Raw genomic sequence first — 57,671 nt, forward strand, 5'->3', positions numbered from 1 at the left:
GCCAGGAGAATAGCCAGAAGTGGTCGGCTAGTAATCCGTAAGGCAGTAGCGGCTGGTCCGATGAGTAAAGTAAAGACAAGTAAAGCGCCGATAATCTGCACAGAGATAGAGACCACGACAGCGACCAATACCATAAAAATCACAGCAAAGAGTTGAACAGGGACCCCGCGAGCTTGAGCCACCTCAGGATCAAGCGAGCTAAACAACAAAGGCCGAAAGAGCACGAGAAGGACTGCAATGCAGATCAGGCTCATAATAGCTGTAATCCAGACATCGAACGGGCTAATGCCAAAAATAGTGCCAAATAAAATCCCGTAGACCAGTTCAGCATTCCCCGCATAGAGTTGAAGAAATAACAGGCCCAATCCAAGCGCAAAGGTCATTAAAACACCGATAGTGATATCGCGCTCGCGGATCCCTTTTCCCAGCAGCCCGATCGCTACCCCCGCAGCTAATGTAAACGCAAACAGTCCATAGACTGGATCGACCTGTAACCAGACGGCTCCGGCAGCTCCGGCAAAACCAATATTGGGCAGAGCATGGGCGGCAAAAGTCAGCCCACGCACCAGTAAGAAATATCCAGCCAATGCCGCCACCACTGCTACAAGCGAGCCAGCGAGCAGAGCATTCTGAACCTGTGTATATCCAAAGAGGGCAAAGAGATCAAACAGATCAAACATATACTTATTCCAATTCGCTCTTAAAAGCATTGTAGTTTTTCACACCACACCAACACAAACATCCAAGCGAAAGCGTGCTAGTTTTCCACACCAACAACAAACATCCGACCTAAAGCGTGCACAACTTCTACAGGTGAATTGTATAGACGGGTCAACGTCTCGCTATTAATGACCTCATCAGGCGTCCCAATGGTGCTCTTGCCATTAGCAAGGTAAAGTACGCGGTCGATAGACTGCAACAAAGGATTTACATCGTGCGAAACAAGTAGCGCTGACACCTGACGCGAGCGGCAGATACTATCAACGAGTGCAACAATCTCTTTCTCTCGTGTCAAATCCAGGTTAGCTAATGGCTCATCCAGCAGAAGCAGGCGCGGGTTTGTCAGAAGGGCCTGAGCAATCAGCAAGCGCTGCTGCTCGCCGCCTGAAAGCTGACCGACAGGAGCATTGGCAAAGTGAAGTGCTCCAACCTCTTCTAACGCCTGCTCTATCAGACTGTTCCGCCTTCGACTGGGCCAGCCTGGCCCCCAACGATGTCCATCCAGACCAAATCCAACCACATCACGTGCTCGTAAGGCCAGTTCAGCCTCCAATACACGGTGCTGAGGCGCATAGCCAATCCCACTATTCCCACGTCGCGGAGGTTGGCCCAGAATCGTAATAGAACCTGCACTGGGCTTGATCAAACCCAGCAGCAACTTAAGCAATGTGCTCTTACCAGCTCCATTGGGACCAAGAATCGCTACAAACTCGCCCTCATTAATAGTCAGGCTCACATCATCCAAAATTGTTCGCCCGCTCAGACGCACTTGCACATGATCAAGAGCAACTACAGGCTGAAGCGCGACACGCTCCACCGCATCAATTTTCACTAATTCCATCTCCTATTTAGCTAAAGCGGCCTCTAGAGCATTCAGCTGGTCAAGCATCCACGTTTGATACGTTTTTGTTGTCGGCATTGTTTCGCTGACAGCCACAACAGGAAGATGCTGTGCTTTCGCATCGTCCTGCAACTTCGTGGTCACATTGGAAGTTGTCTGCACATTATAGATTAAGACTTTGATCTGCTTCTGCTTCACCTGATTGTCCGTAGTCACCACTGAATCAGCAGGAGGATCATTGCCCTCAGCCATAGCCTTCTCAAATGCAAAAGGCGTCATAATCTTCAGACCCATTGGTTGGGCCTGATAGAGATAGATCGTCTCGGTCAGGCCAATCGGAGTGCCTGCATACCTGGCCTTAATCTCATCCATCTTCTGATGAATTGCCTGAAGGGACTGCTTAAAGGTCTGCAGATTGGTAGAGAAATCAGATGTATGAGCTGGATCTAATGTAATTAATTGCTCAGTAACCTTCTCAGCTATAACATCCATATTGTCAACATCATACCAGATATGTTCATTATCTGGTAATTTTTGAGGAAGGGCGAGATCAGAACCTTTAATCACCGAGCGCTCGGCTTTAGGGGCGCTGGAGAGTAGCTTATCAATCCAATTATCATACCCACCACCATTTGCAACGATTAATCTGGCGTTGCCAACCGCCTTTGCATTATTAAAATTGGACTCAAACTCATGAGGATCTACATTCGGATCTGAGAGAATACTGGTAACCGAGACATGAGCTCCACCGAGCTGCTTCACGATATCTCCATAAAAATTCTCAGCCGCCACCACTTTAATTCCAGAGGAGGCAGAGGAACTGGCAGGACCACAGGCACCCAACATACTTCCTAGCACCGCCATGCCCACTAAGACAAATAGAACATTCTTTAACCAGGGCATTATACTATTCTCCTTCACAGACCAGAGCCACCTTATCAATCTTATGAGCACGTTAATGATACTTAATATCTATAACAGAGAATAGCATATGCTCAAGTCAGTTGTCAATGAGATCATGTCTCAATATGCATGTTTTTCAGATAACGTTGACCAGGACACTCTGGCTCTGTGAGGTAAAGCCTGGAGCATGAACGGAGATATGAATACGCCAGGAACCAGCCATGCTAAATGAGAGAGGAGAGCTATACTCGCCAGAATGGGCTTCTTTAAGGGCATTTTGAACTGTTCCCATATCCATTGTAGTCATATTAAAGCTAGAGATCACCTGCGCCCGCTGAATAGGGGCTCCATCGGAATCGCTCAGGTGAACGATTATCCTGGTGGCTTGATGAGAGACAAGACGTGTCTCTTCAAGATGCACCTGCAATTTTACAGGTGCATCAAAATGAACATTGGCTGCAAAGATCAGTACACTGGAGCAAGCCAGGAAAAGCATCATAAAAAAAATGGGGCGAACACGCACCTGCGTTATTCCTCCTGTTATTGATATAATCAGGAACTGATCTTTGAGTATCTGCGCTACTTTTGGGTGGAAAAACCATCTTTGGACGTCGTATCCGCTATTCCAGGCTTTCCGCTCCTCCGCGCCAGCCCATAGCCGCCACCAAATCCAGCCAGTAAAGCAACCAATCCAACGACGACAGAGGTCCAGAGAGGAGTGCCTGTGTTACCAGCTGTTGAAGGCGAAGTGGCCTGCGTGCCGTTAGCATTCGCAGAGACCGCTGAAGCTGTACTATCAACAGTAAAAGTAAAGGCCCCCTGATCTGGATCATTATCATCTGCCGAGACCGTTGTCCAGCGGACGACATACACTCCATTTTTCTCGGGCTTAATCTTTACCGACATATGATTTGGATCATTTAAGCCAACGGTTGCATCCCCCTGGTTAATGAGATCTCCACTCGGACCATAGACAAACAGATTGCTATTCTCGGCCCCAGGCTTCATGTTTTCTGCCGCAGTGACCGTAATGGTTGTAGGTGGCTGGGCAATCGTCGAACCAGCCTTCGGGTTAGAGTCTGTTACTTTAGCATGCAAAGGAGCAGCCAGCGCTGTACCAGCTAATACGGCCAGTAGCCCGAAACTGATAACTATGGCTCCCAGCAAACGAGTGGTCTGGAGAAAGATTCTCATAGACTCTTTTTGCACCTTTCATTATAATGAATAGAAGGAGTGTAGACAAGGTTTGTTTTATCAGGCGACAAATAGTCTCACCCTGAGCTCATACCTTCCAGATTTACTCTAGAGAGAGGCCATTGTGGCTAGCTTCGATCATTTGATCGTCTCTTATACACCATAGGTCAACCAGGGCGTTCTGTCCATAGGTATCAGTCCCTATCTTTTCCCCTAAGGAGACATTACACCAGGCGTCGACGGAGACGCTTCCTCAGTTGCAGACGCTGTTCTGAGATAAAGATGCCAATGAGAATCAGCATGACACCACCCCATTGCGAGAGAGTGACCTTCTCAGACAGAACCAGCGCAGACAATGTAGTGGCCACAGGTAGCTCAATCGAACTCAAAATCGCTGCCATAGCAGGTCCAATCGGCGGAATCCCAAGCGTAAACAGGAAAGGCGGAATAATGACGCCGAAGATACCCAGCAACACCATCCAGACCCAGAGCCCCTGCTCAAGCGCCCCCGTGGCAATAAATGTTGGCGGGAAGATACAGATGGTGATGAGGGTCGCACCAGTCATCATGAGCGTACTGCGTAGACTGGCAGGAACTTCGACGGCAACGCGGCCACTGACACTGATATTACCTGTATAACTACAAGCTGCCAGCAAAGCAAAACTGATACCCACGAGATCAAATGAACCTTTTGTCAGCGCTTCATAGCCCCCCGCCAGGACTGTTCCCGCCACAACACAGATAAGGGCTATCCATTGGTTCTGAGTGAGCGGCTTACGCCGAATAAACCAATCAAGCAAAATACTCATCCAGACAAACTGGAATAATAGGATAACTGCCAATGAGGCCGAGAGAGTCTGAAGGCTCAGATAATAAAAGACACCAGTTAAGCCAGGAAAGATTCCACTAACCAGGAGTTTCAGCACCGTCTGCCAGGAGAGGTGACGTAAGCCACCTAAACGGGGAAGACTGATGATCCAGAGGCCCAGACAACCAAATACGAGCTGTGAAGAGGTCACATCTGCTACCGAGAAACCCTGACCATAGGCCAGTTTCACCATGGTCGATAAAATGCCAAAGGAGGCACCAGCTAATAAGACAAGAAGGCTTGCTGTCAACTTATTCAAAGAGACCGCCCTTTCTATTATGATCTGTATCCATTGATCCATATCAATGAGCTATACCCACGACAGCTCTCCAGGCGGCAAGAGTTGTACAGGCGTTACGGTACAGGCGTACACCCATCTCAAGATGACCTGGAAAGTCCAAGAGATCTAGCTGGAATGAGCCGATACCGTCGGTAAGAAGAGACCTACCCGTATTAGTTAGCAAAGTCGTAGTAGGAGGCTACGCTTTTCTGCTCAATGGGGAGAACCAGAGGATGCTATTGCTCCTTCTTATACTGCGCGCTTCAAGGAGCTCAGGATCGCCTTAAGCTGCTTGCTGCTCATCTCCCATTTGCCATGATGATATCTGAATTAAACGAGATTCTTCGTCTCCACTGAGAGACTTTCATCAATCTAAGGACCCAATCCGAGATTTTAGCACAGAGAGAAAATCTGGTCAACCCGGCTGGCTGCTAAGCTGATAGGAACCAGCAAAGAGAATAAGAAAGTCCTGGCATGTTCTATAAGAACATGGAATGTTCTCATGTTTTCTGGTAAAATACATTTCATAAGTAAAATTTGCTTTAAAGTATTTCACGCGCAGCTTCATGAAGAAATGCTGCACTTACACCGCGAACGAACGGAGATATCTCATGCCTACATATACTCCCTCTCGTATTCGCCATATGGTACTCGCGTCATTACACACCTTGCTACAAAAAGGCTTGAAGAGGCTCTTTTCTGCCTCTTTTGTCCCCCCCATTGCCCTTCTCATCGATGGAGATAATAATTCAAATATGTCGTCAGAGCTTCTGGCCCAGATTCTGGTTGAGGCCGGAAAATTCGGAGGGGTCACCATTCGCAAGGTCTATGGCAATTGGCGCGAACCAAATATGGATCGCTGGAAAGATCTTTGCAGCCACTATGCGATTGAGCCAATTTACCATATGCAGACAACCATGGCTGGCAAAAACGCAGCCGATATCGCGCTTGCCATCGATGCCCTGGATCTCCTGCGCTGCCAGGATATCACACACTTCTGCCTGGTCGCCAGCGATAGCGATTACCTACCCCTGGTACGACGTTTGAGAGAGGCAGGCTGCTTTGTCATTATTATCGGAAAAAGTTCGACGCTTCCAATCCTTACCCATGCCTGCAATGTCTTTTTAGCTCATGAGGAGCTCATTTTTAAGCCTTTGTACCTGCCCAAAGCACTACCAGTAGAGAGCAAACAGGCAATTTCCCCCTCTCCATCCACTACAGAGCAGCGTATTCTTTCTGATCTGCTGCTACGGGCTTACCTCCAGGCTGTCAACAATCAGAAAGAAGAGTGGATCTCTATTCAACGTTTTAGTGCAGCAATTCGCCAGATCGATGAAAATTTTAAGCCAATTGATTATCATTATAAAAACTATCCACTTTTAATCCAGGCTTTTCCCACTATCTTTGAGACAAAACGGCAAAAGACCGGTCATCTCGCACTACGTTGCCTGAATTCATCGCCTGTCAACAAAAAAAATAGCTAGAAAGCAGAGAGCGGAATCTACTTTCTAGCGATGATGGCTGTAAAGAAGCTTTGCCTCAGACGAGTTTGAGTTTACCAATCAGACCCGTATTATACTCTGTAAACAATACAACACCATGACCAGCATTTGTAATATCCGCTGGCATACTATGTGGTGTCGGTACGACAAACTCTTGTATTAGTGAACCATCAGTAGCAATACGCCCAACCTTATTGGTGGCGAACTCAGTAAAAGCCAGAGTACCATCACCAAAATTAGTAATTCCAGCCGGTTCGCAATGAGCGGTAGGGATCGTGAACGTAGAAAACACGCCAGCAGTCGTCATACGACCAATCTGGTTATGTCGAGTATCGGTAAACCAGAGCGCCTGATCAGGTCCCAGAGTCAGTGCCGAGATATTCGTGGAGGCTTGCGGCAAAGGAAAAGACGTTATTGTACCATTGGGGGCGATACGTCCAATCCGATTACCTGCCAGGACGGTAAACCACAATGCCCCATCGGGCCCTCTTGTGAGGATATCTGGACTGGAGAGATTAAGTGGAAGCGTAAACATCGTAATCTTTCCTCCAGCTGTAATCCTGCCAATCTGGTTATTTTCAGAGATGCCAAACCAGATATTCCCATCTGGCCCCACAGTAATACCTGAAGGGGAAGAGTTCGTCAGGACTCCAGGTAGCGAAGGGACCGAAAAGAAATGAAGCTTCCCCGATGGCGTTACATATCCTACCTGATCGGGAAAATTATAAGACGAAGAGATAGCCGTAAACCAGATATTCTGTTTTGTATCTATGGTAATTGTATTTAACAAATAATAAGAGGATATTGGAAGAACTTTCACTGTCCCCGCGGGCTCAAACATCCCAAGAGCGGTCCCCATATTGAGAATAAAGCGAAACATACGATTGGGTCCCTTTATCAGCCGAGCAGGATACGCATGAGAATCATACAATGAAAATTCACTGAATCTGGAGGCCTTTCGCACAACAGTAGGATGCACATGCTGAATATGACCTGATCCATCAGACCGCTGTAATCCATGCGCCGCCACAGGAAAGGCTCCATACAAGAGATAAAAAGCGGCCAAACATACCGCGATAAGAGGTTTTCTTAAAAGATTTCTACCCACAACTACATTACCTCCAGCTAGATAGAGAAGTATCTCCTTAAAATGTTTACAATAGCAAATATGTCTTTTATATTATACTTTTATAATAAAATACACATATGCCAGTATTCAAATACTAAAATACTGGCATATGTGTGAATCAGCCTGAGCGTATTAGTAACATAAGGAGAGCAGTCAGAGTAATTTCTTGAGCAAGGGAGGGGTTTTTTCATTGTGCTCAATCTGCCAATAGGTTGAACTAAAGGAACGTAAAAGAGGAGTAGTGGGATGGGAGGGAGCAATGACAAGTAAAGATCGAGCTGCTCTGGACAGAGCGGCATAAAAAATATGGCGCTCACGATTTAATACTTCCGTCAGTTCGCTATTCGAAATTCCATGTGGGAGCACTGGATAGGGAGCATGCATAAAACCAGCCAGCGCCACAATGGGAAACTCCAGGCCCTTCGCATTTGAAAACGTCAAGATCTTCCAGCCAACCACCTCTTCTTCATCTCGCTCCATATGGCTTCCTTCTTGCTTCATCCCTTCAATATATGTTGCTTCCTGCTGCATCTCTCGTAACGCTGACGCAAGCTTATGTCCTGCTTCTGGAGTGGGGCAAAGAATGGCACAGTCTTTGCTGGTCAGATAGAGATTGGCGCACTCCTGTTGAAGAAAAGAGACAAGCCGCTGAAGCTCTTCCTGAGCAGACCCAACAAGACATACACGGGGCAGTGGCCCATTAGCCTGACTGATGGGCTCGATCTCTGTCGGAGCCTGGAGTCCCTGAAGATAGGATTGAGCGGCCAGGCTAATCTCACGCGTGGAACGATAATTGGCGTGAAGGAGGTTGACGCTTCCTTGAAAGTCTACATCTATATAGACATCAGCCCAGGTAAAGTTATTCCTATACATCGACTGATTTGTATCTGCAGTAATAAACAGGCCACCTGGCTGTTTGCAAAGTTTAATTAACATATGAAGCAAGGTAGGAACTAAATCCTGGGCCTCATCAATGATCACAGCATCAAAATCATGATAATATGGGCTCAACTGCACCAACTGGGCGGCACGAGCGTAGCGCTGTTGCACTGATTCTTTGGCTGTCTCCTGCACCATAGTGCACCAGGACTCATAGACTTTCCAGACGCCTCCACGCTGCATCCAACGCAACGGGATGCTACAGCCTTCGCGTCGAGCCGAAAGGTATTCTTTAAGGGTGGTAATCTGGCCTGCAATAATAATCGTATTAAACTCTTTGAGCAGATACTCTGGCCCCATCATATCAATCGTCTGCCGCTGCAATTGCTGAACTGCTTCAGGATTTCCATCTAGCTTTGTCTGTTCAATAGCTTTTTTCACCAGATGTACTTGCTCATCATAGCTGAGGCCTTCTTTCCCTGGAGACTGCTTGCGCAAAACTTTGCGCACCATTTTGTCAGCCGTCTCTAGTGTTACCAGAGGAAATTTGTCGCCAAGAAGTTCTTTGAGGGATCGACGGGCATGCTCCAATAGCCTCTGGTTATATGTGATAAACAGGATCTGGGGTTTATTCCGCTCTTCCGGCCATTGTTCCAGAACGGACTTGACACGATAAAAAGCCACTGTTGTTTTGCCCGTTCCTGGCCCGCCTCGGAGCAAGGTGGGGAAAGTCGCCTCAGGATCCCACCTGGCACACATCTCCTGCTCTCGAGAAAGTGGAAAACCTACAGGAGATATATCTTCGCTCTGCGCTAATGAAGGGAGATTCAAAGTCTTTGCCCTGGTAAACATATGCTCATGGATAGTCAGAAGAATTGAATCCTCTACCCCCGGGCAATCCAGGAGGCTTTCTTCTGAACGAACAAGCACCAGTCGATTATAGTATTTCGGGGGGACCTGAAGCTGACTCAATAACTCGGGTGTGATGGGCTCTGGCAAGGGTCGTCCAGACTGAGGTGGCTCTGGCACTGGTAAAGGCGAGATGACCGGCAGAGAGGGAGTTGGATACGGATCAGAGAACGAAGCATCCAATGCCAGGGCTAGCTCATCAACCACAGGTTCATATTCGATATCATCAATCTCTTCTACTGTATCTTTATACGTATCTTCATTCCTCAAACGTACATCTCTCAAGCGAAGATTCTTATCATCATATGAATAAATAATGCGATGACGTCCGGCACGTGCACGATGTAATTTCTCATCAGCACCCAGGTGCTTCATTTGCACTTTATGTCGACCATCTGCGACTGGATCTTCTGACAACTGACGAATTTTCTTCAGAACCAGCTGAGCCTCTTTGGCCTGCAAGCTAGCGAGATAATTGAGTGCAGCTGTCGTTAAGAGTGATTGCCTCTGTGCCATAAAGACTGTGCCCTTTCCCTATGGATACGTTGGAATGGCGGGAACCAATCCATGAATAGAGATATGAACGATCTTCAACCTATATTACAATACGTAATTATAAGCTGCTATTTTTGAATGTTTTTGTCTATGCATGTCCTACCAGGTAGCATAACCTACCGCAGAGAGGGAGGCACTCTTTTCTCGATCCTGCATTCTCGTTAAAATCCAAAAAAACGAGGGCGGATACTGCCCTCGTTCAGGGGTATACTCTTTTTATAAGAAGAGATAAAAGCAGACAAAAATAGAAAGAGCAATGAATCTATGAACATTCAACCAATTCCTACCCTTGACTTCCCGCCAGTAGATATCCCATGAAGTACTGTTGATTCATCCTCTAGCAAGTAGATGTGATAAGCTAAAAGAAAATTTGATGAGTAGAGCAATGCAGTTGCCGTGGGCTCTGCACAAAATCACTCAATCCATAGAGGAGCCTTCAGCGTGAAGAATAGGCAGCAGCTAACAGGGGCGCAAACACTTGTCGCCATGCTTCGTGCCCACAGAGTTGACACCATTTTCGGCATTCCTGGTGTGCACACCTTACCCATCTACGACGCTCTCCGCAATGAACCAGATATTCGCCATATTCTTGCTCGTCATGAGCAAGGTGCCGGTTTTATGGCCGAAGGCTATGCCCGCGCGACCGGACGTCCAGGTGTAGTCTGCACTATTACTGGACCAGGAGTTACCAATGTTGCCACCCCTATGGCCAGCGCGTATGCTGACTCAGTTCCTCTACTAGTCATTAGTAGCAGCCTTTCACGCAGTTCATTAACCCATGCTCCAGGAGAGCTCCACGAAGTCAAACACCAGTTCGGCGTAATGGAGGCGCTCGCGGGCTGGAGCCGCATCATTCAGCACGTTGAAGAGATTCCAGAAGCTCTCAATGAAGCCTTTCAGATTATGCATAGTGGCCGTCCACGAGGGGCATATCTCCAACTTCCTATCGATATCCTCAGCGAGAGAGCGGAAGTGGAGCTGTTGGAACCAGAACCAGCACAACTGCTGCAACCTGCCGAGGATGTGTTACAACAGGCGTTCCATCTCCTCACACAAGCGCAACGCCCTGTTATTATTGCTGGCGCAGGAGTTACCGCCGCTAGAGGAAACAGACAGCTACAACAATTGGCAGAACAGCTCCAGGCTCCTGTTATTCTTGGGAGTAAAAGCCATGATGTGCTTCCAACACAGCATCCGCTGGTACTTACAACCAGCGACAATTTTCCCACCGAGCTCCAGGATTTTCTCCGTCAATCGGATCTCGCCCTGGTAATTGGCAGCAAATTAGGAGCCGAACGCACAGCCAGTTGCACACTCCCGTTGCCAGAGACACTCATCCATATTGACATCGATGCCAGCGTCATTGGTCACAATTATCCAGCGACACTGGGAATCGTCGCCGATGCCCGTCTGACAATGGAGGCGCTACTCTGCAAAGTTGCGATGAGACAGCATCAGGCAACCAACCAGAGCACTGAGATCAAACAGGTTCGGACAGCCCTGGCACAAGCCACTCGTCAGATACATGGTGAAAGCTTTACAATGCTGGAAGGGCTACAGGCCGGTCTTCCCCAGGAGAGCATCGTTGTAGCCGATATGACCTTGCTCAGCTATGCAAGCGCTCAATATCTACCAGTTACAGAGCCGCGCACCTTTATCCATCCTGCAGAGTTCTGCACCATCGGCTGCGGGCTTCCGCTGGCTTTAGGAGCACGCGTTGGCGTTCCAGACCGCCCCGTGATTGCGCTCTGTGGAGATGGAGGCTTCCTCCTCAATGCCAGTGAGCTAGCAACTGCTGCACAGGAGCAGATTCCCGTCGTTATTGTCATCTTCAATGATGCCACCTTCGCAACAGTCAAAAAGGAACAGCAGAAAAGTTTTGGTGCTCGCTACATTGCCACTGATCTGCTTGCACCCGATTACGTTGCACTGGCACGAGCCTTCCATATTGAAAGCTTGCGCGTCAATACGCCAGAGGCTCTACGCATAGCTGTCTGTGAAGCAGCCCAGCGCACCACAGCAACGGTCATTGAGGCGGTTCTCCCTGCTCGACACTGGTAGTATCCAGACAGGGCTACACAGATCATAGGCGCATATTCAAACGAGTAGATCCTCTGATATGATTGGCAGAGCTCTGAGAATAGAGGGCCTGTCAGGGCAACTGAACCTGGCCCTGCACATAACAGAGAGTCGTACTCCCATCCGGCTGGCCTGCTAGAATCAGAACTGGTTTGGCCAGAGCATCGCCATTAGATGCAAAGGCCAGAGGGCCACTCACCCCCTGGATAGCATTCTCGTTTGTCAGTTGCGAGAGAGCCTGGCGGACTGCCTCTGGAGTGAGGCTTTTATTCAGCAATACGACCTGACTGACCGCCCATAAGAGAGTCCGCATAGCATCGTATGCCAGGATAGCATCTGCATCAGGAAGATTATAGCCATACTTTTTCTGCTGATATTGATTATGAGGATCAAAGGCCTGAGTATACTGAGCAAAAAACGCTGGTTGCTCTCCCTTCCATTCATCGGGAAAAGCAAATGACGTAAAATAAAGCCGCTTATAGCTAGAAAAGGCCTCCAATGAATAATCCCCCTGCACGTAGAGAGCGTCCCCACCCATCATCTTCAGGCAAACATTCTGACAGGGAGGGAGGCTTTTAAGAACGACGCTGGCGTCACTTACATAGCCCGCAAAATAGATCAGATCGGGATGTAAGGTAGCAACCTGATTAATTCCAGCTGTCAGGCTCTCCACACGACCACGTGTATACCGCACCGCAGTGACATGATGGCTCCCATCAACAAAATTCTGCATAAAAGCTCGCGCCAGGCTGCGACTATACGAATTATCAGGATCATAGAAAAGCTCGACCTGGGTTGCATGCAGATTTGTCTGTGCATATTGGGCAGCTACACGACCCTGAAGAGCATCAGTAGGTACGACGCGAAAAAAATAAGGAGACTTTCCTGACAGCTCATCACTTGATGCCGTCGACGAAACCATCGGTATATGCGCATTTGACAACACATGGAGGGCTGCAAGAGTACTGCCACTCGTCGGCCAGCCAAGCACTCCCACAAGCGTTGTATCTTGCCGGGCCAGCAGTACAATCTGCTGAGCCACCTGAACCGCACTCGCATCATCAAAACCAATATCAGCAATCACAATCCGTAGGAGCTTACCTCCATGTAGTCGAGCCTGCGCATTCGCCTCTTTCTGAGCTATATAGGCCCCCTGGAGAATATCTCGCCCTCCTCCAATATGCTCCTTCGCCAGGATAGTACATACAACCAGGCTGACATACGGCTGTCGTGAAGCCAGTACACTCTGATCTTCTAAATAAATCCAGGCCTCTGCATCATTGCTGTCCACCAGAACAGCCTGTTGCCAGAGGCTCTGCGCAAGTTGTCGATTGCCAGCTACAACCTTTGCCGCCGCCTGGTGTTTCAGATCGCCATCAGGTCGGTTCAAATCCAGAGCCAGCGAGCCATCGCTAAGATGCTTGAGATTCGCTGGCTGACCATTAATTGATAAAGCTGGCGAGGTAAAAGGAAGGACAAATGTAGAGATCATCGCCGCAATGAGTGAAAGGACTACAATTAATAACATTCGACGATCTCTCCATGCTCGCTTGCTAGAAAGTTTATCTAGCGCGAGCGACTGGGCAAACTGAGCAATCGAACTGGCTGGTAAGCGAGCCTCATCCATGGTTTGAGCAGCCATCCGCCTGCGCCGGAACAGGCGTTGCCAGAGCGGCACAGGCCTCACCCGCACCCTGGAGAGGGCTGGCTGGCGCATCGTTATGCCAACGATCAGTAGCCCAATCAGGATAACAGGAGCCAATGTGCAGACAAATGCTAAACGACCATCAAAGCCTGGCAAGTGATAAAGAATAAAGCCAAAGCCAAAGGTAGCACCACCAACAAAAAGTGGAATCAGAAGAGGCCAGAAACGGGAGATATTCAGCACACGCAACGTCATCTTCTGCCACTGCATTCTAGCCCTCCAATGCTTATAGTGAATTTCAGGCGGCGAACAGACTTGATTAACCAGCACCACCCTCCGCATATATGCATTAATTAAGCGATAATCTTCCAGCGTTGCGCGGCAACCTGGGCAACGCAGGACATGCTGTGCCAGAGCCTTACTTTGCTCAGTTGGCAGATCCTCTACCTGCAACAGGGCAAGCTTCTCGGCCCACTCTTCGCATGGCTGCAAAGAAGATCTATCTACCATCTATCAGTCTCCTTTGACTCATCATCGCAGACATTGCGCAAACGAAGATATTCCTCGCGGAACACAATATATGATTTACTAATATAGGTCCGTACCGTTCCAGGTGTTAACCCCAAACGTTGCGATATCTCAGCCGGAGAGTTCCCCTGTAAATGCAGCACAAAACAATCCCGCTGCCCACCAATCAAACGCTGCAACACGACATGTACCACTTGATAAAACAATAACTCCTGTTGAATCTGTTCTTCAAATGTCACCACACAACTCTCCTCCCAGCCTTCATTGGTACATAGTGGCTTACGCTTCACTGAACGCAGATGATCTCTGGCAGTATTCATCGCAATACGCCCCAACCACGTCTTAAATGCTTCGCCGTTGCGCAAACTCGCCAGTTTGGCATGGACCTTAACAAAGGACTCTTGAGCAAGATCCTCTACACAGGTAGTATCGTGAACAACATTAAAAATAAGTGTACATACAAACTTAAAATAGCGTAGATAGAGGGCCTCAAACGCCTGATTATCGCCACGCAGCGCATGCTGCACTAACCATTCATCGGAATGTTCATCAGAACGATCCAGCATATACGGGCTCCTTTTTCTATAATCTAAAAGGTGATATGTCAATGGAATGGTTGAGAGGGTAACGCCCTTACGTACGATAAGGCAGACAAGATGGACAAGGCGCAATTCTATCTAGCCTGAATGAAATGAATTGAGACACAAAAGAATATAGATGTTCCATTATGTAGAGACGCTCGAAAACAAAATTCTTCAATTTGAACAGAAGTATGAGTTGGTATAGACTATACCCATTTTCCTGGCGTCTCTGCTATAATCAAAAAGAGGGAGATTAAGAGTACAGCGCCGCACTTCCACGTCCCCGTCAGGTTCCTCGTTCACTACACACGTACAAACATTGCGAAAGGACAATACATGTTAACCAGGCTAGGAGGGGGGCTTTACCGCGCTCGGTGGGCACTCCTGCTCTTTACGTTGCTTCTGACAGCAATCATGGGATGGTATGGATTAGGAGTCTTTGATTCACTTGGGTCAGCCACTCTTGGTAATCCTAAAGATGAGTCTATTCGGGCCGCAAAATTACTAAATACCACCTTTGGGACAAAAACTGACGATAAAGATAGCTTTTTACTTCTCCTCAAAAGTGATGAGCTGAAAGCTACCGATCCAGCCTATCAACAGGCTGCTACGCAGTTGTTTGATACCCTGAAACAACGGTCAGAGGTGCTCTCTATTCAGAGCTATTATTCGACCCATTCAGCAAACTTCCTCTCACGCGATGAACATGAGACATTTGCGGTTGTGAATGTTTCAACCAGGAATGGCGGTTCAACAACCTATCATAAACTTGAGCCTCTCTTTAAAGCTCCTGGTCTGGATGTGAAAGCTGGTGGTTCACTGGCGGTTACGGTCCAATTCAATGATCAGTTGAAGAAAGATCTAGAATTTGCTGAAGTTATTGCACTGCCAATTGTGGCTATTCTACTGGTCATTATCTTTGGTGGTTTAACATCAGCCTTGATGCCATTGATTATTGGTGGCTTTGCTATTGTTGGTTCATTTACTTTACTGCGTATCCTGACACATTTTATTGATGTATCGAGCTTCGCTACTAATGTCGTGACAATTATCGGTCTGGGTCTGGCCATCGACTATTCGCTCTTTATTATTACCCGTTTCCGCGAGGAGCTCTCGCACGATCCTACTAATATCAAACGAGCCATACAAAAAACGATGGGCACTGCCGGACGTACAGTGCTCTTTTCTGGATTGACGGTCTGTACCAGTCTCCTTAGCTTGCTGGTGATTGATGAGCCAGTGCTGCATAGTATTGGCCTGGCAACCATTGCTTCGGCTCTGGTCGCAATGCTTGGCGCGTTGACGGTCTTACCGGTCATCCTGGCATTGTTAGGGACACGTATTAATACCTTATCTTTACAACGGCTCTTCTCGCGTCGTGAGGCTAATAGTCAGAAGCAAGGGGCCTGGTACCATCTGTCCTATTTTGTGATGCGTTGGCGCATTCCAGTAACAACGGTGCTGATTCTCTTTTTGCTTGCATTGGGTATTCCATTCCTCCATGCATCCTTTGCCAGCACAGATGAGCGCTCATTACCTCTTAGCTCACCAGCACGAGCTGTAATTGATGATCTAAACAAAAATTTTGAGGGACAGAACAATACAACGATCAGTGTTGCCATCACAACTCACGGAGATGCGCTGTCGAGCGATAATCTGGCTAAACTCGATGACTATGTGACGGATGCCAGCAAATTGCAGGGCGTAATCAATGTCCAGAGCGTGGTGACGCTGAATCCACAATTGACATTGGCAAATTATCAGCAACTCTACGCCCATCCTACCGCCAGCCCGATCGCAAGTCAGCTTACAGAAGCTGCAAAACAGTTTGCGAAGGGTGATGTCGAGAAGGTTACCATTATTGCCAGCTTTGATCCTCATTCAAGTGCGACGCAAGATCTTGTAAAGCAGGTTCGTGGCCTTCATCATCCCGATGGTTTTGACATTCTGGTTGGTGGCGGCATGGCCCAACAGGTTGATCAGTTTACAAATCTGAGCAGTTCGATTCCCAGGGCTCTTCTGGTCATGGCGATCGCGATCTTTGTGCTACTATTCTTAATGACCGGCTCGATTGTCATGCCTATCAAGGCGATTCTCCTGAATATTCTTTCACTGACGGCAACCTTTGGTGCTCTGGTCTGGATCTTCCAGGACGGCAATCTCCAGAATCTCCTTGGCTTTAAAGCCTTTGGTGCGCTGGATAGCACGCAGCCAGTGTTGATCTTTGCCATCGCCTTTGGTCTCTCCATGGACTATGAGGTCTTTTTGCTCAGCCGTATCAAAGAGCAATTTGATAAGACACAGAATAATAAAGAGGCTGTCGCTGTCGGTCTTCAAAAGACCGGGTGGCTGGTCACAAGTGCCGCCATGCTCCTGTCTGTGGTCGTGGCAGCCTTTGCCACATCGCGCATCATCTTTATTCAGGAGATTGGTGTCGGTATTTCATTGGCTATCCTTATGGATGCAACAATTGTCCGAGCGCTACTGGTTCCTGCAATGATGGCGCTGCTGGGAAATTGGAACTGGTGGGCTCCACGTCCCCTGCAAAAGGTCTGGCAATACATTGGACTTCGTGAGCCAACGGAAGATGAACCTATCCTCAGCGATGAAAAACAGTCTGTAGAGGCTCCATCTTTCGTGTAATGTCTCTGGAACGTTGAAAGAGAGCCTCGCCCATATAAAGAGTACAGAGAGAAAAAGGATGAGTTGAAGTACTATCAACTCATCCTTTTTCTCTCTGCTGTTAAGCCTGGAAACCTGGACTCAATGGGGTAAGAAGAATAACTCGAGAAAGAACAGGACGCCAAAAATGTAGACCAGAGGATGAACGAGACGCCATTTGCCAACGATCACTTTGAGCAAGGGGTAGCTGATAAAACCAAACGCCAGGCCAGTTGCAATACTAGAGGTCAGAGGCATCATCAAAATGACGATAAAGGCAGGAAAGGCCTCATCAAATGAGCTCCAATCAATGTGGCGCACATGTCCAACCATTAAAGAACCAACGATAATCAGCGAGGGCCCGGTAATCGCTGCAACTCCGGAGACAGAGCTCACCAACGGGCTAAAAAATGCAAAGATAAGAAAAAGTATTGCCACAACAAAGGCTGTAACCCCTGTCCTCCCGCCCGCTGCCACACCTGCCGCAGACTCTATATACGCCGATGTTGGACTGGTTCCAAACATTGATCCAACCAGCGTCCCCAATGAATCAGCAAATAATGTCTGCTCGATCCGTGGTAGCTTATTGTTCCTCATTAAGCCAGCCTGCTCTCCTACGGCAATGACAGTCCCCGTTGTATCGAATAGGGTCACAAGCAAAAATGAAAAGACGACTCCATAGAGCCCATAATTAATCACATCCGCTATAGCACTCACTGGATTATAGACAAGTACCCCTTCAGGTAATAGTGGAGCCGAGGCAACACCTTTTGTAAAAGATAGCAGACCTGTAAAGTAAGCCATGGCTCCCGTTATCACCATCCCCAGGAATAATGCCCCACTGATATGCAGTGCCATTAAAATCAAAGTTATTAAAAGACCAACCAGGGCGAGTATCGTTCCAGGGGCATGCATGTTACCTAAAGCGACGAGATTGCTTGGATTGGCCTGCACAATCCCTGTCATACGCAGACCAATAAAGGCAATAAAAAGCCCGATACCAACCGATATTGAGTAACGTAAATTGCCAGGAATGGCGTCGAGAAGCATCGAACGCAAAGGCGTGAGGGAGATCAGGACAAAGAGAATACCGGAGATGAAAACTGCTGAAAAAGCCGTTCGGTAGCTTAGACCAGGATGAGCTAAAACAACTGAATAGGTAAAGAAGGCGTTCAGACCCATCGCTGGTGCTACTGCAATGGGATAGTTTGCAAAGATCGCCATGATCAATGTCCCAACGACGGTTGCAATTATTGTCGCAGTAAAGGCCTGTGTAAAAGGGACTCTGGCCTCCGACAAAATAAGCGGGTTAACGACCATAATATAGGCCATGGTAAAAAAGGTGGTCAGCCCTGCAATAATCTCTCGCCGCAGAAATGGTGTCAGCGTTTTGTTTTCACTCTCTATCACGACATTCCTCTCCATCTAACCTGCTCTAAGAAGCACTACCTGTACAGTTCACCTGTGCGCTATACCTCGTCTCTCCATTTAGCCCGGCTTCCAGAGCCAGACCAGAAGCACTACATTTATAGTCCATCTATACACTATAAATATACATAATGATCGAACAGGAATGCAAATAGGAAGAGAGATTAAAAAGTGCCCAGGGTTTGACTATCCTGAAGAGGGGCCCCGTCTAAAAAAGGAGAGCGTTGTCATATTGACAGACCGAAGAATGGCGCTTAAGGTCCTGAAGGAAAGGATAAAGCTGAAAGGCGTACACAGTAGCTAAAACATCTTACGTTTTAATCTGCTTAAGCTCGTAATTTTTTGTGGTACGTATTGATGTGCCAGAGCTCATGCATCCCAATTTGGGTATAAAGCTTATGAGCATTGTGGTTCTCAGAACTGCCTTCTAATTGTACAGAGAGATAGCCACGTTGAAAAAAAACATTGAACGTATGGAGAAGTAGAGCCCTGGCAATTCCCTGCCGTCGCCAGGGGGGACGAATAAAGAGCTGATCAATGAAGCCTGAGCCCTCATCCTGGCGGCCATCACAAAGGGCCGCTCCAACAAACTGATCATCCTGCCAGACGAGAAAAATCAGAGAAGGGTCAGTATCTTTCTCTGGAAAAAGAAAACCAGGCCAGATCTCGCGTAAAGCTGTCCTTAACAAAACAGTATCTTCTCGCGGGCAAAAGGTACGTACACCCACTGCTGAAGGCCACTGAGGAAGGGGGGGCGATTGAGAAAGCTGATATTCCATGCGCCAGGCTCCCCCAGAAGAGAACTGATAGCCACGATCAACAAAAAAAGTTAGCAAGGCACGATCAGTAAGATCAAGATCAACAGCAAGCGAGCTTGCAAAGGATGCATTGCGCGTCTGTTCTTCAGCCAGCTGGCAGAGCGCTGTACGAATACCCCAGCCCCAATACATGGATGGAACATGGAGCACAATACCCATAGTTTGAGGAGCCCGCTGCCAGAGATACATGATACCGCAGAGATTGCCATCTGGTAGAATAGCCAGCCAGCAATCGATAAATGGATTCACATCACAATCCAGCCAGAGCTCCTGAACGGCCTGTTCAGGCATATCAAGCAAGGATGCAACTGCTGCCAATTGTGAAACATCCCAGAGTTGAAGAGAATAATCACCGATCATTTTTATTGTTCTCCCTATCAGTAATCTCTTCTCTCTTCATCAAGAGCCGCAAAGAAGAGCCAGGAACGGCAAAGAAGAGCGCCAGGGCAAGGCCAAAGAACAGGGAGACAGGTGTATTAAACCAGGCCAGGCCAAAACAAATCAGATAGAGAAGAGGGCCAAAAGCAAATTGGCGATTAATCGATCTCACGAGATGCATATTCACATGCTTACCCAATAAGCGCCCCTGGTAGGAGGCATAACGCCACAGAATATTGAAAGCGCTCGCCATTAAGAGGAAAGTGCCAGCATAGATAATTGCAGCTGTATGAAGATCAAATCGAAGAAGATATTCAGCTAGAAGCTCTGTTGGGACAGGAATAAACACAATAATCAATAACAAAACCAGATTGATCATTATGAGAGAGGTATCTGTGCGCTTAATAAGCGTAAACACGCGATGGTGATTAAGCCACATAATACCAATGGTAAAAAAGCTGGTAACAAAGGCGGCCAGCGTTGGCCATTGTGTAAAGAGAGCCTTCCAGAGATTGGCATCACTGAGTAGCTTATCTGGTTCTGGAACTTTAATATTGAGTACCAACAATGTAATGGCGACAGCGAAAACTCCATCACTAAAAGCTTCTAGCCGTCCAGTCTCTTTCTCATCCACGCCAAATTCCTCGTGCTCTCATAAAACATCTCTAGCAGGCCCGCTCGTAGACCCACCAGGCTTGAATAGTCCATCGAAATAGGGAGTATATTTCTATAGTATACCTCAAAAGGCACTTCTCTTCTTGTCTGCTTTGAACCATTGGAATACGTTTTGTGTATGATAGCGCAAAAGGACCTAACCTGATCAACCAGACTCAGGAATAAAGAGGACATAAGAGTCCTTCTACACAAAACAAATCGCAGCCAGTAGAGACAGGAGAAAATAGGATGGCAATCCAGGAGATCTTTGACGAAGAAAAGCTTCAAACTTTAGAAAAACTTATCTCGCAGACTCCAGCAAAAAAAATCTTTTTGCCACATGAAGGGCTCTTTATTCTCCGGCTCATTCAGGGTGGTTTGATGGCAGGTCATGGCTCTCAGAAACTGTTTGGCTGGTTTGGTGGAGCTGGACTAAAGGGCACAACTGGATGGCTCGAATCGATTGGCTTAAAGCCTGGAGATCTCTGGGCGATCGCAGCTGGTGGCTCAGAATTTGGAGGTGGTGTGCTGACAGCATTGGGGCTTTTCCACCCGCTTGGAGAGATTGGCGTTATCTCATCTATGGTGATGGCAGCCAATAAAGCACACTGGAAATTACCCATCTGGGCCAATGCAGGCGGACCTGAATTACCCTTGATGTATGCCCTGGTCTCCCTGGCCTTAATGATTACAGGACCAGGCAAATACTCACTTGATCGAGCACTTGGCATTAAACTTCCACCGTGGTTTGTGCTAACAGCCATTACAGTAGCCAGCATTGCGACTGCTTACGGTATTCAGAGCAGACCCACAATAGCCACTCCCAGCACCAGTCTCAGTGAACAGGGAGAGATATAGGGTAGGGAGTCTCAACAGAGCCCACCAGAACCGTTGGTGGCGAGCTAATCTTCCATACTATTGTAGAGAAGCGAGGCAAAACCACCAGCAGCGCTCTCTTGTCCAGAGACGCTGCTCACCAATGTGCTCTCTATCCAACCAGAACGAGAGCATACATAAAAGAGCGTGCAGGCATCTAGCGCCTGAGATGATGGAACCAATGGGACATAGTCTCTTTACGATCGAGGCGAAAATGTCTGCGCAGGAGAATATCCGCCAGAATCACCAGAATAATCGCAGCAACTGGCACAGCGAACTGAATCCAGGGCAACTTCAAGATCAAAGAATTGAGGAGATCATCACCTAAAAGAATCTGCGAGGCAGCCCAGGCGAGAACCAGGCAGGCAACATCGAGAAGCCAGGGGAGACGGCCAATAAGTTCAGCGACAATCGCACTACCAATCAAAACCAGGATGATGCTAAACAGGAGGCCAATAACGAGAAATGGAAGCGCTCCATTAGCTAACGCGCCTACAGCCAGCACATTATCGAGGCTCATCGTCGCGTCCGCCACAAGAATAGTTACAATTGAGGAAAGAAAGCTAGGCGAGACGCTTCGAGGAAAGATCACCGATGGCATCTGACCAGAAGAGGCTGCCTTACCAGCCGTCAACGTGCGAAAATGCTCTTGACTCCGCTCCAACAGAAGGCGAACAGCAATATAAAGAAGGATGGCTCCGCCAATAATCCCAAGAAAGGGAAGCTGCAGCAAAAATGTAGCGGCAATTGCAAACAGAATGCGTAAGATAATCGCCCCACCTCCACCAATAGCAATTGCCCATAATCGTTGAGAACGTGGCAATTTTGAAGCAGCGGCACCAATTACCAGTGCATTATCTCCACTGAGCACCAGATCGACAAAAATGATGCCTCCTATAGCGGCAAACCAATCTAACATAAACAAAAATCCCTTCCAATAACCAGTTTTGTCCTCTGTGTAAAGAGAGCCTGTTATAACAAACGCAGACAAAAATCAAATATCAAAAAGAGGGTGGCGGGAGGCCACCCTCTTCCAAACACGCCCGCTTACTCTTAAACGGTTGCAGCCGGTGCATTGCTACTGAATAGTGCATCCAACGTATGTCTTCTCACACGATAGCCGCAACGTTTTCCACTATGAGGAAGGGCCACCGCATCCAGAGCACCAGACTTTATCCAACGGCGTACAGTTGTATCATCAACACGTAGGTGGCGTGCAACTTCACGAACAGTTAACAGATCACCACTTGAGTCTACCATTTCCTGCTCTTCGCCCATTTCAGATTGTTTACGACGAGCCATACATGTCCTCCTTTGATATTGGACAAATAGGGCGATCCCCTGACAACACTAATGAACGCACTACGACCAAAACATCCTCAGTTTGACTAAAACGACTACATGTGATGTTCTCTGTAGGATTTCTACATTAAAAATCATACCACAATCATCTATATAGTCGCCAATTCAACTGATAAAATCAAGACGTATAAAAGAATGCGTTAGGGTAAAGAATCACTTGTAGTCAGCAGATCTATATATGAGGTGAGAGATAAATGATGTAGTTTAAGCTGATTAGAAGTCTCGTAACTCCACTAAAGATTACATTAAGTCATAATAATGAGGTAAAAAGGAACGGTATGGGAAGATACACGAATGGAGAGGGGCTCGCCATGAGCAGATCAAGATAGTACTGCTAGATAAAAGATTGACACATAGAGACCCATTTCGTTAGAATCTCAGCAAGAGCTATCGCATTACCATACAAACGACTCTTCTTGAAAAGGGAAACAGTACCCCGGCAATCAGTGGGGGTTGAGCATTCCCACACCCTTTCGGGCGTTAGAGTTTCCCCCCTATGCCTGAAGGCAGGGGTATCCACCATTGGAGATTCTGATGAACGACCATCCGCTGCACTCCTATATAGGAAACTATCGCCTGTTACATCTGTTAGGAAAAAGCGATTTTTCGGCAGTTTATTTAGGCGAGCAGATCGACGACCAGACACAGGTGGCAATTAAGATAGTCCCAGGCGCGACGGATGAACAAGAAGTTGAAAAATTTCTCGCCCAGGTCTCCACTTTTATGCAGTTGCAACATCCTTATATTATGCCCATTCGGGAATGTGGTCTGGATGAACAGGGGGCATTTCTCGTTATGGATTATGCGGCAGGTGGAAACCTGCGGCAGCGCCATCCCCGAGGTGATCGAGTCCAGCTTGAGATCATCCTTTCTTATGTTAAACAGCTCACGGCTGCACTACAATTTATTCATGATGAAGGCTTTGTCCATCGCGATATCAAACCACATAATATGCTGCTGAGCGCCAATGGCACCGTATTGCTGAGCGACTTTGGAGCCGCCGTTACGTCTGTGACGCTTGATCCCAGCCATACCTACGATTTTGAAGGAACAGTTCTTTATACAGCCCCAGAACAATTACATGGCCGCCCACGCCGCAGAACGGATCAATATGCGCTGGCAGTTGTAATCTATGAATGGCTCTCTGGTGAGCGGTTATTTACAGGAACATTTCATGAGATCGCTCATCAACACCTCTTTATTACACCTCCCTCTTTTCAAGAGCGCGGCATCCCTTATCCAGCAAATATCGAACAGGTCATACAAAGGGCACTTCAGAAAGATCCTGACAAACGTTTTGCTAGCGTCAAGCTCTTTGCAGAGGAGCTTGAATGGTCGTATAAAGTAGCCCAGGCCCGAGGTACGTTGCCAGCGCCTTCTGAGAAGCCACAAGAGTCTCCCCCTTCTATTGAACATTCGCCTGCACAAAAAGGTCAATTCAGGTCACCTTTAGCCTTTCGCAAAGAGAGTCGCTCCTGATCCCCAGGCAGGCGCTTTGCACATCTCTTTTCAGGCAGATACGTCATTTTTTTATGAGGACAAGGCCTGACAATTTCATTTCGTCAGACCTTTCCTCTCACTACCATTCCTCTCGACCAGGAGAGGGATGCTAAGGCATTGATTTATCCTCTACAATAGCCTGAAGGCCTTCCATTGCAATGTTATCAGCCTCTGAAGTAACCCAATTCTCATTCTTCTGTGGTCCTACGCAGGTGGGGCAGGGATAGAGCGCGCCATCAGGTTTTAAACGATAGGTAAAACCTGGCACAGGAGCAGGTAAGAATAGTCCATCATTGGCAGTGGCAAGTTTATGTAATTCTGCCGCAATGTCGCTCCAACGATTGTTAAAAACTTTATTCGCCAAATGTACAGCAGGCAGCATATGGAATTGCCGTGTCTCCTTCATGCTCTGATCAATATACCCCTCATGCAAGCCTTGAAAATCGCCTAAGAGAAGGCGGTAATAGAAGCCACCATGGACACGATCATGTAAGGGAGAGTTCACCAATGCATCCAGCATCTCTTTCGCCAGTTGTACATAGGAATCGGTTTTTGTATAGAGGCCTGTGCGTAATAGCTCCTCAATCTCCTGTCCATTCTCCCCCATTCGGGCTTGAGGATCATAGACATGATTAGAGCCAAAACGGGGATCGGACAGGACATAAACGCGAGCAAAGAGATGGTACTTAGGGTTAAAGGAGCTGTTAATGACACTTTGTACTTCGCGTTTGCCAACACTAACCCAGTCTGGGCGATGAAAACGGACTCCAGCATCGGTCAGGGCCAGCCCCAGCTCGAGATCACCATCGACACGATAACCATCTTGCAGAGGAATATTGCCATGGCCAGCGACTGTATTAGTCAGGCCATGATGTACTCCCAGGACAGGATCGGTAGCATTATACTGTGCCTGAGCCCAGTTTTGCAGGGTATTATTCCAATAACCAGGATCATCACTATACATGCCCATCCGCAGAATCGTAAAGTAGAGCCATCCTTTCGATTGGGTCGTTGCCCCCCATTCACGCTGCACAGTCGGCAATATGCGCGCAATATAACCATTGAGAGACGAATCGCTGGGATGGCGAGCGCGATACCAATAGAGGTTCTCCAAATCGCGCAGATCATTCAATACATCATGTCGTGTCGAATGACCTCGCACATCACACATATCATCGCTACAATTCACCTTTGAGGGATCATCACGCCGCCAATTGATCAGAATACCATGATACGTTGTATCCCAACCATTTGTATTTTCATCAATGAGAATCTGCTTTACAATCGAATCTTCGCTAGCCATGGTTTCTGTATTTTGCGGAGAAACCGTCTGCGCCCCTTGAGGGGAGACCGTAGCTGTCTTTTTCGGCGCTACAATCTCTTCACTTTCAGGAGATGTAAAATGAGGCTGCGTAAAATACGCAAATGTAAACACAATACTGACAATCAGAATAGAAGCAGCAAGCAAGCTGAGTTGGAAACGCCATGTAAAGCGGAAACGTCGCGGCCTCCGTGGTCTGGGTAGCTCTTGCTGAGGTGGAATCTCATGAGTTTGTTGCATTTTTCATCCTTCCCTCTCCATGTTTCTTCACCCATAGATAGGCAGCATACTCAACCAGATTAGTACACACCTAGTATAATCGGCGCATGAGATTTATTCTGACAGCAAAGTAGAGGATATTTTTGATGTCCATAGCTTATAAACACTCTCTAATAAGTCAGACAAAACGCGGATACAGATGTTATTTCTACACTATACCCTCCAATACGTCGCCTCTACACAAGATTTGCACTGGCCAATTTACGGCGTTAAGGCCGCGAAACAGAGGATAGGCAAGCAAATTGGCTAGAGACTGAAGCAGATTAGCATTCCTAACCCGTAACCTATAATGAGGACCAGAGAACTATTGCATAGACAGATCATCTTACGATCTATAAATACAGATATGAGGAAATTTTTATGATTGAAAAGCTCTTAACCAGCGCGGTTAAAAGTCATGATACTACTGATCGAGAGCGTCTAATCCAACAAATGATCCATTTTCCAGAGGATGTCTTTCGTCTATTACGAAAACAGTTTGTGGTCCTTGATGAGATGAGGCAGGCAATCTTAATGAAGGTACTGCGGCAAATGAGCCTCCAAAAAAAAGTAGAGGCGCTTCCTCACCTGATAGAGATCATTCAGAAGCCAGACCATCCAGGGTGGAGCGAAGCGGTTAATATATTAATTGAGGTAGGCCCCAATCTCGTCGTACCATACTTTATTAATACGTTGCTAACCTATTCCAATCATAATCAGGAAAATAAGCAAGAGGCTCCACTAAGAGGAATATGTTGCATGCTGCGCCTTAAGAAAGTGGATAGCGAATACGCTCGTCGCTGTGCGCCGACAATTAATTATTTACTCATACGATTAGAGAATATTAATGATCCTGAAAGTGGTCCGGAGCTTCATTTCCTGCTAGATGTTATTGAGAAAGCCCGGATCGACCTCACTTATATCATACCGAATCTTATCGTGCTGGCACAACTATATCGTGGAAATCATATTGGTGCACGAGCTCGACAACTTATTGAACAGTATCAACGGGAAGACAAAAACGATTATTCATTCTACCTCAACTAATGCATCCATTTTCTGATCACAAAAAAGTGCCAGATAAATGCATACACATTCATCTGGCAGGTAAAGCAGACTACTTAAGCATGACTTACAATGGTAACTGTAGTGCTGGTATCAGCCACCTCTACATTAGAGCTGAAGCGCATCAGCGTCAGAGTAAATGTTTTCGGAGCAGAGGTGTTCAGATTTGGGTTAATCACGATCGGAACAGTTAGACTCTGATCGCCTGGATTAAACGTCAAAGTCGTCACTGGCAGAGCAATATAATCTTTATCTGAACCTGAAATTGCTGTACCATCGACCGTATTTACCTTCAAGGTAACCGTCTGACCATTCTCAATAGGAGTATCCAAAGAGACAATAATCTGAGCCAGAGATGGGGAGGTCGTATTCTGGAATACCGTTATATCATATCCAGTGGCCGCATACAGCCCCAACTGACTGATCAACGTAGCTCGCCCGGCATTATCGCCTAATACAGCATTTGTAATTCCATGAAGATTGAGGTAAAAGTACGTCCCAGTCCCATGAATGCTACTACCATTTACGGTGACAGGAACAGTTTTACTCATCTCACCTGGATTAAAGGTAACACTCCCACTGGCCTGATTATAGTAACCACCCGAGACAGTGGCGGAGCCATCATGAGTTGCATATCCCACAGTAACGGGCAAGGAACTTGCAGTACTCAATGTGAGAGTAAAATTCGCTGTACTTGTACCAGTGCTCGAAAGCACCAATGACAGATCGGAAATGTAGACTGCCGGCAAGGGTGGAGCGCCTCCGTTAATGATCGTTACCATCGCCTGAGCATCACCAATTTGAGCGTTTGAGGAAGGAGTAGTCAGGTTCATGACAAACGTTTTATTTCCACTGCCAACTTTATTCACCGGAACTGAAAGATTTTTCGTTGTCTCCCCGCTATTAAAAGTCAGTGTAGTTGGCTGCACAGCAGTATAATCGGTACCCGCTTTAGCAGTTCCGTCAGCACTGGCGACCACTACCGAGACAGTCTCGCCGCTTGCAGGGGCAGAGGAAAGGGTAACAGGAATAGTTTCAGTGGCCTTTCCCCCCGAAACATCGACAGCTGCATCGGCAATATAGACAGAATATGGCCCCTGGCGCTGCACCAGCCAGACCTTTGCAGTATTATCGCCCAGAATAGCATTCTTTGGACTGGAGAGCGTGACTGAGAAATCAATCAAACCACTACGACTGGTATGAGCATGAACGGTAATGGGAATTGTCTTACTGGTATCGCCAGGATTAAAGGTTAACGAGCCACTTGCAGCCGTATAATCACCATTGGCAACCGTCGCCGATCCATCCTTCGTCGTATAATTGACCGTAATTGGCGAGGTACTGGGAGCTGTTAAGGTAACAGGCAGATTAGCAATAACCGTATTAGCGGTAGGCTGCGCTACTGTGACATCACCTATATACAGAGTGGGCAGGATAGGATTCGCTACTGCTGCCACACCTTTCGCATTAAAGGTGACAGTCTTGACCCCTGAACCATCATCACTATTCAGTGACCAGCTATCAGTCTGAGCTCCTTTTGCAGCAGGCTTAAAAAGGACATTCTCGGTGAAAGAAATTCCTGGCGCAACGGCGGTCCCCTCTGGTAAATTGGTTAAGGCCGTAAAGCCAACCCCAGCAATAGGTAACTTTGAGCGCGTGATTGTAATCGTACTGCCACCAGTATTCTTGACGGTAAAAGTTGCCAGTCCATTGCCACCAATAGGCACATCTCCAAGATCAATCGTAGCAGGCGTCACCTGTAAATTTCCAGGCGTACCAGCAGTTCCAGAGATAGGAACAGTAGCCGTACCACCAGTTGTCACAAGAGTCAAAGCATCTGTAAACGAGCCTGTAATGGTTGGGGCAAAGGTCAATGTGACTGTGACACTGGCATTAGGAGCCAGAGTTGAGTTTACGGCAGGCAGACCGCTAACCGAAAAAGGATCTTTTGGCAGCGTCTCCTGAGAGATTGTAATAGAGCTGGCACCACTATTGGTAAACGTTGTTGTTGCAGTGACGGGTGTACCACCTGCGGCGACCCCTCCAAAACTAATGGGAGATGGAGAAACAGTAATCATCCCGGTTGACGATTCGCCTGTGCCAGATACAGCAAAACTAAATTTCCCTGCCGATGTCGTCACTGTAATATTCGCTCCAACCAGACCATCTGTCGTTGGAGTAAAGGTAATTGGAATATCCAATGTTGCCCCGGAGGTAAGCGATGCTGGCAGAGCAGGAGTTGGGGTTCCAACACGAAAAACAGTATTGTTAGAAGCCAGAGCAGAGACGGAAAGGTTAGAATTAGCCGTTAATGTTAACTTCCCCTGGGCGCTTTTTCCAACAACAACCGTTCCTAAATCAAGCGAGCCACCAGTCAAAGGTGTATTTACGGGTGCACCAAAGCCTAGAACATGGCCATCGCGTGTTCCAACAAAGATCCTGTTTCCATCAACACCTGGAGAAGAAAACTTGCTCGAAGTGCCAATTGATACACTATAGCGCAGATTTAAGGTTCCATTCACCGGAACAGGATCGTATGCACGCAACTGAGCTCCTGATCCTGTACCATCAGCGGACCAGATCACCCAGACCAGGGCAGATCCAGAGTTTGTGCCAGATGACGTAATCACAGGAGAACCTGACCCAAAACCAAAGGTATCCGAAGTAGAGGCTACCAGACCCAACGTCGGCTTGCCAGATCCATCCAGTCCATAGTGATATGCCTTTAATTTTCCGCTGCCACCACCTCCTTGTGCAGTAGTGGTATATATATAGCCACCATCGCCAGGCCAGACACTGGGCTTACTCCACAGACCCCCATTAGGTCCTAGAATATTAATTACAGCATCAGCCCCACTTGGACCCTGACCACGCCCACCCATATTGTCAGCATTCAGCATATACAGTCGACCTTGTTTGCCAGCTTCAAGCAATATATGTGGATAAGTTGATGTTCCAAAGTACTGCGAAGGCAGTTCCATAGGAGCCCCGGAACCTAGATCAGAATCGTTCGCATTCAAAGTATCTGAATCATAGGGTGAAAAAAAATCGGTAGCCTTTAATGAGCCATCAGACTGCACATTCAAACGGGTCACAGCCTGGGCCAATTGACCTGGAGGATTCTTGCCCGGCCCAATCGGAGGAACCACACCATTTCCGGTAGCGAAGATAATCTGTCCTACCCCATCTGAGACCAGACCCCCGCCAGACTGCCAGATACCACCACCCGGGCCCAACGTATTTGGAAGCGTAGTACCAGCCTCAGTAGTCCACAATGCCTTTAATTGCCCACTGGTCGAAACTCCAACCACCCATCCTTCATAAGGTTTACGATCACAATGGCCCCCAAAAGCAGCATAAACGACACCATTCATAAGCAACAGACCAGGCCGCTGCAACTGATCCCTTGAATTGAAGCTATGCGTAGGATCGTTAGATGCAATTCCCTGGATTAAAACCGGAAATCCAGCTTGCTCCTCCCCCGTCGCCACGCTCACAGCATGCATATAGATGGAAACAGCACCAGAAGACCCATTCGTATATGACTTCGAGGTGAAATAGGCTACATTCGTCGCTGAATCAATGACCGGAGTCCCGGTAATACCAACCAGAGGCGAAAGATCGGAACAGGTCACATCTGATGGATTAAAAGGGGTTCCCAGATTCCGTGTCCACAGTTGAGCACCCGTCGCAGCATTCAAACCATAAATGTTATTGGTTTCAGTCGCCACAAAGACGACTCCATTCGCAACCAGTGGCTGAGCATAAACCTGACCATTCACGCTCGCATTGAACAACTGGCCAAACGTCCCACCACTTACTAAACCAGGCGTCAAACCAGTCTGATCAGGATACCAACTGGTACGAAGAGCATCCTTTGAAACAGTATCAGAATCTGCTCTTACATGCTGAAGAGATGCATTCAAGATCACCAGACCAGCAATTATTGGAACAAAAACAATCAGAGCACTCAAGGCCATACGCCACCATTTATGCCGCCGCCCTTGCTTAAACACAACTGCAATTCTCATGAGAAGACGCCAGAGATTCATACGGTTTTTACCTCGTGCATGTCATAACATGCATTATTTACATATTTGCATTCGCAAAATCAATGATATATGGTGATCCACCCAATCTACAGGCAAGTCCATACAGAGGCAGACCGAAAATTGGGGTTCGCCTGAGCCTGCATAAATCCAATCCCTTTACACAGACAGCAGGATAAAAGTCTCTCTACAGGATAAGTTCCCCACCTCCTTCACAACATCCAGGTTACCAGAAATACAAGTTTTATCCCTTTGCAAAATTTCTCGATACTATCAATGCATTCAAAGAGATTATAATGCATATATAAATTTTTTAATGCTTAATTATTGTTGAGATGTGGTGACGATAGAGCATCAAATAAGCACTCCCGGTGTAGATTTCTACATTTAATACACAAGAATATGTATTACCATGCACTTTTATGCGTCAGACAACCTGTGAAGTAAAAAATATGGTAAAAGGGGCGGTTCAAACGCCGCAAATTGACAAATGGGGATCAGGTTTTATATGCTAAAACCAATGATGTATGCCAATTCTTTTATAAAACAGGGAGAGACTACCAATGCTTTCACACCGCTTTGAAGAAGCTATCATCTATGCCATACAATTGCATGCACAGCAAAAACGCAAAGGGTCCGAAACTCCTTATATCGCGCATCTTCTAGCTGTTACCAGTATTGTTTTGGAGCAGGGGGGAAATGAGGATGAAGCCATTGCGGCATTGCTTCATGATGCGATAGAAGATCAAGGTGGTGAGACGATACGTCTGGAGATCCAACAACGCTTTGGCGAAACAGTAGCGGACATTGTCAGTGGCTGCACTAATCCTCTTATTCGCCCATGGAGAGCGTGTAAAGAGGTGTATATCGACCATCTACGGACGGCTTCACCTTCCGTCAGATTAGTCGCATCTGCAGACAAGCTACATAATGCACGCTCGATTCTTCAGGATTATCATCAGATTGGTGAGGAGCTCTGGGCACGCTTCACAGGCGGTAAAGAAGGAGTGCTCTGGTATTATCGTAGCGTAACAGATACACTTCTATCCCAGAATATAACTCCATTAGGAATAGAGTTAAACCGCGTAGTTACTGAAATCGAACATGTTGCCAGGACGTACGAACAATAGCGTTCTCTCTTTGATAAGCAAAAGGTAAAGCTGCCACTGCCTCTATTTGTGTCGTAGACTGAGGAGAAGAAATGCAGCAGAACAGGCTTACAAAGAGGACCATTATTGTACGGTTACAGTCAAGTTCATACCTGGATGAATAGTACAGTAGATATTGAAATTGCCCGCCGTATTAAACGGTCCAACTGTATGAGCCTCACCGCTTGCATTCACCGTAAAATTTACAGAAGGTGCGCCCGGCTCTTGTGTTTTTACTTGCTGAGAACCATCCCATTTCCCATTAATAATAATGTGTTGGGAAGCAACACTATCAATCAGATCCAGGCTATTGCCCTTTTTGATGGTAATTGTTGGTTTCAGAAAATTGGTTGCGCCCATCTCAACCTTAGGGTTTTGAGGAATGTTATTTGAATCAATGATCCTACAAGCTGAAACAAGCATCGTCAGTAACATACAGATTCCCAACAAGCTGAAGATTTTCTTTTCGATAGACATACCTGTAAACCTCCACACATACCGAGACACAAAACAAACAACACCCACCATCAGTATTATACAAGACACAAGGGAGAGTCGCCTGGACCTTTTCGCTCTAGCCCCCACTTTAATGTGAGCTCTATCCTCCCGATGAGATCAACAAATGGATGAGAGGACATAGAGAGAACAAAGACGAAAAGGGAAGAAGAAGACAGGCCCTTCCCTGTTCTATTAGAAAGGTCTAGCGCCACCAGAGATAGGAGCGCAGAACCTCATCTGTATGTTCAAGCGTATGTTGATATGTTTTAGTGACTACCCATGCAAGTGAGCGTGGGCCCCAGACGGCTTCACGCACCTCTTGCCAACTCTCTTCTGGCAACGTTCCCAATAAAGCAATCTGCTGCTCCCGTAACGCTTTAAACTCAGCAACCATAGTAGCAAAATCGCCAGCTTCGCCATTCTGCCAGGCCAATTCTTCCTTAGCAGCATCCTCTTCGGGTGTACCAGCAATAGGACAATCAGCCCCAACCCACTGGAGAATACTCGGTAGACCCAGGCGTCGCTCATAATCTACCAGATGAAAAAGGAGACGGGCAACAGGCCAGCGGTTCTCACGAGGCGCGAGATAAAGTCTTGCCTCAGAGATAAGCTGAGTAGCCCACAAAAACTCATCCATGCTCACCTGCAAGCGCTCCTGAAACCTCTGTGTAAGATGCACCATAATACGATCCTCACATCATGAAAAAGATAACTACGCATAGCATAGAGTAATTTCAAGTGTGTATGCAAACTAGAAGTGTCTGTTATACGCACATTCAATGAGCCTACAAGTAAAAATTTTGCTTTTCAAGAAAAGAAACCTTTATCTCTTTTTTTGTTACTATTGTTTAGTACCCCATTCTGAAGAGAAGAAATGAAATGGTCAATGAAGGAAAACTTATCTGATGAATTATTAGCTATGAATTATTTTGCGACGTATCAGAACAAGACCTCTTCATCAATTTTGGCCTTCTCCAACGTGGACAAGGGCAATCCTGGATTGCGGATGTAACACTGGAAATCGTTAAAGATGCATCACAGACATAATAATCTCAACAAATAAGGCATTCAGTACAGTCGGCGTGATACGATATGATAGAGAGAGTGAAGCGGCAAACTAGCTCAAAAAAACGATGGTTCTTCAAAAATTGTAAAAAGGTAAAGTAATCATGCATGAGAATCAATTCGCGCCGACAGGTGCACCTCAACCGCCAGTAAGAAGTCTGCGTGAGAGAGTCGGCCTGGTAATAGATGGAACCCAGGCTCAGGCAGCAGTAAAAGCTATCGTGGAAGCAGAGGCGGCAGGAGTGAGGCAGGTCTGGTCGATACAGGCTCCAACGACACCAGATACCCTGACAACATTCGCAGCCGCCGCTGTTCAGACGAAGACAATTCGCCTGGGCACAGCCATTGTACCAACCTATCCACGCCATCCGCTTACGCTTGCGATGCAGGTCCTCTCCATCTACGATCTCGCACCTGATCGCTTGCGCCTGGGAGTTGGTCCCAGCCATAAGCCAATGATTGAAGGCGTCTATGGTCTCCACATGACACCTCCAATCGAACACCTCCGAGAGTATGTAGGGATACTCCGCGCACTCTTATGGGAAGGTAAGATTGATCATCACAGCAACAATTACAACATTGTCGCCTCTCTACCGCGTACTGCTCGCGTACCTATCCTGATCTCAGCTCTACGCGAAAATGCCTATCAGCTAGCTGGCGAGATCTCAGATGGAGCCATTCCCTGGCTCTGTCCGATCCCCTATCTCTTAAAAACGGCCCTGCCAGCCCTACAGAGAGGAGCAGCCAATCGCAATCGTCCCACACCGCCAATCGTGGCACATGTCCTTGCAGCCGCCAGTTCAGACAGAGCAGCCGTCCTGGCAGCCACACGCAAACAGATTGCATTCTATGGTACATTGCCATTTTATGCCCACATGTTTGCAGACGCGGGTTTCCCTGTGAGCGAACAGGGCGTTATGTCTGACGATCTTGTCAATAGTCTCGTCATTTCTGGAACAGAGGAACAGATTGCAGCCAGGTTCAAGGAGATTCTCTCACAAGGGCTTGAAGAGCTTCTTGTCCTACCAGTGCCCGTCTCCAATCCCGAACAAGAACGTACCCGGCTTGCACAACTGATTGGACGCCTGGATAGCATTACAGGGGTCTAGTTCTTTCGACCAACCCAATCTACAAGTCAGTTGGTCGAACCAGATCAGATGGACAGACAGCCTCAGTCAGAAAACGGCGAAAAGTACTCTGACGATCATCCTGTCTGATCCAGGGCTTGATCAACTGCTTGCTATAGTAATAAGTAAAAATGCAAGGAGCGAGAAACGGATTTTTGAGACAATCGAGATTAACCAATGCCTGATATTTCTGCATATATTGTTGAACCTCTTCATCCGAGCGCCCCTCCTGTAAGAGGAGGGCAGCATTACAGCCTACTCCCTTCAGAATATCCTGCGCCTGCCAGATTTTAACAATATTCTCCATCTCCGTATTCAATCCCAGAACAGGATAGATATGCTTTGCCAGCCACTGCTCAATCTCGCCGGGAGCAAAGATCATCTCCCAACTCAACATCGCAATACCCTGGCTAATAACGCTCTGTGGGCTCAGTCTCAGATGGAAACATTGCTCAAACTGCCCTTGCTCACGATAGAGAAGCTGCTCTTTAAGCACAGCTTCCGTATGCCGTCCAGGATAACCATCGTAACAGAGCGTAGCAAGCAAACGTGGAAGATCAGGAATAAAATACTTATTAATCTCAATGCGCGAGCGATAATTTCCCAGATAATGATACGCCCGCTCCTTCTCTTCTACCAGACGGAGATGCAGACGTTCTTCAACTGGCAAGGGCCACAATGCTCGCGTTCGTTGGCGAATCGTGATCTGCATATATTCTAAGAGCTGATTTAGCTGTGCAATATGCTGAGTTGGCAACTGGTGAGCCCGTCTCCATTCAAGCAAGCGTTGACCAAGACTGCCTTTGCCAGGAAGGGCCTGCTCATAGAGAGAGAAAGCCTCATCAAAACGCTCATCGGGCACCCACTCCACAGAAATATCTAATAATCCCTGAACTTCTTCATGCAAGGACAGAGTCTCACCATTGAGCCTGCGTGCCAGTGTAGCCATAGCTTTCACCTGCTTCTGCAAGAAAGCTAAACGCTGTGGAGCAAAGGGCAATGTTTGCAGCTCCTGCTCCAAAATGTGAGCCTGCTGAACCAGTTCAGATGGGAGTGCAAAAGGAGCCAGTTCCTTCAATTCAGCTGGTCCATAATACGCATCAACAAAAGCACATTCGCCCTGGGATGCCTGCCTAACCAGGCGATCAAAAGAGAAAGCAAGCCTGGCATAATGTTGCTCCCATGAACTATTCATAGACACGTCCTTTCAAGCATACGGATAGCACAGTATGCGGCCAAGTAATAGAGGGAAACTCTGCTTTATATCAATAACGATTAGTAGGAGAATTAGTATTTACAACTTAGAAGACATATTGATAAATATGGACTTTTTATACACAATAGAAAAGAGTCTTTTGCAATTACAGACTTAATTGCAAAAGACTTGCTCATTTGAAGCAGGCAGTTCAATCACATTGCCGTTAGTAATATTGACGCTGGTATAGTAAGCTGTAAGGTGAATGGTACGCAAACGATCAGTACAGGTTACATAGACAGAGCCCTCATTGCGGTCGCTAATATGGCCATTATTCTGATCTCCCTGTAGCGCAGTATATCCACTTACACCACTAAAAGAGACTGTACCTAAAGTTGTATTAAAGTCAGCCTGTGAGAAATCTGAACTTCCAAAATGCTTAAAAGCCTCTGTAAAAGCTGTAGCGGCGTCATAAGCCAGGATTGTATGTGGAGGGAACAATGTTTGCGATGGGATTGAATTAGCAAGATATGGAAGTGGAAATTGATTCTTTAAATACTGCTGCACGAATGCAGAGTCTGCGGGAACGGGAGAGGTAAAGATCGTTGAATAGATTGGTGCATAGGCGAAGTGAGTGGTACCATCAATATCATAAAGCCCATCTCCACCCATGACCGTCAGGGTACTTGCCTGATCGCGCAGGTTATTGCGAATCTCAAACTCTAGATTATCCAGGTCAGCATTGTAGCCAGGAAAAAAGATATAGCTAGCATGATCCTGTAGCAGCGCCCGACGTACAGCAGCTTGAATGGAGGCTGTATTGCCATTTTTATAGCTCTCATGAACAAGATTGACTTTATCTGCACAGGAAAGATGATTGCTAAAGGCAAATTGGAGGCTATGGCTATAGACATCTGCATCATCGCTAAAAATTGCCAGGGTTGGCCACTGACCATGCAACAAATGGTTGCAGAAAAACTGTCCAAGCACCAGTCCCTGACTGGTATCAGGTGAAGCAATACGATAGAAATTTCCATTATTCGAGAGAGTAGTGGCGGAAGCAGAAGGAGAAATAATAGGTAATAACGCAGTCTGCGGCAGTTTTGCTCGTTCGGCTAAGGCTTCTTTAGATTGCTGACTATAGGGAAAGCCAATAATGCCTCTCAAATGACCATCCGTATGCGCAAATTGAGCCAGCTGGTGCACAATAATTGGCAATGAGTAGCAGTCCGAACACTGGCTTACCAGACCACTATTCTCATTCGCAGTTTCAGATGTCCCCAGATTCGCAATCACCAGACAGAGTTGGAAGGTTGGATGCTGACTATTATATTTCTGCTGCGCCAGAACAGCTCCGCGCAGATCTTGAAGGCCCACATTAGCAGAGCTATAAGGGTTCTCAACCGTACGGCTCAACATAGTAACCACGGCCAGTGTGATGTGAGGAGATGAGCAGGCACGCTTATTCTGGGCAAAAATCAACTTCTCAATCTGCTTCTCACTCTCATTCAGACTGGTCTGATCAAAAGGACCAGCACTCCCATCCTTGATAAGACCAACCTGTACCCCATTCGGAAGCATCGTCATTCCCAACCCGGAGCTACAAGAGATCCACCATGAAGCCTGCCAGTTTAAGCAGATCGTGTCATTGATATTCCCAGCAAGCACACTTCTTGAGCGACTCAACGTCGTTACGCCAAGGGTCAATAACAACACAAGTGCTACACAAACATTCAAAAAGAGTTGGCTATGCCGCTTTAAACCCCGGCTTGCAAGATGTGCAAAGAGCAATTTAAAGAGATCCACAACCCACGCTAGAGGCTTTTCAACAAATTCAATAATTTTATTAGAGACTGGCTCAAACGTTCCCACAGTAAATAAAGCTAACAAGCCGGTTATAAATGAAAAGGCGATCTGATTTCCACTACAGATCAACAAAAAAACAATTAAAATAATAAAAGTAATAAAACGAACATTTGTATGATGATGCTTCTTTTGCTCATCTTCAGAACCATCTTGATCAATCTGCGGAGTATCTTCCTGTATCATTACATCCTCCCAGTATATATACCAATAGAGCATTCTCTTTAGACATAGTTCTCGCTCTATTTGACCATGCCTTAAAAGAAATAATAAAGACTCGCTTCCAGATAGAAGGCCCGATAACCAAAAATAAGTATCTTACATTAGAGACGTTTTAGAGACGTTTTTTTGAAGGTGATTATAACAGAGAGACGCTCGACTAGCCTGAATTTTTAGACGAACTCTTTTATGAAAGTCTACTCGTCTACTCAGCGCAAACAAGAAGACTAGTCTACCCAGATAACACCTAGACGAAAGGGACACAACCATCGTCATAATCGTTAGAAGGCATGACAACTGACCCATTGGTTGGGTAGACTAGAGCAGACTATATTTTGATGCGAAGACTCATAGGGATGCTCAATCTATCTAAGCAACGATTCGGTCATTAGAAGGAGGCTGGTATGACTATTAGAGCAGCAAGGGTCGAGGATGCCCCAATAGCAGCTGACTTAATCAGGAGATCATTGGGAGATATGTGGGGGAGTTCGGCGGCAGATCGGCAAGCGGGCAATCACTGGCTAAGAGCTTTATTTGTGCTCCCCAGGAACCGCTATAGCTATCAACACATATTAGTAGCTGAGCAAGAGCAACAGATTACAGGGTTAATCCTCAGCTTCGCGGGCAAGGATGAGGATGAGATCAACCGTACCACAGAAAGACAGGTGGTCGAACATCTTCATCGATCAGCCTTCTCACTCGTTCGAGAATCAGCTCCAGACGAATGGTGCATCGAAGCCCTGGCTGTAGAACCAGACTGGACTCATCAGGGAATCGGTACCCAGCTCCTACAAGCAGCCGAACAACTGGCCATGAAGGAGAACTATACGAAAGCATCGCTACGGGTGGAGGACGAGAACCAGCCAGCTCTCAGTCTCTATCATCGCCTGGGATATCAAACGTTAAAAGAAGTCACTCACTATGGTCATCACTATCTCTACCTCCAGAAGCAGCTGGTGCCAGTACCAGAAGCGTAGAACCTAATAACAAAAAGCAGACGCTCACCAGCGTCTGGCGAGCGTCTGCTTTTTGTTGTTGTCGGTTAGTCATAATGAGACATTCCACACCATCCTTTCCTCCAAATGCAGAGGCCGATGCCTATCCCATCGTCTTGCTAGCACAACAGGTCAACAGGTCTAGCACTTCATATACTAGCTATAGGGATAAACAAATTTCGGAAGAAGAAGACCTACAGAGTGCCACAGATTAATATGAGCAGCTGTGCTAAGAAGTACAAATGCAATCACAAGCAATGTCAATAAAGCAACAACGATCAGAGCAAACATTTGGCGGTTGCGAAGTGCAATGTTCATGGATGAATTTCCTTTCTGTGTTGAAAAACTGTTGTGCAAATTGCTAAGTTCAGATTATTACGCTGGGTAAAAATGAATCTGAATTACGAACTGTCAGACTAAAATATTGATTAAAGTACCAGAGAGATCTAAACACCCAATGCAGAATCAACTGAATTAAATATTACTTTTTCTTCAGAAGCTTCATTCTTTGCCTCATGTCTCTCATCACTTTTACTTTCTGCCTAAAATATACATCATCAAAGAGCAAAAAAAAGCCTATTTTATCCATGTTTCTAAAGATATGATCCGCAGTTGCTGGCAATAAACAATCCTATCTTACTAGGACTTTTGCAGAATTAGGAAAGGAGGAAACCAACTTGGTTTGTGAGGATGAATTTGAGGTGGATATCTCAAAAATTAGAGAACTTTATTAAAATTTTAGGTATTTTTGTTCATAAAATTGTGCTTATTTATTTTGTTATGTATATTTATAGGCCAAACTCCGCTATCCTCATTAAAAAGATCAAACAAATGTTCAAATTTATGCTTAAAATAAATCTCTTAACATTTAATTTTTGCATTATTCAAAATTTGTAAGTTAATATTCGAATAACGTAAAAATTTTTATATTATTATCATATCAAAAAATATTGTGTTTTGCTAATATAACATTTAATTGAAGTGAATCTAATTCTGCTTTACAATCAATAAATATTTGTTTAGCTTCTATTAGAAAATTGCTTCCTTTAACGAAATCTTTACTAGATAATTCACTATTTTCTAGTAAAATTTCCCCATATTTAAATAACACGCGTGCATATTCTAAGCGCATATTAATGCGACGAAAAGCGCGTATGGATTTATCAAAATAATTGTAAGATTGATCAAGTTGATTTATACTTGCAAAAGTACAACCAAGAGCAGCTTGAGACTTAGCAATTAGCCAAATTAATTCGGATTGTTGAGCTTCTTCTAAAGCATTTAATGCCTGCTGATGAGCAATTACAAAATCTTCACGTATCAACAATACTTGTACCAGATTGAGCCTAGATTCTGCTCTTGTTTCTACCTCTATCCCTTTTAAGGCCAAAACATGTTTAAGTGTACTAAAAGCTCTGCTTAAGTTTTTTAGTCTTTCCTTCTCTTCAATTCCTTCTGTTTTATCAAGTGCTAAAGCTAATCTAAATTTGCCTAATGTCATATAAGCTAATCCAATACATGGACTAACTTTAGTAGCTCTTGCCATTTTTAAAGCACTCTTTAAAGCAGAAACAGCCTGGGGGAATTTTCTCTGTTCTTGTAACACGGTTGCAAGAGAAGAATTCAGCATACTTTGAAAAATAGGATCTTGTACACTCTCTGCTAAAGAAATAGCTTTCTCCATTTCTTTCTCAGCTTCGTACAATTCGCCTAAACGCATATCTAAGATTCCCAAATTACCAATTGCAAAAGAAGAAAGAGGAATTTCACCTATACGTTCAGCAATGCTTAGAGAACGTCGTAGGGCTGCTTGAGCTTGCGAATATTGAGCAGTTCTTAAATACAGATCCCCTAAATTACAGCTTACAATAGCAATTTCTCTTGAACAATCATATTGTTCAAATATTTCTAGCGCTTTATTGAGATGAGGAAGAGCATCGCTACATTTACCTCCTGTTGCTTCAATGTTACTTAGTAAAACATGTACACGACCAATCTCAACAGGATCACCAAGTAATGTTCTTTCAGCAGACGTATATTTATGCTTATTTTTTTCTGCAAGCTTTTTTTCATTAATAACTTTCTCTAAAACAGATAAAGCTTCATTAGCCATAGGGCGTGCAAGAGTATAATCTCCTTCACGCCAAATTACATAACTTTGCTGTAATAATAATCTTCCTTTAGCAGAAATGGAGGTATCTTTAAAATTATTCAGAATCTTTTCACTACTTTCCAAATATTTTTTTGCACTCGCCATATCCCCACCATTGTAGTAACACTGTCCAATCTCGCATAACAGAATAGATTGAACTTGTGCTTCTTGAGAGAGATCAATCAAAGAATCCTGAGAGCTATAATAAATACGGTGATCTAAAGATTTCTGATAAAAAATTCGAGCTTTTTCATACTTCCCTTGGACTCTAATGCATTCACCTAAATGTTCCAATATATATGCTCTTCTTTGCCATTCCTCAGAGTTATCAGGAATATGTTCAAGTGCAACATTATAATAATACTCAGCATCTTCATAGGAACACAGATCTAAAGAACGATTGGCAGCTAACTCTGCAAAATGAGCAATCTGTTCAGAGCTTTCACCGCCTTTTATTAAATGACTTGTAATCTCTGCAGCCACTTCTTCTTCTTTACCTTTGTAGAGTTTTTTGAGGACGTCGGCGGCTTTGCGGTGCTGGCGGGCGCGGCGGGCGGCAGAGAGGCCATCATAGAGGTGACTGGCCAGGAGAGGATGCCAGAAGCTATAGGTGATACGGGTGCCAGTCCCTTCTTCAGTGAGCATACCGGATCGGAGACCTTCTTCCAGGAGATCGAGGACCAGGTCTTCGTCGCTACCATGACTGGAGCTACCAGCTTCCATGGCGCTGATGATATTGAAGTCAAACGAGCCACCAAGAACGGCGGCATTGCTGAGAAGCTTGTAACAAGGCTGGCTCAGGCGTGCAAGACGGAGATCCAGAACGGCGGTAATGGTCTCGGGCAGGTTGACTACTGCCTGGCTGAGCTCTTCAGCAAGAGTAGGCTGTGATCCAATAGTTCGTGCCAACTCTTCTGCAAAGAAGGGATTTCCGGCTGCTCGATCGCTAATACGGGGGACCAGTGGCTCGGGAATGTGCGAGACTTGCGAGACCAGAGAGGCAATCTGCTCATTGCTCAGACGCTCGAGTGAGACGCATTCAAGGGCATTTTCGCGCTGGAGATCGGTCATGATGGAGCGTAAAGGATGCTTAGCATCAAGCTCGTTGTCACGGCAGGTGCCTACAATAATGATTGGCAGGCCATAGATACGTCTTGCCAGATAGGCAAATAGCTCACAGCCACTGGTATCAGACCATTGCAAGTCATCCAGCACGATCAGAAGCGGCGTACTGGAACTGATGAGGGTCAGCAATTCACGGGCAGCTTCCCAGAGCCTGAGCTGCTCCTGCTCCGGTGGCAGCGAAGTAGCATAGATGGTTGGCAGCAAATATTCCTGCATCTCTGGCAAAAGAGCACTCAGAGGCTGAAAAGTCAGAGAGCGGGTCGCAACCTCCTTGCGCTGCCATGCCCCCTGCTCCATCGCTTTGCGTAGAACCTCGGTCCAGAGTCGATAAGGGATACTTCCTTCTTGTGCAAAGACGCGGCTCCAGGCAACGGCCCAACCACGTTTTTTAGCCTCACGACTGACTTCTTCAGCGAGCCGCGTCTTGCCAATCCCAACATCACCAAGCAGCAGAACACTTTGAGGGCGCCGATGAGGATCAAGCGTTGAAAGAGCCGTCCGTTTCTGGGCGGCCAGGCGATATCGCAGAGTCGTATCGGTCGTATTCACCAGAGCATTTAACAAGCCTAACTCGCGCTCACGACCAATTAAAGGACTCTGATGAGAACGGCCAATCTGGACCGCAGCAATCTCATTGGCACTCGCAATACTGCCGCGTTGAGCGAGCGAGCGGCCCTCCTCACCAGAGCGAGGCTCGGCTGGCTCTGCCTGAACAGAAGCAGCGTTCGAGCGCTTGCTTGCCCCCAGGAGAGACTCATAAATCTGCCGTGTCTCAGGTAGAGGTAAAATATGATACTCAGCCTGGAGCACCTCACGGAGGCGCTTATAGGCACGAATAGCCTCAGCTCGCCGCCCCAACTGCATCAGAAGCTTCATCAGACTCTGGACAGCAGCCTCATTCGTAGGATCAATCGACAAAAGTCTATTTAAAGGCTCAATTGCATTATTGAGAGCATCGCGCTGAATAAATAGTTCGGCCTGTTCCAGTAAAAGGCCAATCCAGCTACGCTGGAGAGTTTCACGGCGACCAAGCGTCCACTCATTCTTCGTCTCTTCAGGGAGGAAAGGGCCGCCATAGAGATTAGCTGCATCCTGAAAAAACTTCTCTTTTTCGCCTGGGTCTGCGCTGGCATGAGCGCGTTTCAAAGCCTGTTCAAAAGCGTCGGCATCGATCCAGATCTTGGGAGCATCGGCCAGCACAATCATTTCACGCTCAGTCAACAGAAGCGGGGAATTAGCCAGACGATCGCGTTGAGGCTCAAATAACTGACGCAGACTATACACAGCGCGATCCAGGCGGCCACCAGCAGCATCTGATTCGAGATCGGGCCAGAGCGCCTCCATAATCTGCTCTCGGCCAAGCCTGCGACCGGCACTGACAAGACAGCCAAGCAGAGCACGAACACGTTGATGCTGCCAGCTAGAATCGGTCACCGTCTCCCAATCATTATTCTCCTGAGGATCGCGGCGCTCCAGACGAAACTGACCCAACACATAAATACAGATAGTTGCTTGATCTCGGTCCGACGCATGAGCAGGACGAGGCTCCTGACCACCATTCATCTTCGCCTGTGCTTCAGCTGGAAGATGCTTTCCAATATATGTGCGAGTCGTTCGGCCATCCACCGTCTGATAGGCATACCAGTAAGGACCATGGCCAGTCCCCTCACGGCACTTACGACAGCGAGGCTTACCACAATAGCTCACCTGCTGGTGATACGTAACCTTGTCATTCATCGCACAATCTCCTGATCGAAAAGCATCCTTGACAAAACCCGAAATCAGAACGGAACGCGCTAACAATCGACAAAAATAGCGCCGAGAAGCGGAGATAGACCAGACGATAAAGATCACGATTAAAGTAGATCTTTAAAAGAGTTCTTCAAAATATTATATAGCATGGAAGAAAAACCATCATTATATTATAGCAAAACTCGTCAACAAACTACCTATTTTCCTACTATTTGCGATCAATTTAGGCTAGCGCGTGCTTCTACCCCTTGTAATATCCTCTTCACAAATTCCATTCACAAAGTACTGTAAATATATAGACAAAACGCTCTCACACTTATTAAAAGAACCTCTACAATGCAAAAATTTGTTGGTTCAATGTTATATGTGCCTCAAAATTGCTAAAAGATTCCTAATTACAAGCAAGCAGACGCACAGTCCAGAGAGAATGTAAAACATCTGTTTCCATTGATAAAAAAATTGAACTATCATACACTATGATAAAGAATACAAATAGTAATCTTTATCATAGGAAGAAAGATGAATCATCGTACTACATTAACAATCACAAATGGCAATGAAGGCGCCTGGAAACCTGATCATTTCTCATCAACAAACTCTGTTTCAGCCGCTATCTCCTCAAAACAGAGATTAACGGTTCTCACAGCCGCACGCGTGCGATGAATAACGCCTGCCGGGATGGTAAAGACGTCTAGAGGATGCAGAGTCACGGTCTCACGATCATGGAAATCAATCATCAACTCACCTTCCACGACCATAAATAATTCATCGGAATTCGGATGGCGATGCCAGGGATAATCACCACTCCAGACAGCCATACGCAAACAGCTAGCATTAACCTTATTAACGACAAAATTCTGATAGGTCTCAGTACAAGATTGAGCCAGAGTACTTAGATTAAGAAGGTGTGCAGGGGGAAAACTATCCATAAGTAAAACCTTTCATATCATGAACGTATTTATTTAGCATACCATAGAAAGGCTGATGTATAACAGAGGTGACAAGCAAGACAATAGTTTACATGAAAATCGCACAAAAGATCGTTCCCAACAGCAGATTACTTCGAACCTGGGAGCTAAAGGGAGGGGTCTCAGCCCAGGTGACTGCTATTGAGATCGAACGACCGGACCACCAGATTCAGACAATCGTAGTACGCCAGCATGGTTCCATAGACCTGGCACGAAATCCTCAGATTGCAGCAGACGAATACAAATTATTACAATATCTAGAGTCCGCTGGCCTGAACAGCCCAAAACCATACTACTTTGATCAATCCGGCAAGCTCCTCTCTACCCCCTACATTGTCATTGAATATATAGATGGAGAAGCAGGCCCCCAGGCCGCTCCAGATTTCAGCAGACAATTCGCCCATCAGCTTGCCAGAATACATCAACTGACACATGCCACAACAGAGCTGTCCTTTCTACCACAGCAAGCAGAAATTGCCGACAACAACATCTATAAACGACCAGAAAAACTGGATACCACATTGAATGAAGAGCTTATTCGCAATACACTGGAAAGAGCCTGGCCCAGACCACAACAAAATCCATCCGTCCTGCTCCATGGAGATTTCTGGCCTGGTAACACCTTATGGAAGAATGGACGACTGATTGCAACCATCGACTGGGAGGATGCGCAGATCGGAGACCCGCTTGTCGATCTGGCAAATAGCCGGCTCGAGATCCTCTGGTCACTGGGGCGAGACGCCATGCAAAAATTCACACAACAGTATCAAGCTCTCACAACATTGAGCTATAGCAACCTCCCCTATTGGGACCTCTATTCCGCTCTCAAACCCGCCTTTAAACTTGCGGAATGGGCGGGAGACGAGAAACAAGAGGAGAAAATGCGGAAAGAACATCAGTGGTTTGTAGAACAAGCACTAAAGAAACTATCATGATGAACCATCTCTTCATCTTATTTCATCATTAATACATCTATATGTATATTATTGTGTATTTAGCCAAAAGACCTTAAAATTAATTGTCGGCCAAATAATGTAGCTTCTATCCACAGAAAAACTGCTGGGAAAGAGGTAGAAAGATGAAATCTTTATGGAATTTTAAAGCAGGCAATTTCATATGTGGACTCTGTATAATATACGCATGTATAAGTATCTTCTCCAGTAATACAGCCAGGGCTTTCGGGCACACACTGCAAAGTTCACCGCTTACTAGTTGGCAGATAATGGCAAATGCAGATACGCAGAGTCCTGGTATTATCAACTCAGTAGCAGCAATAAATACAAACGAGGCCTGGGCAGTAGGGAATACACTGCGCAACGACCTTTATGATCAGACGCTATTCGAACATTGGAATGGCAAGATCTGGCAGGTGATTCCAGGAGCGACCATCCCACAAACCAACCCAGCCACCCATGCCGTTCCCATGGGAGTGGCAGAGATCGCAACCAATAACGTCTGGGTTGTGGGGAGAATCTTCAATATCATAACTGGAAATCAACCATTAATCGAACATTGGAATGGCACCAATTGGAGACTTGTGCCAGCAGCCAGAGGCACATCCCAACTTCAAGGCATCTCTGCACTTGCCTCAAACAACATCTGGGCGCTTGGAAGCTCAGGGGGAGGAACAGACCAGAGCTCCTCTCTTCCACTTGTAGAAAATTGGAATGGAGTAGCATGGAGCGCCATCAAAACGCCCATCAACACATCGACTACACAATTTAGTGCTATCGTAGCGCTATCATCCAATAACGTCTGGATCGCAGGAGAACAGGGCAATGCGACACTGTTTGAGCACTGGAACGGCACCGATTGGTCGATAACTCCCAGCCCCAACATCACAGTCTCGCAAGGTTTCAGCACAACATACATGAACTCAATCAGAGCATTAACACCAGACGACATCTGGTCAGTAGGCTACGTCAACAATTACAGCAGCAGCGGGAGCATTAATATTCCACTCATCGAACATTGGAACGGCAAAACCTGGAAACTTATTCAAAGTCCAGCCGGGAACATCGTCCTCTCAGCAGTTGCAGGCCATACAGCGCATGATGTCTGGGCTATTGGCTATCAGCCAGGCCAGACCATCTTTGAACACTGGAACGGCAAAAATTGGAGCCTGGTTGCAGTACCAGAGCTTCAAGGAGCCACATTGAACGATCTCACCATCATCCCCAATTCCAGTGGCCTGCTGGTTGGTGGTGGCACCTTTGGAACCGAGCTACCAATCCTAGCGGACCATTTCTAAACATTCTCTAACCATTCAAGGAGGATGAGAGCACCCACCATCCTCCTTTTACCAGGAAGGCGCAAGAAAAAACCTTGCTTCAGCTATAGGGATGAATTGCGCCCTCTCCCTCAAAAGGAGAGAGAAGGATTTTTATTTGACGGATCGATAGTTTTCGGTCATACTATGAGCATGAGCCAGTAGCTATGAAAACAAATTCTAACAGTGCTTTTGCTTGCTATTATTATCTGATATATTGTCCCAAATAGCGCCAGAACGTTCTTTTCCCACCGATCGATAGACAACAAAAAAACCCTTTTACGTCAGTGTATTGAGCAGGCGAGGCAAGCGTGTATTGAGATGGAAGTAATGAAATAGTAAGATATTATAATCATGATCTCTATAGAACTTTTCCGAGTAAAATAATGCATTGTATTAGTGAGAGGTTATTGTATATATGTTGATTCGAAAAGCAAAGGGGCAAGCCATTGGACCTCGCTTAGCCGGTCTATGCGCCCTCCTTCTGATTGGGACAGTAGCGCTCAGTGCCTGTAACGATCAACCCTCATCGCCTCCAGCCACGGCCCGACCAACGTTGACAGCCAATCAACAGAGTGGATGTGAAACAGATCCCACACCAACAAAAACGCTCTACATCGGCGCGGGTAGCTTTGCCAATGATCCAAAAACAATCACATTATCGGCAGTGGACCAGACAACAGGAACACAACAATGGAGCCAGGTGATCGCCCATACCACAGTAGCAAACTTCCAATCGCTACAAGTTGCGAATGGAATACTCTATGTTACCTATCCGCTGATAAATAGCGACCAGCCAGTACCAACCGCCATCTCGGCACTGGATGCAAAAGATGGGCATCAGATCTGGCAATACAAAGCAGAGCCTCAGACACAGATCGACAACCTCCAGGTCTGTGACGGCATTATACTCCTCTATCTTAGTGATACCACAACCAATACCCAAAGCATTCAGGCACGACGAACCAGCGATGCCAGCTTGATCTGGAACTATCATCCCAATGGATATGTAAGCAGACCAGTCATCACAAAAGACAGCATCTACACGGTAACAGCCACCATCCCAGATCTTCAAAAATGTGGAACACAATCCACTAAAAATACCTGTAACACTTTTTCCACAATCCATGCGCTTCAACGCAACGACGGAAAAGAGCGGTGGCACTCAAACCAGTACACCACTAGTTTTGGCTCCGTAACTATTACTGCGACCCAGCAGGCAGTCTATGCTATCTACCCCACCGCATCGGCCCAAAGCCTCCAAAATCAACAAAATATAGAGATCAGCAATGCAGTAGATGCCCTCTCAGTGCAGGAGGGAACACAGATCTGGCATGCACAGACCAGGATCAACAATGTCATCAGCCAGAGTATCGTAAACGCTGGCATTCTCTATGTTGGTGGCAAAGGAGTTGAAGCTCTACAAGCAAGTACTGGGAGCTCATTGTGGACCAACCCGGATATGGAAGCCCAGAATCTTCAGATAACCAGCCAGGGGATCTATTCAGCCGAGCCAGGAACACAGAAGTTCTGCAATCTTGACCTTCAGAATGGAAAAAATCAATGGTGTGCGACTGCTCCTGACAGTGGAACTATCACCGCAACCAGTTCAGATACGATTTATACAGGTGCCAACTTTGCAGGAACTATCTATGCACTACAAAAAACTGATGGAAGAGAACGCTGGCATTATCAAACAGAAACAGATCACCGCATCTTTGCGTTGGCACTCGCGTAACCTGCAGCGAAACTACGATGCCTTCACGTGAAAACGAACAGCAGACGCAAACAGAAATCAAACGAGCTGGCCCATCCATCGTCTAGAACGGGCCAGCTCAATCTAAGTCTCCTTAAAATTCAAACTGAACAATGCGATTATCACCCCCATAATAACCGCAACGTTCATAGGATTTCATATGATAAATAATCCCTTGCTTCGGAAGGGAACTAAAGATAGCCGTCGCCTGCAAAGACTGCCCAACATCTAGCTGAGCCCCTTCACTAAGAGTTCCCGAGGAAACATCCAGGACCACACCATTTGGATCCTCCAACGACATTCCAGCATGATAACTACACACGGAATTTCCGGTATTTGTAATGAGAAAATGCCAGGTCATTGTTGAAGTATTGCCATCAACCTCAATCGATTTAATAATTGCGGATACTTTATCACAACTGCTAATACATGTTAGCTTTAAATTCTGGGTGGATCCATTATATACTATATTAGGATCGTCTGAGACAGGAGTAGATTTAGAGGCTGTAGCCGTGGCTGTCACTCCTTGCGTAACAGGGGACGTTGCCGTTGCGGTCGGCGTCACGATGCTCGTTGGCGTACTAGACAGTGTTGGACTAATCTGAACATTCGCTGTAGCCGTCAGACTGGCAGAGCTCGTTGCTGTTGCATTCGCATGATTGGTCTGATCTACCGTATTCAAAGCGACGCCAGAAGAAGGGTGCAAGAAAGTCGTATAAGCCCAGGCACTTCCCCCTCCAATAAGAAGCAGAACCAGCACAACAATAATAGCAATATACCCAAAGTTACTACGTGGCTTCTTTGGGGGAATTGGCTGACTGAATGTCTGTTTTGGAGCTGGTTCTGCCTTAGGAAGATCAAGTCCGGCAGGAATCTGCATTGTCGTATCAGAAGTATTCGTTATCACTGATGGAGCAGCAGGCACAACAAGAGGCTGGCCTGAAAGATTTCCTTGAGCACCAGAAACTGGTGGTACAGGAGGATAGGCTCCTGATGGCTGCCCCGGATTTACAGGGGGATAAGCTCCCGATGGTTGTCCTGGATTTACGGGAGGGTAGGCTCCCGATGGAGTACCATAACCACTATAAGGATTCGCTGGACTCATCCCAGGAGGAGGAGGAGGAGTCTGGTTGCCTGGAGTATTAAAAGAAGCATAGAGTGGAGGAGGAGGAGCAACCGGATAAGCATCAGGCTTACGGTAGGTTGGAGCCATTGATTGATTGGACTGAGTAGGACCATCCATAGCTATAGATGCTTGCTCTAAAGCATTAGCAAAAGCCTGAATACTTCCAAAGCGTTGCTGAGGATCCTTAGCGAGAGCAGTACTAATCACCTGTTCAACAATAGGTGGAAGGTTCTCAACCTTCTCACTAAGAGGAGGAAGAGGAGCAAAAATATGCTGGCTACCAATCTCAGCAAAAGAGCCATTAAAGGGACGAACCCCACTCAACAACTCATAAACCACCACACCTAAAGCATATTGATCGCTTGCCGGGCGGGGTTTCCCCTGCAACTGCTCAGGAGCCATATACGCAATAGTGCCACCAACCTCCTGACCTGATTGGTAACGAGAGCTCTGTGAGACAACCGCAATCCCAAAATCGCTCAGGAGAATCTCACCTTTAGGTCCAAGCAACATGTTCTCAGGTTTGACATCGCGGTGAATAATGCCCTTATTATGAGCATATTGCAACGCATCAGCCACCTGCTTAACGTAGGACACAACCTCATTCAAAGGTAAGCGTGCTCCCTGAGGATAACGCTGGCGAATGGTGCCATTTGGTGCATAATCCATTACCAAAAAGGGAACATTCTCGTTCGTAGTCACCCCAAAATCAATCACATGGACAATATGAGGATGAGTAAGATCAGCAATCGTACGTGCTTCCTTCAGAAACGTCTGATGATCCTGCTGAGTCAACTTTGCCTGCAACAGCTTAATAGCTGCCTGTCGATCTAAATATTGATGCTGGCCAAGGTATACATCGGCAAAGCCACCTTGACCGATTAAGCGCACAAGTTGATAACTCCCAACTTGCTGCCCGATGCGATCAACCATAAATAAGCTACCTCTTCTGTATGTTATAAGAAAAACTTATCATTTATTCATACGTTTAAAAAGCTCGTTTTTTTATACTACTAAGAGGTCCATTGAATGTCAAGGCTCAAAGCAGTATCCAGATGTTTTTACGGCCTGAAAAGAGGGGACAGAAGAAGCATCTATAAGTAATAAAAAAGAAGAGAAGAAAACCTCTTCCCTTCTTCTTACCATGAAATGAAGTATGTTAGTAAGGCTGCTGCGATGGATACTCAGGATAGACAGGGTCCACTCTGGGAGCTTTATTTTTCCCTATCAGGCCACCCAGGGCCCCAACACCAGCTCCAATACCTAATTCAAACAATGAGCCAAAGACTAAAGCAACCACCAGTGAGACAAGGCCAATAGTCTTAAGAGATTCAGAGCTCATCCCAGAATTACTAGGCATATTTGCAAATGCTTGATTGATATTATTACTATTAAGTGTAAATGTAAGAATCAATGTATAGATCAAGCCAATCACACCAGAGATGAGGCCGGTCCAGAGTCCTGCTAACGTGCCAGTACTCACTTTTCCAGTCTGTTTAGAAGCCAGAAAACCACTTACCGCATACGCAGCCAGCGCCAACAAAAAGACAATAAAACCGATCACATATGTCACAACAACAGCAGGATGCACAAGAGCATTCACCAGCGCTTGCACAAACTCGATAACGGTTAGCCCAGCGCCAAACACCAGGCCTTGCTTTAAAGCAACATTCTTCGGTGCTACATTCTCTGCATTTTGCATCAACTATTCCTCCATGACATCAATAGCTTGCACCATCAATCGATAAAACAGATTATTTCACGTCAGCCTATACTTTTGAACAATGGCTATTGCTTTCTGCTATAACAATATATAACAGAAAGCAATAGCAAAGTCAATACTGTTCAATTTGCCCTCTTTCTCACACGGAGTATATGCACAAATAGATTCATAGAGAGCTGAACAGTCATTATACATGCTCAATGAAGAAAATAAATTAAGCAGATCGTTATACTAAAAATACACTCGACTCCAGAAATGCAGGCGGAATAGAGAATATATTTGATGCATCTAGCACTAGATGCACTTATCTATAAAGGAGTTAAGCCATGGGAGAGAGAACAGTCCAGCTCCATTTCTATAATCATATCGCTCAACAGTCCGAAAATAACCTGTTAATCTTTTTACAGCCAACTGAGCTGCATGAGACCGACCAACTCTATCCCTGGGAGATTCTACACATTGCAGTTGGAGAAGCATGCACCATACCATTAACAACTTGCATCTCGGCAGAGATTGCAATCTTTGACCAGGGCCGCAATAGCCATGGTTACTATGGTCAACGCATCCCCCTTCCTCCAGGACAGGCATTGCAGATACAGAATCCTGATGGGCTACGCCCATTCATTGGTCACCCTGGTAAATTTTTGGATGCCAACCATGTAGGGCTACAGAATAAGACAAGCCACCCTGAACTGCACCTTAGCATCCGTTGGTACATTAACGGGAAACAGATTCTCGAAACACATCATACAGAAGAGACAGCGCTTGCCCCTAATCAGATCTTCAACTTTGAACTCCAACCGTATCTCTATCTATTATTCGCGCCTCCCCCTGAGCTAGACCACAGCTTCACCGGTCAAAACCTTATTACAAGCCACACCTTTCATCTCCCACCAGAGGCGACCCACCTCTACTTTGAGATTGTGCTACGCAACGGAGAAGAATCTTGCCAACCTATTAGCCAGGAACTTTATGAAGATCTCCTTCAGCGCACGAAAAAATTGCATTCCCCGCAAAGATAAGAGAAAGGCAGAGGAAGCAATAAAAATGTAGCTTGCTCTATTTTATTGCTCAGCCTCTTTACCATACGTGCAAAGAGGCTGAAACCAATGATAAACATGCTCACAGATCAACATAGCATAAGGACACAATCACAGTGAACCAGAATTGACCGAAAGCCCTCCATCGATCGTAAAAGTGGAGCCAGTCACATAAGCCGATGCATCTGAAGCCAGATAGAGCACCAACCTGGCGACCTCTTCTGGCTGGCCCATACGATGCAATGGAATTTCCGCCAGGAGCGCAGAAAACTTCTGAGGGTCAGCCTTCACATCGGCATCAATCGGAGTATCCACAGCACCAGGGGCGATATTATTTACGGTAATATTATGTGGAGCCAGCTCCAGACAGATCGTGCGCGTCAACATTCGTAAGCCGCCCTTAGCGCAGCAGTAGGGTACATTCTGAGGCATCGGAATATCTTCATGAACAGAAGAGATATTAATGATGCGACCACTATGCTGCTTAACCATGACGCGAGCAGCGGCCTGGGCGCCAAAGAAAACCCCTTTAAGATTAACTCCAAGCACACGGTCGAACTGCTCTTCATTCACCTCCAAAAACGGACTATGGATCTCCATTCCTGCATTATTGACCATAATATCGAGGTGTCCAAAATGATCGACCGCCTGTTGAACCAGATTTTGTACCTGCTGATACTGCGACACATCAGCCTGAACCACCAGACAACGTCCATTTTTCTGCTCAATTGCCTGTCGCACTTCCTCGGCCTTCTGCTGAGCGTGCGCATAATTGACCACCACCGCAGCTCCCTCTTCCGCAAGCAAGAGCGCAATAGCACGACCAATACCGCTATCCGCCCCTGTAATTATAGCTACCTTCTGATCAAGTTGACCCATAAGAACAGAACTCCTTTGCCTCTGTTAACTCATCCATCATCTGGAAAGCTCAGACAGACGATCTCACACGACTCTGTTTCATCTCGCAAGGTTGGTACAATTCGATAACTATACGAAGGACCATGCATTGTCAGTAAGCGTAAATTGATACCAGGTATAATACGAAGGTTGCGCATAAATGGTGACGCAAGGCAGAAAGGCTTCTCAACTTGAAGGAGCTTCATCCAAAGAGAAATAGATAGAAATACTAAAAATAACCGACCTACTTTTAAGGTATAAAATGGACAAAAATAACACATAGGATTGACAGAAGCGGAAGAATAAACTAGTATTTCCAATAATTACGCAAACGTAATGAATCAACCTCCAACCATCGGGTCAGAGGTCAGATAGTGGGGAAGGTAAATGCGCTTAAGCATTTAGCCAACAGGAGAAGAATGATGGATAAGCACAAGCAGCAAAAACTCGATTTCGCTCTCCCAGAAAATGCGGAACTTCTGCTCAGTGAGGATAGTGAGAGCGACAACGATATCTCCGCTCTGCTCGATCAGACCTTTGCGGATGTTACTGACTATATGACTGAAGAGGAGGCAACCGAGTATATAGCCAGCCTTCTCGAGCGTGGAGAGATCGAAAACGAAAATTCTCTCTTCGAGAGTATCACGCCCTATATCACTGAGCACATGAAAATTACCAATTATCGACCGGATCAGGCCGTACGCGAAGCCTCATTAGCCCAAAAAAATATGTGGAGGCCTGGTGATGGTGAGATCTACTATCAAGCGTCAAATACGTTGGAGGTCTATCTAGGGACCCCTGAACGTCCGTTAGAAATCCCCCAGGCACTCAAACAGATCCGCCAGTTGAGCGAAAGTACGGTGCTCACAGCACGTATTGTGTTGGGGCTCTGGAATATCAGACGCCACAATGACCGTGTCTCGAAAAGTGGCAGTGTTGCGGTGCTTCTCGAAGAGATCTTGCAATGGCAAGGGGTTCAAAAGCATAGCCGTGTCGCTCATCCTGGCACCTCCAAGCGCTATACCGATGGGTATCGCACCGAACAAAAACACAGGGTTCTACAAGATCTGGCTCTGCTGGCTTCATGCAATGTACGTGGCAACTGTACAATTACGGTAAAGGGAAAGTCAGTCCCTATCCAGGTAGATGGACCATACATGCGCTATTCCGTTGTGAGCCGCAAGACATTGATCGATGAGAAAATTATCATTGGTTTTCTGGTCTCCCCTGGCGACTGGATTAGTACCTATGAACAACACCAGAATTACTATCTCGCAGAGGTTGATAGCCAGATATTTAAACTCAATCCACAAAATGATCGCTACGCCTTACGACTGGCCCTCTATCTTACCGAACGCTGGCGTGAGCAAGCGAAGCAAGGTGACTTTAGTACTCCTATCTCTATGGTGGAATTGCTGGCTGCCAGTATGATTGAAGTTGACGAGCGACACATGACTGCACGTTTTATTCCCCGTATTGAAGCCTCTCTAGAGAAGCTAGAAGAGATGGGAATTGTGGGCAAACAGGTCTGTCTCACAGATGTAGATCGCAACCAGACGCGCTGGAGCAAAGACTGGCTGGGCTCGCGCTGGGAGATTCTTCCACCACTCAAACTCATCCAGGAGTACCAGACTCTTAATAATCCTCAGAAAAGACGGATCAGGCGGATCAGATCGAAGGAACAGTAACCTTTAATGAACCCCACCAGGGTTCGGTGCATTTTTCGGTCTATGAACAATTGTTAAGCAATTGTAAGCCGAAAAATGCTTTTTTTATGCCCTAGGCAACACAAGGTCTCCTCTGCAGCAATACTTAAAGCCTCTCATCCCCACCAGGGTCTGGTGCATTTTTTGTATCAGCCCCACCGGAGTCAGGCGCATTTTTGCAGCATTGATCACAATCCCCCCGCCAGAGTTAGATCTTTTTTTCTATAAAATTCTACTACTATTCCCCCACCGGAGTCAGGCGCATTTTCAGCTAAAAGTAAAAAAATAGACCCCACCGGGGTTCGGTGCATTCTTCGCTTAATTTACGTATCATACCCCACCAGGGTCTGGTGCATTTTCCTTAAGGATAGGTTTTATGACCCCCACCAGGGTTCGGCGCATTTTCTGATGAATAAATAACTGTAACCCCACCAGGGTTCGGTGCATTTTCTGGCTCATAAATAGGCAGAGCCCCACCAGGGTTCGGCGCATTCTTTCAACTTGAAAAAGCAGTTAACCCCACCAGGGTTCGGTGCATTTTTCCAGGTCATAAAAAACAGAAACCCCACCGGGGTTCGGTGCATTTTTCACCAGCACATGTTGCCAGATGAAAAAGAAACTCTAATACAAAGCACTTTAGCCGCTGACAAGAATACTTGTAAATAACCATAGAAGAAAATTTTTTTTGTTGTTTACCCCACCAGGGTTCGGTGCATTTTCCAGATTCCTCACATCCATTAAAAGCAGATCCTTACTGGCTTCAGGTAAATCATAGCGAGAGAATAATATGCATGTCTCTTCATTTCCCTTCCTATATATAAGTAGAAGCCATAATATTGCAGCTTACCTATCTACCCCACCAGGGTTCGGAGCATTCTTTTGAAAAGCCCCACAACAGATATACAGAGTCAAGGGTATTAATTCAGTTAACCCCACCAGGGTTTGGCGCATTTTTGGATAGCTAAAGACTCTTTATCCCCACCGGGGTTCGGTGCATTTTTGGAAATTCTTTTGCGGTTAACCCCACCAGGGTTCGGCGCATTTTCTGGTTCGTAAATAGCTGTAACCCCACCAGGGTTCGGCGCATTCTTCTAGAATAAAAGACCCGTTGACCCCACCAGGGTTCGGTGCATTCTTTAAGACTATTCAGTGATTTACCCCACCGGGGTCTGGTGCATTTTCACGTGAAGAATCGCACTGATTTTTCGACGAAATCGAAAAATTACTCCATTAATTATCAACAAAAATTACACGTTAATAAAATTATTTGCATAACATAAATCTGGAAAAATATATATGATCAATCAAAATTAGATACGTAAAAAGCATTGTGAAGAGCCGAATGGAAAGATGAAAAAAAGTTCATTTTGAGCTCAATCTCTTTTACACAAGATAAGAATAAATAAATATTTGCAATTATCGATCGATGAGTTCTACTCATCATCGATCTCCAACCAAAAGTCATGTACGTATCCCCACCGGGGTTAGGTGAAAACCCCACCATGGTCTGGCGCAATTCCCACCAGGGTAAGGTGCATTTTTGAGCGTAACATCATCACAGTAATAAGCAACTAACAGTGCAAATCATACTAGTCAAAAACGATTTCTCGAGGTACTATGTTCATCACTAAGTGCACTACCATACGAAAGAAAAATGCATAGTAGTTTGAAGGAATTTTGGCAGAATCATATCCAGGTTCTCTCGCTACTAAGTAATACAGAAGAATAACACAAAAAGCTATTATTGGCGAAAAAAAAGTTACCAGATCAGGCAGTTGGGATGTTGATGGAAGGGATGTACAAAAAATGTTACAGCACGAGGAACCATATATCGATCACCAGGCAAACGGTCAGTCAAACATGGGAAGGGATGTCAAACGTATGCAAGAGGTCACTATTGACATTTGGCATAAACACGAGACAGACAATCAGCATGTTCGATCTGGTGAGATCCAGTTAAACCAGATTGATCCACTGATGATTCAGACAATAGAGAAAATTTTTCCCAAAGCTGGAGGGCTGAAGTTTCTTGCTGCGGTACTACGTCATGCAGCAATCATGCAG

The 57,671-nt window shown here is 46.2% G+C and carries 42 protein-coding genes (1 of these 42 running past the window's edge); 15 read left to right on the plus strand and 27 right to left on the minus strand.

The window, feature by feature from the left end:
* The 6 genes from EL628_RS21105 to EL628_RS21130 form a co-directional block, all read right to left on the minus strand.
* The coding region (locus EL628_RS21105) for a metal ABC transporter permease (protein WP_136626718.1) at positions 1 to 680 on the minus strand (680 nt) is incomplete at its 3' end.
* Positions 681 to 757: 77 nt separating this feature from the next.
* The gene (locus tag EL628_RS21110) at positions 758 to 1,561 is read right to left on the minus strand and encodes a metal ABC transporter ATP-binding protein (RefSeq protein ID WP_126581997.1); all 804 of its coding nucleotides are present in this window, start codon (positions 1,559 to 1,561) and stop codon (positions 758 to 760) included.
* A gap of 3 nt (positions 1,562 to 1,564) precedes the next feature.
* Positions 1,565 to 2,464 (minus strand): metal ABC transporter solute-binding protein, Zn/Mn family, encoded by a 900-nt coding sequence (locus EL628_RS21115; RefSeq protein WP_126581998.1) that lies wholly within the window; start codon positions 2,462 to 2,464, stop codon positions 1,565 to 1,567.
* Positions 2,465 to 2,600: 136 nt separating this feature from the next.
* On the minus strand, positions 2,601 to 2,987 hold the full coding sequence (locus EL628_RS21120; protein ID WP_126581999.1) for a FixH family protein: 387 nt from the start codon (positions 2,985 to 2,987) through the stop codon (positions 2,601 to 2,603).
* A 56-nt stretch (positions 2,988 to 3,043) separates the two neighbouring features.
* The gene (locus tag EL628_RS21125) at positions 3,044 to 3,658 is read right to left on the minus strand and encodes a copper resistance CopC family protein (RefSeq protein WP_126582000.1); all 615 of its coding nucleotides are present in this window, start codon (positions 3,656 to 3,658) and stop codon (positions 3,044 to 3,046) included.
* Between the two features lie 224 nt (positions 3,659 to 3,882).
* Entirely contained in the window at positions 3,883 to 4,785 is a 903-nt protein-coding gene (locus tag EL628_RS21130) for an EamA family transporter (protein ID WP_126582001.1), read from the minus strand.
* A 632-nt stretch (positions 4,786 to 5,417) separates the two neighbouring features.
* Here EL628_RS21130 and EL628_RS21135 point away from each other — a divergent pair.
* A complete protein-coding gene (locus EL628_RS21135; RefSeq protein WP_161975655.1) occupies positions 5,418 to 6,290 on the plus strand; it encodes an NYN domain-containing protein in 873 nt (290 codons plus the stop codon).
* A gap of 55 nt (positions 6,291 to 6,345) precedes the next feature.
* Here the strand turns inward: EL628_RS21135 and EL628_RS21140 are convergent, their stop codons facing one another.
* Positions 6,346 to 7,188 (minus strand): Vgb family protein, encoded by an 843-nt coding sequence (locus EL628_RS21140; RefSeq protein ID WP_126582003.1) that lies wholly within the window; start codon positions 7,186 to 7,188, stop codon positions 6,346 to 6,348.
* 402 nt (positions 7,189 to 7,590) lie between these two features.
* Positions 7,591 to 9,741, minus strand: coding sequence for a 3'-5' exonuclease (locus EL628_RS21145; protein WP_126582004.1), 2,151 nt, complete (start codon positions 9,739 to 9,741; stop codon positions 7,591 to 7,593).
* A 480-nt stretch (positions 9,742 to 10,221) separates the two neighbouring features.
* Between EL628_RS21145 and EL628_RS21150 the strand changes: the two genes are divergently transcribed.
* Complete coding sequence (locus EL628_RS21150; protein ID WP_126582005.1) at positions 10,222 to 11,841, plus strand: thiamine pyrophosphate-binding protein; 1,620 nt, start codon at positions 10,222 to 10,224, stop codon at positions 11,839 to 11,841.
* A 91-nt stretch (positions 11,842 to 11,932) separates the two neighbouring features.
* Here EL628_RS21150 and EL628_RS21155 read toward each other — a convergent pair whose 3' ends face one another.
* Complete coding sequence (locus tag EL628_RS21155; protein ID WP_126582006.1) at positions 11,933 to 14,014, minus strand: ABC transporter substrate-binding protein; 2,082 nt, start codon at positions 14,012 to 14,014, stop codon at positions 11,933 to 11,935.
* On the minus strand, positions 14,008 to 14,598 hold the full coding sequence (locus tag EL628_RS21160) for an RNA polymerase sigma factor (RefSeq protein ID WP_126582007.1): 591 nt from the start codon (positions 14,596 to 14,598) through the stop codon (positions 14,008 to 14,010). Before EL628_RS21160 ends, EL628_RS21155 begins: the two co-directional genes overlap by 7 nt.
* Positions 14,599 to 14,949: 351 nt before the next feature.
* Between EL628_RS21160 and EL628_RS21165 the strand changes: the two genes are divergently transcribed.
* The gene (locus EL628_RS21165) at positions 14,950 to 17,256 is read left to right on the plus strand and encodes an MMPL family transporter (RefSeq protein ID WP_126582008.1); all 2,307 of its coding nucleotides are present in this window, start codon (positions 14,950 to 14,952) and stop codon (positions 17,254 to 17,256) included.
* A 120-nt stretch (positions 17,257 to 17,376) separates the two neighbouring features.
* Here the strand turns inward: EL628_RS21165 and EL628_RS21170 are convergent, their stop codons facing one another.
* From EL628_RS21170 to EL628_RS21180, 3 genes are all read right to left on the minus strand, one after another.
* Positions 17,377 to 18,660, minus strand: coding sequence for an NCS2 family permease (locus tag EL628_RS21170; RefSeq protein WP_371859700.1), 1,284 nt, complete (start codon positions 18,658 to 18,660; stop codon positions 17,377 to 17,379).
* A gap of 368 nt (positions 18,661 to 19,028) precedes the next feature.
* Entirely contained in the window at positions 19,029 to 19,880 is an 852-nt protein-coding gene (locus EL628_RS21175; protein ID WP_126582010.1) for a GNAT family N-acetyltransferase, read from the minus strand.
* The gene (locus tag EL628_RS21180; protein ID WP_126582011.1) at positions 19,870 to 20,532 is read right to left on the minus strand and encodes a TMEM175 family protein; all 663 of its coding nucleotides are present in this window, start codon (positions 20,530 to 20,532) and stop codon (positions 19,870 to 19,872) included. Before EL628_RS21180 ends, EL628_RS21175 begins: the two co-directional genes overlap by 11 nt.
* A gap of 269 nt (positions 20,533 to 20,801) precedes the next feature.
* On the opposite strand from EL628_RS21180, the gene EL628_RS21185 reads away from it, so the two are divergent.
* Positions 20,802 to 21,410 (plus strand): DoxX family protein, encoded by a 609-nt coding sequence (locus EL628_RS21185; RefSeq protein ID WP_174719972.1) that lies wholly within the window; start codon positions 20,802 to 20,804, stop codon positions 21,408 to 21,410.
* Between the two features lie 175 nt (positions 21,411 to 21,585).
* Here the strand turns inward: EL628_RS21185 and EL628_RS21190 are convergent, their stop codons facing one another.
* Positions 21,586 to 22,347, minus strand: a complete 762-nt coding sequence (locus tag EL628_RS21190) for a YjbE family putative metal transport protein (protein WP_126582012.1) — start codon at positions 22,345 to 22,347, stop codon at positions 21,586 to 21,588.
* A gap of 134 nt (positions 22,348 to 22,481) precedes the next feature.
* Positions 22,482 to 22,730, minus strand: coding sequence for a helix-turn-helix domain-containing protein (locus EL628_RS21195; RefSeq protein ID WP_245994349.1), 249 nt, complete (start codon positions 22,728 to 22,730; stop codon positions 22,482 to 22,484).
* 594 nt (positions 22,731 to 23,324) lie between these two features.
* On the opposite strand from EL628_RS21195, the gene EL628_RS21200 reads away from it, so the two are divergent.
* On the plus strand, positions 23,325 to 24,269 hold the full coding sequence (locus tag EL628_RS21200; protein ID WP_126582013.1) for a serine/threonine protein kinase: 945 nt from the start codon (positions 23,325 to 23,327) through the stop codon (positions 24,267 to 24,269).
* A 130-nt stretch (positions 24,270 to 24,399) separates the two neighbouring features.
* Here the strand turns inward: EL628_RS21200 and EL628_RS21205 are convergent, their stop codons facing one another.
* The gene (locus tag EL628_RS21205) at positions 24,400 to 25,851 is read right to left on the minus strand and encodes a hypothetical protein (RefSeq protein WP_126582014.1); all 1,452 of its coding nucleotides are present in this window, start codon (positions 25,849 to 25,851) and stop codon (positions 24,400 to 24,402) included.
* Positions 25,852 to 26,250: 399 nt separating this feature from the next.
* Here EL628_RS21205 and EL628_RS21210 point away from each other — a divergent pair, with 399 nt between their 5' ends.
* Positions 26,251 to 26,916 carry a hypothetical protein gene (locus EL628_RS21210; protein ID WP_126582015.1) on the plus strand — a complete coding sequence of 222 codons (666 nt, stop codon included), beginning with the start codon at positions 26,251 to 26,253 and terminating at the stop codon, positions 26,914 to 26,916.
* A gap of 74 nt (positions 26,917 to 26,990) precedes the next feature.
* On the opposite strand, the gene EL628_RS21215 is transcribed toward EL628_RS21210, so the two are convergent.
* Complete coding sequence (locus EL628_RS21215; RefSeq protein WP_126582016.1) at positions 26,991 to 30,986, minus strand: beta strand repeat-containing protein; 3,996 nt, start codon at positions 30,984 to 30,986, stop codon at positions 26,991 to 26,993.
* 560 nt (positions 30,987 to 31,546) lie between these two features.
* Here EL628_RS21215 and EL628_RS21220 point away from each other — a divergent pair.
* Positions 31,547 to 32,113: an HD domain-containing protein gene (locus tag EL628_RS21220; protein WP_126582017.1), complete on the plus strand. Its 567-nt coding sequence runs from the start codon at positions 31,547 to 31,549 to the stop codon at positions 32,111 to 32,113.
* Between the two features lie 102 nt (positions 32,114 to 32,215).
* Here the strand turns inward: EL628_RS21220 and EL628_RS21225 are convergent, their stop codons facing one another.
* Together EL628_RS21225 and EL628_RS21230 are read right to left on the minus strand one after the other, a co-directional pair.
* A complete protein-coding gene (locus EL628_RS21225) occupies positions 32,216 to 32,608 on the minus strand; it encodes a cupredoxin domain-containing protein (protein ID WP_161975656.1) in 393 nt (130 codons plus the stop codon).
* A gap of 223 nt (positions 32,609 to 32,831) precedes the next feature.
* Positions 32,832 to 33,311 carry a DinB family protein gene (locus tag EL628_RS21230; protein ID WP_126582019.1) on the minus strand — a complete coding sequence of 160 codons (480 nt, stop codon included), beginning with the start codon at positions 33,309 to 33,311 and terminating at the stop codon, positions 32,832 to 32,834.
* Positions 33,312 to 33,798: 487 nt separating this feature from the next.
* Here EL628_RS21230 and EL628_RS21235 point away from each other — a divergent pair, with 487 nt between their 5' ends.
* Positions 33,799 to 34,803 carry an LLM class flavin-dependent oxidoreductase gene (locus tag EL628_RS21235; protein ID WP_126582020.1) on the plus strand — a complete coding sequence of 335 codons (1,005 nt, stop codon included), beginning with the start codon at positions 33,799 to 33,801 and terminating at the stop codon, positions 34,801 to 34,803.
* A gap of 19 nt (positions 34,804 to 34,822) precedes the next feature.
* Here EL628_RS21235 and EL628_RS21240 read toward each other — a convergent pair whose 3' ends face one another.
* Both EL628_RS21240 and EL628_RS21245 read right to left on the minus strand, forming a co-directional pair.
* Complete coding sequence (locus EL628_RS21240) at positions 34,823 to 36,016, minus strand: hypothetical protein (protein WP_126582021.1); 1,194 nt, start codon at positions 36,014 to 36,016, stop codon at positions 34,823 to 34,825.
* Positions 36,017 to 36,190: 174 nt separating this feature from the next.
* Positions 36,191 to 38,065 (minus strand): type 1 periplasmic-binding domain-containing protein, encoded by a 1,875-nt coding sequence (locus EL628_RS21245; protein WP_126582022.1) that lies wholly within the window; start codon positions 38,063 to 38,065, stop codon positions 36,191 to 36,193.
* A 437-nt stretch (positions 38,066 to 38,502) separates the two neighbouring features.
* On the opposite strand from EL628_RS21245, the gene EL628_RS21250 reads away from it, so the two are divergent.
* Complete coding sequence (locus EL628_RS21250; protein ID WP_126582023.1) at positions 38,503 to 39,075, plus strand: GNAT family N-acetyltransferase; 573 nt, start codon at positions 38,503 to 38,505, stop codon at positions 39,073 to 39,075.
* Between the two features lie 174 nt (positions 39,076 to 39,249).
* Here EL628_RS21250 and EL628_RS29925 read toward each other — a convergent pair whose 3' ends face one another.
* The 3 genes from EL628_RS29925 to EL628_RS21260 form a co-directional block, all read right to left on the minus strand.
* Complete coding sequence (locus EL628_RS29925) at positions 39,250 to 39,411, minus strand: hypothetical protein (protein ID WP_161975657.1); 162 nt, start codon at positions 39,409 to 39,411, stop codon at positions 39,250 to 39,252.
* A gap of 622 nt (positions 39,412 to 40,033) precedes the next feature.
* The gene (locus EL628_RS21255) at positions 40,034 to 44,107 is read right to left on the minus strand and encodes a DUF6788 family protein (RefSeq protein ID WP_126582024.1); all 4,074 of its coding nucleotides are present in this window, start codon (positions 44,105 to 44,107) and stop codon (positions 40,034 to 40,036) included.
* Between the two features lie 593 nt (positions 44,108 to 44,700).
* A complete protein-coding gene (locus EL628_RS21260) occupies positions 44,701 to 45,051 on the minus strand; it encodes a cupin domain-containing protein (RefSeq protein WP_126582025.1) in 351 nt (116 codons plus the stop codon).
* 92 nt (positions 45,052 to 45,143) lie between these two features.
* On the opposite strand from EL628_RS21260, the gene EL628_RS21265 reads away from it, so the two are divergent.
* The 3 genes from EL628_RS21265 to EL628_RS21275 all read left to right on the plus strand — a co-directional run bounded on the left by EL628_RS21265 (position 45,144) and on the right by EL628_RS21275 (position 49,097).
* Entirely contained in the window at positions 45,144 to 46,025 is an 882-nt protein-coding gene (locus EL628_RS21265; protein WP_126582026.1) for a phosphotransferase family protein, read from the plus strand.
* 287 nt (positions 46,026 to 46,312) lie between these two features.
* Positions 46,313 to 47,341, plus strand: coding sequence for a hypothetical protein (locus EL628_RS21270; RefSeq protein WP_126582027.1), 1,029 nt, complete (start codon positions 46,313 to 46,315; stop codon positions 47,339 to 47,341).
* Between the two features lie 436 nt (positions 47,342 to 47,777).
* Positions 47,778 to 49,097, plus strand: a complete 1,320-nt coding sequence (locus EL628_RS21275; RefSeq protein WP_126582028.1) for an outer membrane protein assembly factor BamB family protein — start codon at positions 47,778 to 47,780, stop codon at positions 49,095 to 49,097.
* Between the two features lie 112 nt (positions 49,098 to 49,209).
* Here EL628_RS21275 and EL628_RS21280 read toward each other — a convergent pair whose 3' ends face one another.
* Both EL628_RS21280 and EL628_RS21285 read right to left on the minus strand, forming a co-directional pair.
* Positions 49,210 to 51,174: a serine/threonine-protein kinase gene (locus EL628_RS21280; protein WP_126582029.1), complete on the minus strand. Its 1,965-nt coding sequence runs from the start codon at positions 51,172 to 51,174 to the stop codon at positions 49,210 to 49,212.
* Between the two features lie 226 nt (positions 51,175 to 51,400).
* Positions 51,401 to 51,943: a hypothetical protein gene (locus EL628_RS21285; RefSeq protein WP_126582030.1), complete on the minus strand. Its 543-nt coding sequence runs from the start codon at positions 51,941 to 51,943 to the stop codon at positions 51,401 to 51,403.
* Between the two features lie 347 nt (positions 51,944 to 52,290).
* Between EL628_RS21285 and EL628_RS21290 the strand changes: the two genes are divergently transcribed.
* Positions 52,291 to 52,986: a hypothetical protein gene (locus tag EL628_RS21290; RefSeq protein ID WP_126582031.1), complete on the plus strand. Its 696-nt coding sequence runs from the start codon at positions 52,291 to 52,293 to the stop codon at positions 52,984 to 52,986.
* A 129-nt stretch (positions 52,987 to 53,115) separates the two neighbouring features.
* Here EL628_RS21290 and EL628_RS21295 read toward each other — a convergent pair whose 3' ends face one another.
* Complete coding sequence (locus tag EL628_RS21295) at positions 53,116 to 53,883, minus strand: SDR family oxidoreductase (protein ID WP_126582032.1); 768 nt, start codon at positions 53,881 to 53,883, stop codon at positions 53,116 to 53,118.
* Positions 53,884 to 54,320: 437 nt separating this feature from the next.
* Here EL628_RS21295 and EL628_RS21300 point away from each other — a divergent pair, with 437 nt between their 5' ends.
* Both EL628_RS21300 and EL628_RS21305 read left to right on the plus strand, forming a co-directional pair.
* Positions 54,321 to 55,589 carry a hypothetical protein gene (locus tag EL628_RS21300; RefSeq protein ID WP_126582033.1) on the plus strand — a complete coding sequence of 423 codons (1,269 nt, stop codon included), beginning with the start codon at positions 54,321 to 54,323 and terminating at the stop codon, positions 55,587 to 55,589.
* Positions 55,590 to 57,413: 1,824 nt separating this feature from the next.
* Positions 57,414 to 57,671: the 5' portion of a DUF1720 domain-containing protein gene (locus tag EL628_RS21305; protein WP_126582034.1), read on the plus strand. Its footprint extends 1,857 nt past the window's final position; 258 of the gene's 2,115 nt are visible here — the first part of the coding sequence; it begins with the start codon at positions 57,414 to 57,416; the stop codon falls past the right edge of the window.

The organism is Tengunoibacter tsumagoiensis (assembly GCF_003967535.1).
Lineage (GTDB): Bacteria > Chloroflexota > Ktedonobacteria > Ktedonobacterales > Ktedonobacteraceae > Tengunoibacter > Tengunoibacter tsumagoiensis.

Coding starts and splice junctions, on each gene's coding strand:
- EL628_RS21235 (WP_126582020.1), top strand. CDS start 33,799: ATGCATGAGAATCAATTCGCGCCGACAGGTGCACCTCAACCGCCAGTA.
- EL628_RS21265 (WP_126582026.1), top strand. CDS start 45,144: ATGAAAATCGCACAAAAGATCGTTCCCAACAGCAGATTACTTCGAACC.
- EL628_RS21165 (WP_126582008.1), top strand. CDS start 14,950: ATGTTAACCAGGCTAGGAGGGGGGCTTTACCGCGCTCGGTGGGCACTC.
- EL628_RS21140 (WP_126582003.1), bottom strand. CDS start 7,188: ATGTTTCGCTTTATTCTCAATATGGGGACCGCTCTTGGGATGTTTGAG.
- EL628_RS21125 (WP_126582000.1), bottom strand. CDS start 3,658: ATGAGAATCTTTCTCCAGACCACTCGTTTGCTGGGAGCCATAGTTATC.
- EL628_RS21110 (WP_126581997.1), bottom strand. CDS start 1,561: ATGGAATTAGTGAAAATTGATGCGGTGGAGCGTGTCGCGCTTCAGCCT.
- EL628_RS21255 (WP_126582024.1), bottom strand. CDS start 44,107: ATGAATGACAAGGTTACGTATCACCAGCAGGTGAGCTATTGTGGTAAG.
- EL628_RS21175 (WP_126582010.1), bottom strand. CDS start 19,880: ATGATCGGTGATTATTCTCTTCAACTCTGGGATGTTTCACAATTGGCA.
- EL628_RS21220 (WP_126582017.1), top strand. CDS start 31,547: ATGCTTTCACACCGCTTTGAAGAAGCTATCATCTATGCCATACAATTG.
- EL628_RS21160 (WP_126582007.1), bottom strand. CDS start 14,598: ATGCTGGATCGTTCTGATGAACATTCCGATGAATGGTTAGTGCAGCAT.
- EL628_RS21260 (WP_126582025.1), bottom strand. CDS start 45,051: ATGGATAGTTTTCCCCCTGCACACCTTCTTAATCTAAGTACTCTGGCT.
- EL628_RS21215 (WP_126582016.1), bottom strand. CDS start 30,986: ATGAATCTCTGGCGTCTTCTCATGAGAATTGCAGTTGTGTTTAAGCAA.
- EL628_RS21135 (WP_161975655.1), top strand. CDS start 5,418: ATGCCTACATATACTCCCTCTCGTATTCGCCATATGGTACTCGCGTCA.
- EL628_RS21195 (WP_245994349.1), bottom strand. CDS start 22,730: ATGGCTCGTCGTAAACAATCTGAAATGGGCGAAGAGCAGGAAATGGTA.
- EL628_RS21155 (WP_126582006.1), bottom strand. CDS start 14,014: ATGGTAGATAGATCTTCTTTGCAGCCATGCGAAGAGTGGGCCGAGAAG.
- EL628_RS21200 (WP_126582013.1), top strand. CDS start 23,325: ATGAACGACCATCCGCTGCACTCCTATATAGGAAACTATCGCCTGTTA.
- EL628_RS21190 (WP_126582012.1), bottom strand. CDS start 22,347: ATGTTAGATTGGTTTGCCGCTATAGGAGGCATCATTTTTGTCGATCTG.
- EL628_RS21145 (WP_126582004.1), bottom strand. CDS start 9,741: ATGGCACAGAGGCAATCACTCTTAACGACAGCTGCACTCAATTATCTC.
- EL628_RS21250 (WP_126582023.1), top strand. CDS start 38,503: ATGACTATTAGAGCAGCAAGGGTCGAGGATGCCCCAATAGCAGCTGAC.
- EL628_RS21205 (WP_126582014.1), bottom strand. CDS start 25,851: ATGCAACAAACTCATGAGATTCCACCTCAGCAAGAGCTACCCAGACCA.
- EL628_RS21245 (WP_126582022.1), bottom strand. CDS start 38,065: ATGATACAGGAAGATACTCCGCAGATTGATCAAGATGGTTCTGAAGAT.
- EL628_RS21185 (WP_174719972.1), top strand. CDS start 20,802: ATGGCAATCCAGGAGATCTTTGACGAAGAAAAGCTTCAAACTTTAGAA.
- EL628_RS21290 (WP_126582031.1), top strand. CDS start 52,291: ATGGGAGAGAGAACAGTCCAGCTCCATTTCTATAATCATATCGCTCAA.
- EL628_RS21210 (WP_126582015.1), top strand. CDS start 26,251: ATGATTGAAAAGCTCTTAACCAGCGCGGTTAAAAGTCATGATACTACT.
- EL628_RS21230 (WP_126582019.1), bottom strand. CDS start 33,311: ATGGTGCATCTTACACAGAGGTTTCAGGAGCGCTTGCAGGTGAGCATG.
- EL628_RS21270 (WP_126582027.1), top strand. CDS start 46,313: ATGGCAAATGCAGATACGCAGAGTCCTGGTATTATCAACTCAGTAGCA.
- EL628_RS21280 (WP_126582029.1), bottom strand. CDS start 51,174: ATGGTTGATCGCATCGGGCAGCAAGTTGGGAGTTATCAACTTGTGCGC.
- EL628_RS21300 (WP_126582033.1), top strand. CDS start 54,321: ATGATGGATAAGCACAAGCAGCAAAAACTCGATTTCGCTCTCCCAGAA.
- EL628_RS21295 (WP_126582032.1), bottom strand. CDS start 53,883: ATGGGTCAACTTGATCAGAAGGTAGCTATAATTACAGGGGCGGATAGC.
- EL628_RS21225 (WP_161975656.1), bottom strand. CDS start 32,608: ATGTCTATCGAAAAGAAAATCTTCAGCTTGTTGGGAATCTGTATGTTA.
- EL628_RS29925 (WP_161975657.1), bottom strand. CDS start 39,411: ATGAACATTGCACTTCGCAACCGCCAAATGTTTGCTCTGATCGTTGTT.
- EL628_RS21115 (WP_126581998.1), bottom strand. CDS start 2,464: ATGCCCTGGTTAAAGAATGTTCTATTTGTCTTAGTGGGCATGGCGGTG.
- EL628_RS21285 (WP_126582030.1), bottom strand. CDS start 51,943: ATGCAAAATGCAGAGAATGTAGCACCGAAGAATGTTGCTTTAAAGCAA.
- EL628_RS21275 (WP_126582028.1), top strand. CDS start 47,778: ATGTTGATTCGAAAAGCAAAGGGGCAAGCCATTGGACCTCGCTTAGCC.
- EL628_RS21240 (WP_126582021.1), bottom strand. CDS start 36,016: ATGAATAGTTCATGGGAGCAACATTATGCCAGGCTTGCTTTCTCTTTT.